Origin of the sequence: Planotetraspora sp. A-T 1434 (genome assembly GCF_025420585.1) — a bacterium.
GTDB lineage: Bacteria > Actinomycetota > Actinomycetes > Streptosporangiales > Streptosporangiaceae > JAOEGB01.
The window spans coordinates 57,319-114,989 of the sequence record NZ_JAOEGB010000004.1; the positions used below are offsets into that span (position 1 = coordinate 57,319).

General features: G+C 69.2%; 49 protein-coding genes and 1 tRNA gene (2 of these 50 only partly in view). 31 read left to right on the top strand and 19 right to left on the bottom strand.

Annotated elements, in window-relative coordinates:
• On the bottom strand, positions 1-743 hold the 5' portion of the coding sequence (locus N5079_RS06930; protein ID WP_261582724.1) for a transposase. The gene continues 139 nt to the left of window position 1, outside the view; the window shows 743 of its 882 coding nt (coding positions 1-743); the start codon lies at positions 741-743; its stop codon lies off the left edge, out of view.
• A gap of 162 nt (positions 744-905) precedes the next feature.
• Here N5079_RS06930 and N5079_RS06935 point away from each other — a divergent pair, with 162 nt between their 5' ends.
• From N5079_RS06935 to N5079_RS06950, 4 genes are all read left to right on the top strand, one after another.
• Positions 906-2,006 (top strand): integrase core domain-containing protein, encoded by a 1,101-nt coding sequence (locus N5079_RS06935; protein WP_261582726.1) that lies wholly within the window; start codon positions 906-908, stop codon positions 2,004-2,006.
• Positions 2,007-2,772: 766 nt separating this feature from the next.
• Positions 2,773-2,907 carry a winged helix-turn-helix transcriptional regulator gene (locus N5079_RS06940; RefSeq protein WP_261582728.1) on the top strand — a complete coding sequence of 45 codons (135 nt, stop codon included), beginning with the start codon at positions 2,773-2,775 and terminating at the stop codon, positions 2,905-2,907.
• Between the two features lie 391 nt (positions 2,908-3,298).
• Entirely contained in the window at positions 3,299-9,796 is a 6,498-nt protein-coding gene (locus tag N5079_RS06945) for an RHS repeat-associated core domain-containing protein (protein ID WP_261582729.1), read from the top strand.
• A gap of 578 nt (positions 9,797-10,374) precedes the next feature.
• Positions 10,375-11,058, top strand: coding sequence for a hypothetical protein (locus tag N5079_RS06950; protein ID WP_261582730.1), 684 nt, complete (start codon positions 10,375-10,377; stop codon positions 11,056-11,058).
• Between the two features lie 130 nt (positions 11,059-11,188).
• Here the strand turns inward: N5079_RS06950 and N5079_RS06955 are convergent, their stop codons facing one another.
• Complete coding sequence (locus tag N5079_RS06955; protein WP_261582732.1) at positions 11,189-11,512, bottom strand: hypothetical protein; 324 nt, start codon at positions 11,510-11,512, stop codon at positions 11,189-11,191.
• Positions 11,513-11,811: 299 nt separating this feature from the next.
• Positions 11,812-11,885 (bottom strand) — tRNA-Ile (locus tag N5079_RS06960).
• A 482-nt stretch (positions 11,886-12,367) separates the two neighbouring features.
• On the opposite strand from N5079_RS06960, the gene N5079_RS06965 reads away from it, so the two are divergent.
• Positions 12,368-13,399, top strand: coding sequence for a substrate-binding domain-containing protein (locus N5079_RS06965; protein WP_261582733.1), 1,032 nt, complete (start codon positions 12,368-12,370; stop codon positions 13,397-13,399).
• Positions 13,400-13,536: 137 nt separating this feature from the next.
• On the opposite strand, the gene N5079_RS06970 is transcribed toward N5079_RS06965, so the two are convergent.
• Both N5079_RS06970 and N5079_RS06975 read right to left on the bottom strand, forming a co-directional pair.
• Complete coding sequence (locus N5079_RS06970; RefSeq protein WP_261582734.1) at positions 13,537-13,782, bottom strand: hypothetical protein; 246 nt, start codon at positions 13,780-13,782, stop codon at positions 13,537-13,539.
• 9 nt (positions 13,783-13,791) lie between these two features.
• A complete protein-coding gene (locus N5079_RS06975) occupies positions 13,792-15,465 on the bottom strand; it encodes a sodium:solute symporter family protein (protein ID WP_261582735.1) in 1,674 nt (557 codons plus the stop codon).
• Between the two features lie 158 nt (positions 15,466-15,623).
• Here N5079_RS06975 and N5079_RS06980 point away from each other — a divergent pair, with 158 nt between their 5' ends.
• The 7 genes from N5079_RS06980 to N5079_RS07010 are packed head-to-tail and all read left to right on the top strand — an operon-like array spanning position 15,624 to position 22,779.
• Positions 15,624-16,361 carry a GntR family transcriptional regulator gene (locus tag N5079_RS06980; RefSeq protein ID WP_261582737.1) on the top strand — a complete coding sequence of 246 codons (738 nt, stop codon included), beginning with the start codon at positions 15,624-15,626 and terminating at the stop codon, positions 16,359-16,361.
• A gap of 37 nt (positions 16,362-16,398) precedes the next feature.
• Entirely contained in the window at positions 16,399-16,626 is a 228-nt protein-coding gene (locus N5079_RS06985; protein WP_261582738.1) for a ferredoxin family protein, read from the top strand.
• 13 nt (positions 16,627-16,639) lie between these two features.
• Positions 16,640-18,064, top strand: coding sequence for an ABC transporter substrate-binding protein (locus N5079_RS06990; RefSeq protein ID WP_261582740.1), 1,425 nt, complete (start codon positions 16,640-16,642; stop codon positions 18,062-18,064).
• A complete protein-coding gene (locus N5079_RS06995) occupies positions 18,061-19,053 on the top strand; it encodes an ABC transporter permease (protein WP_261582742.1) in 993 nt (330 codons plus the stop codon). The genes N5079_RS06990 and N5079_RS06995 overlap by 4 nt, the downstream gene beginning before the upstream one ends.
• Positions 19,050-19,823, top strand: coding sequence for an ABC transporter ATP-binding protein (locus N5079_RS07000; RefSeq protein ID WP_261582744.1), 774 nt, complete (start codon positions 19,050-19,052; stop codon positions 19,821-19,823). The genes N5079_RS06995 and N5079_RS07000 overlap by 4 nt, the downstream gene beginning before the upstream one ends.
• A gap of 5 nt (positions 19,824-19,828) precedes the next feature.
• On the top strand, positions 19,829-22,537 hold the full coding sequence (locus N5079_RS07005; protein WP_261582745.1) for a fumarate reductase/succinate dehydrogenase flavoprotein subunit: 2,709 nt from the start codon (positions 19,829-19,831) through the stop codon (positions 22,535-22,537).
• A gap of 44 nt (positions 22,538-22,581) precedes the next feature.
• A complete protein-coding gene (locus tag N5079_RS07010; RefSeq protein WP_261582747.1) occupies positions 22,582-22,779 on the top strand; it encodes a DUF2795 domain-containing protein in 198 nt (65 codons plus the stop codon).
• A 175-nt stretch (positions 22,780-22,954) separates the two neighbouring features.
• Here N5079_RS07010 and N5079_RS07015 read toward each other — a convergent pair whose 3' ends face one another.
• Positions 22,955-23,782, bottom strand: coding sequence for a patatin-like phospholipase family protein (locus tag N5079_RS07015; RefSeq protein WP_261582749.1), 828 nt, complete (start codon positions 23,780-23,782; stop codon positions 22,955-22,957).
• Between the two features lie 122 nt (positions 23,783-23,904).
• On the opposite strand from N5079_RS07015, the gene pta reads away from it, so the two are divergent.
• The 3 genes from pta to N5079_RS07030 are packed head-to-tail and all read left to right on the top strand — an operon-like array spanning position 23,905 to position 27,663.
• A complete protein-coding gene (gene pta / locus N5079_RS07020) occupies positions 23,905-25,971 on the top strand; it encodes a phosphate acetyltransferase (protein WP_261582750.1) in 2,067 nt (688 codons plus the stop codon).
• Positions 25,968-27,200 carry an acetate/propionate family kinase gene (locus N5079_RS07025; protein WP_261582752.1) on the top strand — a complete coding sequence of 411 codons (1,233 nt, stop codon included), beginning with the start codon at positions 25,968-25,970 and terminating at the stop codon, positions 27,198-27,200. The genes pta and N5079_RS07025 overlap by 4 nt, the downstream gene beginning before the upstream one ends.
• A gap of 37 nt (positions 27,201-27,237) precedes the next feature.
• Positions 27,238-27,663, top strand: coding sequence for a TIGR02611 family protein (locus N5079_RS07030; protein ID WP_261582753.1), 426 nt, complete (start codon positions 27,238-27,240; stop codon positions 27,661-27,663).
• A gap of 17 nt (positions 27,664-27,680) precedes the next feature.
• On the opposite strand, the gene N5079_RS07035 is transcribed toward N5079_RS07030, so the two are convergent.
• Positions 27,681-28,871 carry a M20 family metallopeptidase gene (locus N5079_RS07035; RefSeq protein ID WP_261582754.1) on the bottom strand — a complete coding sequence of 397 codons (1,191 nt, stop codon included), beginning with the start codon at positions 28,869-28,871 and terminating at the stop codon, positions 27,681-27,683.
• 60 nt (positions 28,872-28,931) lie between these two features.
• On the opposite strand from N5079_RS07035, the gene N5079_RS07040 reads away from it, so the two are divergent.
• Positions 28,932-29,921, top strand: coding sequence for a hypothetical protein (locus N5079_RS07040; RefSeq protein ID WP_261582755.1), 990 nt, complete (start codon positions 28,932-28,934; stop codon positions 29,919-29,921).
• Between the two features lie 94 nt (positions 29,922-30,015).
• Complete coding sequence (locus N5079_RS07045) at positions 30,016-30,960, top strand: acyl-ACP desaturase (protein ID WP_261582756.1); 945 nt, start codon at positions 30,016-30,018, stop codon at positions 30,958-30,960.
• 3 nt (positions 30,961-30,963) lie between these two features.
• Here N5079_RS07045 and N5079_RS07050 read toward each other — a convergent pair whose 3' ends face one another.
• The 3 genes from N5079_RS07050 to N5079_RS07060 form a co-directional block, all read right to left on the bottom strand.
• Positions 30,964-31,284 carry a GroES family chaperonin gene (locus N5079_RS07050; RefSeq protein ID WP_261582757.1) on the bottom strand — a complete coding sequence of 107 codons (321 nt, stop codon included), beginning with the start codon at positions 31,282-31,284 and terminating at the stop codon, positions 30,964-30,966.
• 47 nt (positions 31,285-31,331) lie between these two features.
• Complete coding sequence (locus N5079_RS07055; protein WP_261582758.1) at positions 31,332-31,964, bottom strand: septal ring lytic transglycosylase RlpA family protein; 633 nt, start codon at positions 31,962-31,964, stop codon at positions 31,332-31,334.
• 501 nt (positions 31,965-32,465) lie between these two features.
• Positions 32,466-33,638, bottom strand: a complete 1,173-nt coding sequence (locus N5079_RS07060) for an endonuclease/exonuclease/phosphatase family protein (RefSeq protein ID WP_261582759.1) — start codon at positions 33,636-33,638, stop codon at positions 32,466-32,468.
• Positions 33,639-33,696: 58 nt separating this feature from the next.
• Between N5079_RS07060 and N5079_RS07065 the strand changes: the two genes are divergently transcribed.
• The gene (locus N5079_RS07065) at positions 33,697-34,983 is read left to right on the top strand and encodes an ArgE/DapE family deacylase (RefSeq protein WP_261582760.1); all 1,287 of its coding nucleotides are present in this window, start codon (positions 33,697-33,699) and stop codon (positions 34,981-34,983) included.
• A 6-nt stretch (positions 34,984-34,989) separates the two neighbouring features.
• Here N5079_RS07065 and N5079_RS07070 read toward each other — a convergent pair whose 3' ends face one another.
• Positions 34,990-35,328, bottom strand: coding sequence for a rhodanese-like domain-containing protein (locus N5079_RS07070; protein ID WP_261582761.1), 339 nt, complete (start codon positions 35,326-35,328; stop codon positions 34,990-34,992).
• A gap of 94 nt (positions 35,329-35,422) precedes the next feature.
• Here N5079_RS07070 and N5079_RS07075 point away from each other — a divergent pair, with 94 nt between their 5' ends.
• The gene (locus N5079_RS07075; RefSeq protein ID WP_261582762.1) at positions 35,423-36,016 is read left to right on the top strand and encodes a TetR/AcrR family transcriptional regulator; all 594 of its coding nucleotides are present in this window, start codon (positions 35,423-35,425) and stop codon (positions 36,014-36,016) included.
• Between the two features lie 111 nt (positions 36,017-36,127).
• On the opposite strand, the gene N5079_RS07080 is transcribed toward N5079_RS07075, so the two are convergent.
• Together N5079_RS07080 and N5079_RS07085 are read right to left on the bottom strand one after the other, a co-directional pair.
• Positions 36,128-38,530, bottom strand: coding sequence for a helicase-associated domain-containing protein (locus N5079_RS07080; RefSeq protein WP_261582763.1), 2,403 nt, complete (start codon positions 38,528-38,530; stop codon positions 36,128-36,130).
• Between the two features lie 368 nt (positions 38,531-38,898).
• A complete protein-coding gene (locus N5079_RS07085) occupies positions 38,899-39,408 on the bottom strand; it encodes an ATP-binding protein (protein ID WP_261582764.1) in 510 nt (169 codons plus the stop codon).
• Positions 39,409-39,609: 201 nt separating this feature from the next.
• On the opposite strand from N5079_RS07085, the gene N5079_RS07090 reads away from it, so the two are divergent.
• From N5079_RS07090 to N5079_RS07100, 3 genes are all read left to right on the top strand, one after another.
• Complete coding sequence (locus tag N5079_RS07090; RefSeq protein ID WP_261582765.1) at positions 39,610-40,431, top strand: helix-turn-helix domain-containing protein; 822 nt, start codon at positions 39,610-39,612, stop codon at positions 40,429-40,431.
• Complete coding sequence (locus N5079_RS07095; protein WP_261582766.1) at positions 40,432-40,665, top strand: DUF397 domain-containing protein; 234 nt, start codon at positions 40,432-40,434, stop codon at positions 40,663-40,665.
• 103 nt (positions 40,666-40,768) lie between these two features.
• Entirely contained in the window at positions 40,769-41,047 is a 279-nt protein-coding gene (locus tag N5079_RS07100; RefSeq protein WP_261582767.1) for a hypothetical protein, read from the top strand.
• A 48-nt stretch (positions 41,048-41,095) separates the two neighbouring features.
• On the opposite strand, the gene N5079_RS07105 is transcribed toward N5079_RS07100, so the two are convergent.
• A complete protein-coding gene (locus tag N5079_RS07105; RefSeq protein WP_261582768.1) occupies positions 41,096-41,674 on the bottom strand; it encodes a histidine phosphatase family protein in 579 nt (192 codons plus the stop codon).
• Between the two features lie 94 nt (positions 41,675-41,768).
• On the opposite strand from N5079_RS07105, the gene N5079_RS07110 reads away from it, so the two are divergent.
• Entirely contained in the window at positions 41,769-42,638 is an 870-nt protein-coding gene (locus N5079_RS07110; RefSeq protein ID WP_261582769.1) for a Gfo/Idh/MocA family protein, read from the top strand.
• Here the strand turns inward: N5079_RS07110 and N5079_RS07115 are convergent.
• Entirely contained in the window at positions 42,599-43,882 is a 1,284-nt protein-coding gene (locus N5079_RS07115) for an acyltransferase family protein (RefSeq protein WP_261582770.1), read from the bottom strand. The two genes, N5079_RS07110 and N5079_RS07115, sit on opposite strands and share 40 nt — an antisense overlap.
• 432 nt (positions 43,883-44,314) lie before the next feature.
• Here N5079_RS07115 and N5079_RS07120 point away from each other — a divergent pair, with 432 nt between their 5' ends.
• The 4 genes from N5079_RS07120 to N5079_RS07135 all read left to right on the top strand — a co-directional run bounded on the left by N5079_RS07120 (position 44,315) and on the right by N5079_RS07135 (position 47,920).
• The gene (locus tag N5079_RS07120) at positions 44,315-45,319 is read left to right on the top strand and encodes an ABC transporter substrate-binding protein (RefSeq protein ID WP_261582771.1); all 1,005 of its coding nucleotides are present in this window, start codon (positions 44,315-44,317) and stop codon (positions 45,317-45,319) included.
• Positions 45,320-45,417: 98 nt separating this feature from the next.
• Positions 45,418-46,440: a FecCD family ABC transporter permease gene (locus tag N5079_RS07125; protein WP_261582772.1), complete on the top strand. Its 1,023-nt coding sequence runs from the start codon at positions 45,418-45,420 to the stop codon at positions 46,438-46,440.
• Positions 46,437-47,228, top strand: coding sequence for an ABC transporter ATP-binding protein (locus N5079_RS07130; protein ID WP_261582773.1), 792 nt, complete (start codon positions 46,437-46,439; stop codon positions 47,226-47,228). Before N5079_RS07125 ends, N5079_RS07130 begins: the two co-directional genes overlap by 4 nt.
• Entirely contained in the window at positions 47,225-47,920 is a 696-nt protein-coding gene (locus tag N5079_RS07135) for an adenosylcobinamide amidohydrolase (protein WP_261582774.1), read from the top strand. Before N5079_RS07130 ends, N5079_RS07135 begins: the two co-directional genes overlap by 4 nt.
• A 246-nt stretch (positions 47,921-48,166) precedes the next feature.
• Here N5079_RS07135 and N5079_RS07140 read toward each other — a convergent pair whose 3' ends face one another.
• Together N5079_RS07140 and N5079_RS07145 are read right to left on the bottom strand one after the other, a co-directional pair.
• On the bottom strand, positions 48,167-50,044 hold the full coding sequence (locus tag N5079_RS07140; protein ID WP_261582775.1) for a serine/threonine-protein kinase: 1,878 nt from the start codon (positions 50,042-50,044) through the stop codon (positions 48,167-48,169).
• A 25-nt stretch (positions 50,045-50,069) separates the two neighbouring features.
• Positions 50,070-51,674: a zinc ribbon domain-containing protein gene (locus tag N5079_RS07145; RefSeq protein ID WP_261582776.1), complete on the bottom strand. Its 1,605-nt coding sequence runs from the start codon at positions 51,672-51,674 to the stop codon at positions 50,070-50,072.
• A gap of 195 nt (positions 51,675-51,869) precedes the next feature.
• Here N5079_RS07145 and N5079_RS07150 point away from each other — a divergent pair, with 195 nt between their 5' ends.
• Together N5079_RS07150 and N5079_RS07155 are read left to right on the top strand one after the other, a co-directional pair.
• Positions 51,870-53,036: a sensor histidine kinase gene (locus N5079_RS07150; protein ID WP_261582777.1), complete on the top strand. Its 1,167-nt coding sequence runs from the start codon at positions 51,870-51,872 to the stop codon at positions 53,034-53,036.
• 28 nt (positions 53,037-53,064) lie between these two features.
• A complete protein-coding gene (locus N5079_RS07155; RefSeq protein ID WP_261582778.1) occupies positions 53,065-53,724 on the top strand; it encodes a response regulator in 660 nt (219 codons plus the stop codon).
• On the opposite strand, the gene N5079_RS07160 is transcribed toward N5079_RS07155, so the two are convergent.
• Both N5079_RS07160 and N5079_RS07165 read right to left on the bottom strand, forming a co-directional pair.
• Positions 53,670-54,377, bottom strand: coding sequence for a hypothetical protein (locus tag N5079_RS07160; RefSeq protein WP_261582779.1), 708 nt, complete (start codon positions 54,375-54,377; stop codon positions 53,670-53,672). The two genes, N5079_RS07155 and N5079_RS07160, sit on opposite strands and share 55 nt — an antisense overlap.
• A gap of 118 nt (positions 54,378-54,495) precedes the next feature.
• The gene (locus N5079_RS07165; protein ID WP_261582780.1) at positions 54,496-55,254 is read right to left on the bottom strand and encodes a hypothetical protein; all 759 of its coding nucleotides are present in this window, start codon (positions 55,252-55,254) and stop codon (positions 54,496-54,498) included.
• 177 nt (positions 55,255-55,431) lie between these two features.
• Here N5079_RS07165 and N5079_RS07170 point away from each other — a divergent pair, with 177 nt between their 5' ends.
• On the top strand, positions 55,432-57,642 hold the full coding sequence (locus N5079_RS07170; protein WP_261582781.1) for a DUF6421 family protein: 2,211 nt from the start codon (positions 55,432-55,434) through the stop codon (positions 57,640-57,642).
• Between the two features lie 13 nt (positions 57,643-57,655).
• Positions 57,656-57,671, top strand: partial view of an SDR family NAD(P)-dependent oxidoreductase gene (locus N5079_RS07175; RefSeq protein WP_261582782.1) — the 5' end (the start) only. Its footprint extends 638 nt past the window's final position; 16 of the gene's 654 nt are visible here — the first part of the coding sequence; the start codon lies at positions 57,656-57,658; the stop codon falls past the right edge of the window.

Genomic DNA, 57,671 nt, shown 5'->3' on the forward strand with positions numbered 1-57,671 from the left:
ACCCCTCGATAGGTCACGTGTCGTCTTCGTCGTCGACGGCCGCGTCGGGGTCGCGCAGCTCGCGGATCGCATCGGAGGGGCAGGTCGGGCAGGGCGAAGCTGTAGGCGCCATGGACGCACAGGTGTTTGCTGACGAACGGTGACAGCCGGGCCATGTCCTCCCCGCGGAGCGGGTAGCCCTGCGCCCGAAGCTGCTGGACGGCGGCGTCCAGGTAGACGGTGTTCCACAGCACGACGCAGTTGAGAACCAGGCCGAGCACGCCGAGCTGGTTCTCCAGGCCGCGCTGGTAGCGGTGGTAGAGCTCGCCCTTCTTGCCGTGGCAGATCTTGCGGGCCAGCGAGTGGCGGCCTTCTTGGAGGTTGCGGATGTGCTTGATGTCGCGGCGGTAGGTCTCGTCGACGTCGATGTAGGCCAGGATGTGCAGCGATTTAAAGATCCGGCCGTAGGCGGCGATGGCCTCGCCGATCGCGGTGGGGTGCCCGTCGCGCTGCAGTATGGTGACCATGTCGTAGGCGCGGACGGTGCCGGTGTAGATGGAGGCGACGACCCGCAGGATGTCCTCCCAGTTCCGGCGGACCTCGCGCAGGTCGATCTTGCCGCGGGTGAAGGTGTTCAAGGTGCCATAGTCGGCGTCGGCGTTGATCCGCCAGCCCACCACCGCTCGCTCATCGGCAGAAGAGGAAGTGTCGCCAGCCTCGCCGTGATCATGTAAAGCATCAGGCGAGGCCGAAGCGTCAAGCATCAACCGAGGCCAGACAGGCCGCTTCGAGGTTCGTGTCCTGTCCCGCGACATTGCGCCTGCCGATAATTCCATCCGCCCAGGTCTTGGCCCTGTTGTAGGGTTCTGCGCAAGGTCCGTGATCTTCAGCTGCCGCAGTGAAGCTATGCGGCATGATGACCGGCTGTGCTTCTCCGCCTGGCCTACCTGACCGTCACTAACGCCTTCGCCGCGCTGCGGTTGCTGCCGATCGGCGATCGGGACAAGGACATCGAGATTCTCGCCCTGCGTCACCAGATCACCATCCTCGAACGGCAACTCGGCACCGGCACCCGGGTGAGGTTTGCTCCCGAAGACCGAGCCTTCCTCGCCGCCCTCCTGGCACCGCTGCCCCACGACGTCCTGCGGCGGCTGCGGCTCCTCGTCCGGCCAGATACCGTCGTGCGGTGGCACCGTGATCTGATGAAACGGCGCCATGCCCGCGCCTGCGTGCCGAAACGGCGTGGACGCCCGCCCACGGTGCGCTCCATCCGCGCTCTCGTCCTGCGCTTAGTCCGGGAGAACCCATCCTGGGGCTACCGGCGGGTCCACGGAGAACTCACCACGCTCGGCATCACGATCGCGCCGTCCACGGTCTGGGAGATCCTCAAACAGGAAGGCATCGAACCGGCACCCGAGCGGGCGTCCACCACCTGGGCCGACTTCCTCCGCTCCCAAGCCGAAGCTCTACTGGCGTGCGACTTCATCGAGACCTTCACCCTTGATGGGCGGCGTCAGTACATCCTGGCCGTCATCGAACACGCAAGCAGACGCGTCCGCGTACTCGGCACCACCGCACACCCGACCGCGAGCTGGGTCGTGCAGGCCGTCAGGAATCTGGTGATGGATGTGGAGGACGCTGGCTGTCGGGCCCGCTACCTGATCCGCGACCGGGATGGGAAGTTCCCGGCGCTCATGGACGAGATCCTCGCCGAGTCCGGCATCCGGACCGTGCTCACCGGTATCCGGATGCCGCAGATGAACGCGATCATGGAGCGGTGGGTGCAGTCGTGCCGCCGTGAGCTTCTCGACCGCTGCCTATTGTGGAACGAACGCCACCTGCGGCACGGCCTGCGCGAGTACGAGTACTTCTACAACCGGCACCGAGCCCACCAAGCCCTCGCCCAAGCCGCCCCGCTGCGTTCCGTCCCGGATCCGATCATCGACCTAGAGCGGATCGCCGACCTGACCATACGCCGACGGGACCGACTTGGTGGAGTTCTTCACGAGTACTCACATGCCGCTTGAACTGCATGGATGGAATTTTCGGCAGGCGCAGTGTTCTTCACCGCCAGCGTGCCGTAGGAAGGGGGGCGAAGCCTGTGAGGTGTTCGGGTTTGATCGTCTTCGGAGTCTGGTTAGATGCAAGGGATCTAAACGATCTACCGGGTGCCCGACCCGTGCCCGATCAGGAAGAATCCGATGCCGAAGTCCGATGGTTGGGGCGCTCGACCGGCGACACGCGAGCAAACAACGAGCGACCATCGGCCGTCTTCTGCTCGCCCGGAGATCGCGAATCGTCGAGAAATCGCAGGTTAGAGCCATGATCGCGAGTAGGGCGGGTGGGACTTGAACCCACGACCCACGGATTATGAGTCGCCTTGATCAATGCCGCCCCCTGCCGGAGTGTACTGATTTATATCTCTTCGTCCTCCCTTAGTGTCGTTTACGTGTCAGGGCATGCCGCGCCATGTCGCGCGGTGCTGCGTACACGCGAGCAACCACCGAGCAATATCGGGGATAATCCCGCGAGCAACCATCGGTCTGCCCGCACGAGCAACCGCCGAGCAACCATGCGCCTTTGCTATTTCTCCTGGCAGCGCCGGTAGGTAGCCGCGCGCTCGCGAAGCTTTTGGGTACTTCCTCGGGGCCGCCATCGTGTCGTGATTCTCCCTTCCGCCAGCAGATGATGTTGGCTTCAGACCTCCTACGAAACTCGGTGCGGTTCACCTGGCCGCGCTCGGCAGCGACGGTCCGCACCCCGGGCAAAGACTGCGCCGCCCAGCCACGGTCAATGCGCTACTCCGTACTGTCCCGCCGGCTGGCCGGAGTCAGCCAAAAGATGCTCACCCAAACGCTGCGCACCCTCGAACGCGACGGCCTGCTCACCCCCACGGTGACACCGACCGGGCCCGTCACACAGGCATGAAAATTCGTGAGGCGGGCATGGTTCCTGGCAATAAAATCGGATCGGCGATTGATCGGATTCATGGATCGCGCTGCCGGTTCGACCGCACCTATGGGATGCGAAGTCCCGGCGGGTGACTCTCTTATGTGATGTGGATCACATAGTGTGGGCCCGGTGTACCTCGGCTGCAGCTGGTGTGCGGGCTCGGCTGGGCGGTGATCAGCGCCGATGTTTACTCGACTGACGGGCTGACTGGTAGTTGGTAACCCATCGTGGTCACTGCCTAACCGCTTTGGCTCTGGTCAGCTCCACCCTCCGCGATCACATTAGCGGTGATCCCTTTATGTGGATCTTATGACGGGGGCGGCTCGCTGGCGTGCCGCGCGTCTCGGCAGGTTGTGGAGGGTGCGGCGTGCTTGTCTCGTGCAGGCGTCTGTGGCTGGTTGCTGGTGGAGCGTTCCTGGTCCTCGCCGTCCTTATCTCAGGGGTGGGGGTTCCTGACGGTCTTGTGCAGGAGGCGGTTGCGGCGGCTCCGGCCTCGGATGAGCCGTCGGTCGAGGGGCATGCCGTACCTCGGGCGAAGGTTGTTAAGGGTGCTGAGGACGCTGCCAAACCGGCCAAGCGCGCTGAGCCAGCATGGCCGCGCGCTGGAACTGCCGAGATCGCCGTTCCAAGCACTCAAGGTTTAGCACCTGTCGCAAGCCTTCCTGTTCAGGTGGGCCGCGCAAAGCCACCCGCGCCGACTGCTGGATCCTCCAAGGCGGCCATTGAAGCTACCGAGACAAAGACGGCTTCCCTGACCAAGGTTCGCGTGCAGGTTCTTGATGACAAGGCGGTACGCCGCATCGGTGGTATCGGATTCGGCGTTCGTCTAACTCGCGCGGACGGTGGGACCACGTCGGGGATAGTGACCGTGAGTCTGGATTATTCCGGCTTCCGGGATGCCTACTCGGGCGGGTTCGCCTCGCGGCTGACCCTGATCGAGCTTCCGTCCTGCGTCCTCACCACCACCTTCAACACAGGCGAATGTGCAAAGCAGATCGCTGGGGTTCGTCAGATCCCCGTCTCCAACGATGTTCGCAAAGGCACGCTAACAGCGGAGCTGAACGCCGCTCCCGCATCCACTGTAGACGGCATGGCCAGCCCGGCATCGCCAACAGCGAAGGCGTCCGCTGTTGCGGGCACAGGCCCGGTTTATGTAATCGCTTCCTCGACGTCCTCAACCTCCGGCGACAGCACTGGATCGTTCGCGGCTACCGATCTCAAGCCCAGCGGCACCTGGCAGGTCGGGTTATCGGGCGGCGGATTCACATACAGCTATCCCATCCCCACCGCCCCGTCACCAGGTGGCAGTGCGCCGAAGCTCTCGCTGGATTACTCCTCCTCCGCGGTGGACTCCCTCACTGCGCTGACCAACAACCAGGCCTCTGTGATAGGGATGGGCTGGGAGATCGGCGGTGGGTATATCGAGCAGGAATTCGACAGGACTATTTCATGCCAGACCACAGGATCTCAGCATCTGTGCTGGCAGAGCACTGATAGTGCGGCGACACCAGGCCTGGTCCTCTCGGTGGGTGGACGCTCGTCGCGCATCGTCAGGGATGCGACCAGCGGCGCATATAAGACGGTTGAAGACTTTGGCTGGAAGATCGAGAGCATCGCCACAGGGGCAGAGTCCGGAAAGGCGTACTGGCGAGTTACCACCCAGGATGGGACGGTCTACCGCTTCGGGTATCACCGCGATGCGGCTTGGCAGGTGCCCTATCTGGGAGACGGCGCGGGTGAGCCCTGCCACGACAAGTACCCTGCCTCTCCGGACCCGTACATGCAGCCGGAGGCGTTTTGCTACGCGCCCTGGCGGTGGATGCTCGACCAGGAAATCGACCCCAAGGGTAATGTCGTCGACTACACCTGGGCACGGGAGGAGAACGCGTACTGCCGCGCCCCGGGCAATCTGTGCAACTCGGCCGCGTATCGGCTGATCTATGACCGGGGTGGGTACCTGTCCGAGATCAGCTACGGGCAGAACGTAAACGTGGCCGGATCACTACCGACGGGGCGAGTCACCTTTGCCACAGTGAACCGCGAACAAGCCTCCTCGGGAACCTCGCTCATCGAGAACGACACGCCGACTGATCTTATCCACGTCAATTACGGAACCGAAGACAAATGCGACTCCAGCAACTGTCCTGCGACCGGTCCGTCTTACTTCATCACCAAACGCCTGGACACGGTGACCAGCGCCGCATGGAATCCCGCCTCGACCGCGTGGGATGACGTGACACGCCTGGAACTGGGCTACTCGTGGATCTACACCGATACCATGACAGTCAACGGGAACACGATTCCAACCCGGCCGGTGCTGTGGCTGAACACGATCCGAACCGTTGGCCTAGCGGGCGATGGCCCGGACATCGCCATGCCGGTCGTGGACTTCGACGCCACCGTGCTGGACAACCGCAGGGGGGCCACCAGCTCGCAAAATCCAGCAGTTCGATTCCCAAGAATCGCCGCGGTCAACAACGGGCTGGGCGGCCGAACCGAGGTTAGCTACGGCCAACCGTCGGGCTGTGCTCTGAGCGACGAGACCAAGGCCACGGCCCGCGACGACGAGGGCAGCGACTGCTACTGGGTCTACAAGAACAGGTACTACGACGCCAACAACGTCTTCCACGTGGTCGGTACGGTGTGGAACAAGTGGCTTGTCACACAGGTGCTTGACAGAGACCTGGTCGCCGCCTCCCCTGACATGGTGACCCAATACGAATACGTGGGCCGTCCGGCCTGGGCGCGGGAAGCAAAATACGGTGTGCCGTCCGCGGTCTGCTGGGATCCACCCCAGCCCAACCCGCCACCGTGCGTCAACTGGTCCGGGGAGTGGACTCAATTCCGCGGCTATCAGACCGTACGCGTGGTCAAGGGCGCCGGCACCGATATGGAGCGCTACAGCACCACCAGCACTTCCTTCTTCCGCGGCCTCTATGAGGACACTCTGGCCAATGGTACGCCCAAGCATACCCAGGTCTCCGACTTCGACGGCAACGCGTATGACGACCTTCGCGTCCTGTCCGGCCGGGCTCTGCAAGACCAGACGCTTCGACGTCAATACCTTCCGCCTGAGGTTCAATGCACCTATCCGGCCTGGGTATCTGGCGGCCTGTACAACATTGGCAACCGGGTGACTTACAACAATCATCATTGGGAAGCCCTCAAACAGATGCTCTTCCTGACGACCCCACCAGCAGCTGGTGCCAATTGGAAAGACCTCGGTTCCTGCCCAACAGTGACCCCAATCGGCTACGACGAGCAGCAGTCAACCCGGTATGAGTACGCCAACGTCGTGACCGGGAACGGCCCAGGCATCGGTGACCCGCACATGGTCAATCAGACCCGGCAAGTGGCCCGGCAGAAGGTCACTTCAGGCTGGCGCTACACCGAGGCCGCGACTACCTACAACTCCGACGGGCTACCGGTCAAGGTCAACGACTACGGGGAACGCGGCAACGGCGGTGATAACACGTGTGCCACGATGTCGTACGCGCGGAATACCGATAATGGCCAGTGGATCACTGCGTTGCCCTCTGTGATGGAAACCCATAAGGGTGACGACTGTGCGGCTGGCGAGGTGATCGGCCGGACCGCGACCTTGTATGACGGAGGCACTGACCCGGCAACCAACAAACCGACCCGCGGGGACCAGACCGAGAGTCGCACCTGGACCGACGCCACGCATGTGTCGACGGAAAAGACTCTCTTTGATGGCTATGGACGGCCGACATCGGTTACGGATGCCCGAGGTAAAGTCACGTCGATCACTTATGCTCCTGCGGTGGGTTACCCAGTTGACGGGATAACAAGGACAAATCCTCTTGGATACGTGCAGACGGCTTGGCTATCGCCTATGCATGGAGGGGTCGTTGGCGTCCGTGATCCAAATAACCGTGATGCGAACATCGACTACGATGCGTTAGGCCGCACGACGGCGCTTTGGACTCATGGTCAGCCTAAAAGCGGCGGTACTCCCGCCGCGAAGATCACGTACGCTATTCCATTCGATGGAAATCTTGGGCAGCCGACAAGCGCCGCGAGCGTACGCGTAGACAAGCTACTTTCGGGTGCCGGCGCCTCAGCCAAGTGGATAAGTTCCATTTCCTTCGAAGATGGACTGGGCAGGCTTCGGGAAGAGCAGATGCCCTCGCCTGTGGGCGGGCGGATGATCAAGATCACTGCCTATGACGAGCGGGGGTTGGAAGTAGTCAAGTCCGCTCCCCTATATAACAGTGCGACAGCTGGTGCAGGGCTGCTGAATCCTGCGATAAGCGACGTGCCGTCGTGGGTTAAGACTGTACTTGATGGCCTGGAACGCCAAACTGCGAAGATTCAATACGGTGGAGCGGCTGAGGTGCGTCGTACTACCACCGCATATACAGGCATGGACCAGTACACGGTGACGCCGCCGCTCGGCGGCAAGACTACCTACGCGACTGATCCGGCGGGAAAGATTACCAAGATTTCCGAGCAGAGCGGCTCTCAATGGCTGGACAGCGTGCGAGAGTACGACGTGTTCGGCAATCTCACCAAGACCGTAGATGCCAACGGCAATATTCGCATGTTTACCTACGACTGGGCGAGGCATCCTATTGCGTCAAGCGACCCCGATTTCGGTTCCACCACCGCCGCGTACGATGCTGCGGGGAATCAGGTTTCGACGACCGACGCCGAGGGTGTCACCATCTCTACGGTTTATGATGATCTAGGCCGGAAGATCGAACAATGGCAAGGGAATCCAGGCTCAGGAACTAAACTGGCGGAATGGGTCTTCGATACCCTTGTCAAGGGCAAGCTGACATCGGCGACACGATGGACGGGCGGGCAGCCGTACACGGATGCGGTGACTGCCTACGACGCGGGCGATCGCCCGACCGGTTCGACGCTGACTATTCCTCCTGCCGAAGGCTTACTCGCGGGCACGTACACCTTCTCTGCCAGCTACGACAAGGTGGGGCGTGAGGTCACTAAGGGGCTCCCCGCAGCTGGCGGACTCCCGGCGGAGACCATCACGACTACCTCAAGCGATGTGGGGCTTACTACCGGCTTGTCGTCAGATTTCAGCGGCGGGTTCACATACCTGAAGGACACCCTTTACTCGCCAACGGGCAAGCTATTGTCGCGAACCTTTGGCGCATCGGGTCGGGTCATAAGGACCTTGACATGGGACTCCGCAACGAACCAGCTCACCTCGCTAAAAACGGTGTCCAGTGCAGGAAGCGGCACCTCCATCACCGCACAGGACGACGTCTACTCTTACGACACCGCTGGTGCATTAACCTCGATTGTAGACAAGACCACGATCGTGGGCGGGACCGTGACCCCCCAAACGGAATGTTTCTCCTACGACGAGCGGCGCCGGCTCGCTTCGGCCTTCACGACCACACAAACATGCACGGCGGGCGCTAACGGGTTTGGACCTGATCCGTACAAACTCGCCTACACCTACGATGCCGCTGGCAACATCAAGACGATCACTGACTCAGGAACCACACGCACCTACAACTACCCGCAATCCGGTGCCGCCGCCGTCCGGCCCAACGCAGTGACCTCTATCGCTGGGCCATCAGGTACGGAGACCTACACTTATGACTCTCGGGGACAGCTCGCTTCACAAGACGTCGGCAGTACGACAACCACGTATGAGTGGAATCAGATTGGACAGCTGGCGAAGGCGACCACCGCGGGCAACTCCGTAGAGATGGTCTACGGCGCTGATGGCAAGCGCCTAATCCGGCGCGAAGCTGACAAGACTGTGCTGTACCTGGGCGTGATGGAGCTCGAGTTAGCCAATGGACAGGTGACCGGCAGACGGTACTACCAGACCCCTGACGGGGCTACCGTCGCCATGCGCGTCGGAGGCCAGGCGGGAGTGACATGGCTGCTTGCCGGACGGACAGGCAGCGAAGAACTCTCGATTGACGACGCATCGGGTAGCGTCAGCCGACAGAAGTACCTTCCATTCGGAGGTCGACGTGGTGGACGTGACGACCTCTCCGGCACAGACCGCGGCTTCCTGGGCAAAGTCGAGGACAATGGCTCTGGCCTGGTGAATCTCGACGCTCGTTACTACTCCCCAAGCATGTCTAAGTTCATCAGTACGGACCCTCTGCTCGGCAATGGCGCCCCTGATTTAGCCAATCCATACTCCTATTCGGGAAATAATCCGCTGAACCTTTCTGACCCCACAGGCCTCTACCCCCAACCAGCCGATGGATCCGGTCCATGCCTTAGGAATGATCCAAACTGCCCCCTGCAAGAGGACGGCGACGATGCGCTGGATGTAGAGGAAAGAGACCAGGTTCAGCAACAGAAGCAGGGGGCAAGCCCGCTTCTATCCGAACTAAACAGCCAGGGTATTGGTGCTGCACTAAAGGGCGAAGATGCTGTCGCCTACGTAGCCCGAAAAGGTCAGAGAAGAGATCCGCGACCCCGGGAGTGTTGGGGCGTGTCGAATGCCATTTGCCTGCTCGCATTCTATGTCAGGGATTGGGCTTTCAAGCTCTCTGGCACCAAAGAAAGCACACCTGATGGCTGTAAGAAGAAGAAGCATAGCTGTAAGAAGAATGCGATGAGGCACTGTATTATGCAGGTCGCGCTGACAGACATGTGCGGGGCGGAAACCGCCAAAAAGATCGGCGACAATCATGAGAGTGATCAGGACCCGAATAGTTGGGACTCCAAGATAGATCGGCACAACAACGCGGTCTCGCGGCGGGCCGTCAGATGGTATAACGCGGATAAACTCAGGGAGCTACGGTCATACGGAGACATACGCAATGACCCGAAACTGGAGCAGAAATACTGGAACTTCGTCAAAGAAATCTGCGAAACTCTATGGGATGATGGACAGCTATGGTAGAGGGAGTATGATGGGCTGATTAGTTTCCCCGATCCTGATTAACTTAGCCACTGCTGCGAGCCATTCCGCCAGCGGGCATCACGACGATGGTTGCCAAAGACTTACGTAGGTTGCTTGTGGCACTCCCCTTATACCGTGGGTCATCTCTATGCAGCGATGACCCACGAATGGCGAAGCTCCTGGCGAAAACTGGCTATCGACCATGATCACCCAGGAACCACCAGGAGCTTCAGTGCTGTTCTGCCCTGCTGCCTTGCCGTTGTCACGTCGCACCTGGCCACGTGCCGGAGTAATCCGGAGCAAGCGCTGCGCGATCTCCCCACTGGGTCAAGATGAATCCGGCCGGCAGTCTCCGCTGATCCTGGTCCATCTGCGTAAGGGCTCAGACCAACGCAGAATTGGCCGACGGGTTTCGACGCCCGTCACTATCGCCGTCTGGCGGTAGTGACCGAGACCGGTGCGCTACTCGCCTGCCGCATACCCAAGCTAGACCGGTTCTGGTCCTTGGCAGGGGCTGATCTAGTCGGGCCACATCGCGGCCCGACGGCCATACCTTTGGCAAGGCGGAGATCCAGGGGTTGAACATCCCGGTCCTGGCCTCTCCGGATCGCTTCCAGGCTCGGTCCACGACCTTCCCGTCGCGAGCCGCACCAGGTAGGGTTACCGACCAAGGTGCAAAATCAACCAGCAATGCACAATTTGACCGACATATCAAGATGGAGAAAGAGGGAATAGGTTTATCCATGCGTCGTGTACGAGTTGGCATCGTGGTAACTGTTCCTTTGATTGCGCTTGGCGGTCTAGTCGTTGCTAGCCTTTGGTTGATTAATGGTACAATTCATGGCTGTACGAGTGCCGATATGGAATTCTCCCAAAACTTGAAATCTCTCGGCATCTTGGATGCTCATCCGGCTTATGTCACAGCTAAGGGTGATCGCTACTCGGGTTGTGATGATGATGACGGCTTTGCCTTTGCGGGACAATATTACGGTCCTATGGCATCTCGAGATGCTGTCAAATCTTTCTATGTGGGCGCTGCAGAAGATCAGGGCTGGCTTAGGGCTGGAGATAGCGATTCAACCTTTCCGAGAAAAATTTGTTTCAAGAAGAAACTCAATGAGGCTGAGGTTTATCTCGGCATTTGGTTTCCGGGCGACTTCGAGGAAGGCTCCGATGATGGCGAATATGACGCGGAAGGCAACAATGGCGACAAATACGGTGTAGAAGTGACTGGCGGTCGCCACGGCTCCGCGTGGTGCTAAACCGTAAGTATTCACGAGCTGCAGTTGATCGGGGCGGCGTAAGTGCGGCGGGACTGCGCCTGCCGGTAATGTCTCGGCCCAGGTCACGGCTTTGGCTATGGCTTCGTCTGGCGTGCGTGATCTCCGGCCGTCAGGGCGTGCGGAATGATGTTCGGCCGTGCTCTTTCGCCTGGCATATCTCGCCGTCACGAACGCCTTCGCGGCGCTGCGGTTGCTGCCGTTGGGAGATCGCGACAAGGATGTCGAGATTTTCGCCCTGCGTCACCAGATCAGCGTCCTTGAGCGGCAACTCTGCGCCGACACGAGGGTGAGATTCGCCCCGGAAGACCGGGCCTTTCTCGCCGCCCTTCTGGCGTCGCTGCCCCGCGGGGTCCTGCGCCGGCTGCGGCTCCTCGTCCGTCCGGACACCGTCCTGCGCTGGCACCGCGATCTGATGAAACAGTGTCATGCCCATACCTGCCAGCCGAAGCGGCCCGGGCGCCCGCCCACGGTCCGCTCCATCCGCGCTCTCATCCTGCGTCTGGTCTCTCCCACGCCCAGCCCTTTTTAGGTCAGGTCTCCACGGTAGGAGGGGAGAGCCAGTGGTCTTCTCTTGATCGTCTCTGAAGACTGGCCCAACGAAGGCCATCTAAACGATCTAACGCGTGCCCGATCCGTGCTCAAGAGCGACCAACGAGCGACCATCGGCCGTCTTCTGCTCGCCCCGAGATCGCGAATCGTCGAGAAATCGCAGGTCAGGGCCATGATCGCGAGTAGGGCGGGTGGGACTTGAACCCACGACCCACGGATTATGAGTCCGATGCTCTAACCGGCTGAGCTACCGCCCCGCAATGGTGGAGTCTCTCACAACTTAGTGTGTGCGTGGATCGGCCGGTCGGGAGGCGGAGTGATCGTTTCCCAATCGCCATACAACTGGCCGGTCCAGGTCACGTCCAGCGTGAGGGAGATCCGTTCCGCTGTGGCCTCCGGACCGGCTGCCGCTGGCGTCTCGACGACGAGGACCCCACTCAAGAAGGCGATCACCTCGATCTCCCCGATCTCCGGCCAGCCGGGAGTCGCGGCGGGGGATCGGCCTGGGTGATCGGGACCAAGAACGCCCCACCCCACGGCACGCACGAGGTATGCCGGGGCGTCGTGCCGCAAACGGTCGGGTACGGCAGCGCCTGGTGGTTTCTTGCGGTTGACCGGGAGGTTCGCTGTGGGGAGACGTCGGTTTCGCGTAGCGGCGAGGGGTGTCTCCCTCGCTTTCCTGCTGGGCCTTGCCGGGTGTGGCACGGGCGGAAAGGACTCCGGAGCGGCGATCGGTGCCGTGGGCACTCTCGCCGAAGGCTTCCGGATCGGCCTGCTGCTCCCCGAGAAGACGGCGGCCCGCTATGAGAAGTACGACCGGCCCTCCATCACGCGGGCCGTCGCATCGCTCTGCCCCCGCTGCGAGATCGTCTACAACAACGCGAACCACGACCATGCCACCCAGCGCCGGCAGATCGACGCGTTACTCGGGGACGGCGTGAAGGTCCTCATCCTCGACGCGGTGGACGCCAAGGCGATCGCGCCCTCCGTGGTTAAGGCCAAGGTCTTCGGGGCCAAGGTCGTGGCGTACGACCGGCTGGCGAACGGTCCCGTGGACGCCTACACGTCGTTCGACAACGTTGAGATCGGCAGGATGCAGGGCCGGGCGCTGCTCGACGCTATCAAGGCCGGGGGCGACCCCGGGCGCGGGCCGATCGTGATGCTGAACGGCTCGCCGGAGGACCCTGCCGCGGCCGAGCTCAAGAAGGGGGCCCATTCGGTGCTGGACGGGCAGGTGACGATCGCCCGTGAGTACGACGTCCCGGGCTGGAACGCCGCCAAGGCCGCGGACGAGGCCGGTGGAGCCTTCGCCGCTCTCGGACCCGGCAAGGTCATCGGTGTCTACTCCGCCGACGACGGCATGGCGGGCGGCGTCGCCGCGGCCATGGAACGCACGGGCGTCCGCCCCGGAACGCCGCTGACCGGGCAGGACGCCGAGCTCGCCGCCATCCGGCGGATTCTGATCGGCACGCAGACTATGACCGTCTACAAGCCGATCGGCTCCGAGGCGCGCAGCGCCGCCCGGTTCGCCGTTGACATCGCCTGCGGCAAGACGGTGTACGGCACGACCACCGTGGCCAACGGGACGACGGTCTCGATCCCGGCGCGGCTCATCCCGCCGGTCCTGGTCACGAGCGCCACCATCGCCGGCACGGTGGCCAAAGACGGCCTCATCAGGGCGGCCGACCTCGCCGATCTGTCACCTCGGAGCCCCGGCCGGCCCGCCGGCGCGTACGGCAGGCGAAGCCCGGTCAGCCGCCGGGCCTCTTGAGACCGGGCCGCTTAAGACGGGGCCTCTTGAGACCGGGCCGCTTAAGACGGGGCCTCTTGAGACCGGGCCGCTTAAGACCGGGCCGCTTAAGACGGGGCCGCTTAAGACCGGGCCTCTTGAACCGGACGCGCCGGGAATCACTCGGAGGGCTCCTCCGTGGAGGGCGCGGGGGCGTCGGAGGGGCGCAGGCGTTCCCAGAGCACGAACGCGCCGCCCACAACCAGCATGGCGATCCCGGTCCAGAGGTTGATACGGACTCCCTCCGCCTTGCCGATGGCATGGGAGTCGTCCAGGAGCCCGGTCACTGTGAGGATCACTCCGTACACCAGGAACAGGCCACCGATGACGCGGCGGATGTCGAAGAGCCGTTGGGGCGCGGCCATGGAAACCTCCTACAGGAAGGGCAGGTAGAACGCCGCGGCGAGGACCACCGCTCCGGCGCCGAGGATGACCGGGGAGCGATACCAAGCGGTGTCGCCCGAAAGTGCGTCGTCGCTGATGGAGGCGTCGCTGAGGCCGTAGACCAGGCCCCGCAGCTCGCTCTCCGGCTTCGGGGTCGTGGCCAGCGTGACGGCGGCCGACACGAGGATGTCGACGACGAAGGCGATGCCCGCGCCCCAGAAGCTGGCGTTCAGGTCCGTGCCGAAGTCGAGCACGGCGGACTTGTAGAGGATGTACGTGGCGAAGGCGGCGGCCGTACCGGAGACCAGGCCCCAGAAGCCGGCCCACGCCGTCATCCGGCGCCAGAACAGGCCGAGGATGAACGTCGCGAACAGCGGCGCGTTGAAGAACGAGAACAGCGCCTGCAGGTAGTTCATGATGTTGCTGAACCCCGCCGCGATGAACGCCGTGCCGATGCCGCCGATCACGCCGCCGACGGTCGCGATGCGGCCGAGCTTCACATACCACTCATCGGGACGGTCGCCCTGGATGTGGGACTTCCAGATGTCGTAGGTGAAGACCGTGTTGAAGCCACTGATGTTGGCCGCCATGCCCGCCATGAAGGACGCGAGCAGGCCGGTCACCGCGACGCCGAGCACGCCGTTCGGCAGGAACTTGTCCATGAGCAGGGGGATCGCGTCGTTGTACGCCGGGCCGCCGTCCTTGCCGAGGTTGCGGAAAAGTACGAGCGCGACCAGGCCGGGGATCACCGTGACGGCGGGGATCACCAGCTTGGGGTACGCCGCGACGATCGGGGTGAGCCGGGCGGCGTTGGTGTTGCGCGCCGACAGCGCCCGCTGCACCTCGGCGAAGTTCGTCGTCCAGTAACCGAATGAGAGCACGAAACCCAGGCCGAACACGATGCCGATCCAGTTCGACCCGAGGGGGTTGCCGGCGCCGCCCGTCTGGGCCCAGGTGTGCAGCCCGCCGTCGCCGAGCACGCTCTGCCGGACCTTCTCGCCGAGGCCGGAGAATCCGCCCACCCTGATCAGGCCGAGGACCACGATGGGGACGAGCCCGGCGACGATGACGAAGAACTGCATGACCTCGTTGTAGATCGCCGAGGACAGCCCGCCGAGCGTGATGTATCCCAGCACGATGGCGGCCGAGACGGCGATCGACAGCCAGAGCGGCCAGCCGAGCAGCGCCTCCATGACGAGCGCCAGGGCGTACAGGTTGATGCCGGCGATGAGGATCTGCGCGATCGCGAAGGTGGCGGCGTTGAAGAGCTGGGTCGCCCCGTTGAACCGCCTGCGGAGGAACTCGGGGACGCTGTGCACCTTCGAGCGGTAGTAGAACGGCATCATCACGATGCCGAGGAACACCATCGCGGGGACGGCGCCGATCCAGTAGTAGTGCACGGTCATCAGGCCGTACTGCGCGCCGTTGGCGGCCATGCCCAGGATCTCGATGGCGCCGAGGTTGGCCGACATGAACGCCAGCCCGGTGATCCACGCCGGCAGGGACCGGCCGGAGAGGAAGAAGTCCAGGCTCGTCCGTACGGCACGGCGCGCGGCGAAGCCGATGCCGAGCACCACCAGGAAGTACATCGCGAGGATCAGGTAGTCGAGCGCGTTGACGTCGAGCCGCAGATCCTGTGCGGCGAGCAAGAGGGGATCAGCCACGTGACGCCCGCTACCCGGGATCGTCGCCTTCTCACCAAGGTGGCGGTTCTCCCGTAATTTTGGATGAAACCGCAGCTAGTGCCCCTATAGCCGGTGCTCGGAGTAGCGTAATCCGCCCGTTATCCAGCTTTCCCTACCTGATAGCTAGGGTTGCGGCCATGGAGCTGGCGGAAACACGGCGACGGCGGGCGGACCGGGCGAGGCAGGTGGCCGACCTGTTACGGCGCGAAGTCCTGCACGGGAGCTTCGGTGACGGCCATCTGCCACTGGAGGCCGCGCTCGCCCGCGAGTTCGGCACGTCGCGCAACACCATCCGGGAGGCCCTCGACCTGCTGCGCGACGAGGGCCTCATCGAGCGCTGCCCGGGAGTCGGGACCACGGTCGTCGCCGAGAAGTACCCCCACGGCCTGCACCGGCTGCTCGGGCTCGCGGAGACGCTGAGCGAGCATGGCGAGGTCACCAACGAGGTCCGGGCGATGGGCCTCATCCAGCCTCCGGCGGCGGTCCGCGCGAGGCTCGACCTCCCCCCGGGGGAGTCGGTGGTCTACGTCGAGCGGCTGCGCAGGCTCAACGGCCTGCCGCTGTCGCTGGACCTGACCTACCTGGTCAGGGACATGGGAGAGCCACTCTTCGACGCCGACCTGGAGCACAACGACGTGTTCGTCCTGCTGGAGAGGATCGCGGGACAGCCGCTGGGCATGGCCGAGCTCACGATCGAGGCCGTCAACGCCGACGCCCACACCGCCGCCGTGCTGGACGCGCCGCGTGGCGCGGCACTGCTCATGGTCGAGCGGCTGGCTCACCTGTCCCACGGCCGCCCGGTGGACCTGGAGTTCATCCGGTTCCGGGGCGACCGGCTCACCATGCGCGGCCATCTCCGGAGGGCCACCGAATGAAATCTCCGGAGAACCACCGAATGAGAGCGAGCGATCGATGACTCTTGCCAACCAGCGTCTGGACGTGCCGGTGACCATCGACGAGTCGCTGTGCATCGAGGGGTGCACGCTCTGCGTGGACATCTGCCCGCTCGACTCCCTGGCGATCAGCGACGAGACCGGCAAGGCCTATATGCATGTGGACGAGTGCTGGTACTGCGGCCCGTGCGCGGACCGCTGTCCGGCGGACGCCGTGACCGTCAACATCCCCTACCTGCTGCGATAGCGAGGAGTTCGCCATGCGCAAGACGATCGTCGCTCTCGCGGCCCTCCTGGCGGCGGGATGTTCCCTCAGCGCCCAGCCGGGGTCCGCGGGATCCGGCGACGCCAAGGTCGTCATCGGCTACCAGTCGAAGACCATCAACACCGTGACAGCCGGAACCCTGCTGCGATCGCTGGGCTTCCTGGAGAAGCGGCTCGCCGGGAAGTACCGGGTCGAGTGGCAGGACTACGACACCGGCGCGCCGATCACCGCCAAGATGGTCGCCGGAAAGATCGACATCGGCTCGATGGGCGACTATCCCCTGCTGATCAACGCCTCCCGCACCCAGGCGATCGACGCCGCCCGCACAGAGCTGGTCTCGGTCACCGGCTACAACCTGCGCGGCGGGCTCAACATGGTGGTCGTGCCGCCGTCGTCGCCCGCGAAGACGCTCGCCGACCTCAAGGGACAGAAGGTCTCGGCCAGTGCCGGCTCGGCCGGGCACGGCACGCTCGTGCAGGCGCTGGAGAGGGCCGGGCTCGACCCGGCGACCGGAGTGGAGACTGTCAACCAGCTGCCGCCGGTCGGCGCGACCGCGCTCCAGTCGGGCTCGGTCCAGGGGTACGCCCAGTTCGTCGCCTGGCCGGGACTGCTGGTCTTCAAGAACCAGGCCCGCCTGCTCTTCGACGGCTCGGCCCTCGGCGTCCCGACCTTCCACGGCGTGGTCGTACGGCAGGCCTACGCCAAGAGCCACCCGGACGTCGTCCAGGCGTTCCTCCAGGCGCAGATCGACGCGACGCGATACCTCCACGAGCATCCGCTGGAGGCCGCCGAGTCGGTGGCGAAGGCGACCGGCCTGCCTCCCGAGGTGGTCTACCTCTACAACGGCCGCAACGGCATCTCGACCTTCGACGTGACGCTCAAGCCACAGCTCAAGGCGGCGCTGGAGCACGACGAGCCCTACCTCAAGTCGATCGGAACCGACTTCAGGGACGTCGACGTCTCCAGGTTTGTCAACGACTCCTACATCAGGAAGGCATACGGCGCCGCGTATGACTCCGACACGGCCTCGACCGCCAACGCGGCGGCCGTCACGGGCGCCGACGGGGCCTGCGGGATCCCCGTGTCAGACCCGGCCACGGCGGGAGAGCTCTGGCTCGCCGGGGAGACGATCACCCACCCGGCGGCCACCCCGACATGCCTGCTGCGCCAGGTGGCCGCCGTGTCCAAGGCCGGGAAGACCGTCAGGGCGGCGTACGTCGCCGACACCGTCACCGGCACCCACTGGTTCGCCGACAAGGCCGTCTGGGTGAAGGACCCGTCGGCGGACGAGAAGGACAGGCTCCGGCCGTTCACGACCCGTGACGGTGCCGACGCCTTCCTGAAGGACCACCCCAAGGCCGAGCGGGTGGACTACGCGGCCGCCCTGAAGGCCGCAGCGGCCGGGGGAGCCGACCGATGACGAGCACGGCATCGCGGGCCACCCCGTCGGCCACCCCACCGGCCGTCCCGCCGGCCGACCCGCCGGCCGACCCGCCGGCCACCCCACCGGCCACCCCACCGGCCGACCCGCCGGCCACCCCACCGGCCGACCCGCCGGCCGTCCCGTTCGCGTACCGGCGGGGCTCCGCCGCGGCCGCCGGCCTGGCGACTGGGCGGGGAGCTCGGCGTAGAGACCGGCTGAGCTGGGCGATCAGGACGGCGTCGGTGCTGTTCGCCGTGGGACTGTGGCAGCTGCTGACGACCGCCGACGCCAGGATCGGGCTGCGATTCGACCGGCTGCCGTCGCCGGCCGAGGTCGCGGGAGAGCTCGTCCGGCAGCTTCAGACGGCTGTCTACTACCTGGATCTCGCGCAGAGCGTGATCCGCATCCTGACGGGCTTCGCCCTGGCGGCCGTCCTGGGCATCACCGCCGGGATCCTCGTGGGCCGGTCGCGGCGAGCCGGGGACGCCCTGCTGCCCCTGATCGAGGTGGTCCGCCCCATTCCGGCGATCGCCATGGTCCCGATCGCGATCCTGCTGTTCCCCACCGACGAGCAGGGCATCGTGTTCATCACGTTCGCGGCGGCGTTCTTCCCGGTCATGGTGAGCACCCGGCATGCCGTACGGGCCCTGCCGGTGCTGTGGGAGGACGCGGTGCGCACTCTCGGCGGCGGCCGGCGGCACGTGCTGTGGAACGTGATCCTGCCGGGCTCGCTCCCGGGGATCTTCGGCGGACTGTCCGTCGGCATGGGGGTGGCCTGGATCTGCGTGATCTCGGCGGAGATGATCTCCGGCGAGCTGGGCGTGGGCTACCGCACGTGGCGGGCGTACACCGTTGTCGACTATCCCGGCGTGATCGTCGGCATGGCCACGATCGGCGTGCTCGGCTGGCTCACAGCGGCCGCGATAGAGCTGCTCGGCCGCCGCCTGACCCGATGGCTTCCGCGGGCGGAAGGGAGCGGATCATGACGCTGAACGCGTTGGAGACCCGGCGCGCGGGCATGGCGCTCACATTGGACGGGCTCGCCCTCGGCTACGGGAGCGATCCGGCGCTGCGGGACATCCACCTGGAGGTGGCGTCCGGGGAAGTCCTCGTTGTCGTCGGACCGTCTGGGTCGGGCAAGTCCACGCTGCTCCGCGGCCTGGCCGGGCTGCTCCCGCCGTACTCCGGGCGGATCCTCGCCGACGGCGCCGAGGTGACGGGCACCGCCCCGGACCGGGCGATGATCTTCCAGGACGACGGCCTGCTGCCGTGGCGCACCGTGCGCGGCAACGTCGAGCTGCCACTGGGCATCCGCGGAGTGCCCAAGCGGCAGCGGATGGCGATCGCCGAGCAGTGGATCGGGCGGGTCGGGCTCGCCGGTTTCGACAACCGGCTGCCCCGGGAGCTGTCGGGAGGGATGCGCCAGCGCGTGCAACTCGCCCGAGCCCTCGTGGGGGCGCCGCGGGCCGTGCTGATGGACGAACCGTTCGGCTCGCTGGACGCGCAGACTCGCGCGGAGATGCAGCGCCTGCTGCTCGACGTGCTGCGCGACACGTCCGCGACGGTCGTCTTCGTCACCCATGACGTCGACGAGGCCCTGCTGCTCGGCGACCGCATCGTGGTCCTGGGCCCTTCCGCGCTGGGCTCTGCCCCGCTGGGCCGTACCGGCATCAGGGCGGTTCTCGATGTGCCGGGGCCGCGCGACCCCGCCACGGACCGGACGGGACTTCGCGCCCGCATCCTGGAGGAGCTGTGACGAATGTGACCGCCGTGAAGGCCGCGATGGAGATCCCGCCCCTCGGCGACCGCCTGCACCTCGACTGCGAGGTGCTGGTCGTGGGCGGAGGGACGGCGGGCACGATGGCGGCGATCACCGCCGCGGAGCACGGCGCCGACGTCGTCCTGCTGGAGAAGGCCCACGTACGGCACAGCGGCGCTCTCGCCATGGGCATGGACGGCGTGAACAACGCGGTCATCCCCGGGAAGGCGACCCCGGAGGACTACGTCGCCGAGATCACCCGGGCCAACGACGGCGTCGTCAACCAGCGCACGATCCACCAGACCGCGACTCGCGGCTACGACATGGTGCGACGGCTGGAGCGGTACGGCGTGAAGTTCGAGAAGGACGAGTACGGCGACTACAACGTCCGCCGCGTCCACCGCTCCGGCAATTACGTGCTGCCGATGCCGGAGGGCAAGGACGTCAAGAAGGTGCTCTACCGGGTCCTGCGCCGCCGTGAGATCCGCGAGAAGGTGCGGATCGAGAACCGGGTCATGCCGGTCCGCGTGCTCACCCAGGAGGGGCGAGCGGTCGGGGTGGCCGGGTTCGACACCAGATCCGGCCGGTTCGTCACGGTCTCGGCGGGGGCGGTGATCCTCGCCACGGGCGCGTGCGGGCGGCTCGGGCTGCCCGCCAGCGGCTACCTCTACGGCACGTACGAGAACCCGGCCAACGCGGGGGACGGGTACGCGATGGCCTACCACGCGGGGGCCGAGCTGAGCGGGATCGAGTGCTTCCAGATCAACCCGCTGATCAAGGACTACAACGGCCCGGCCTGCGCATACGTGGCCAACCCGTTCGGCGGGTACCAGGTCAACAGCCGCGGGGAGCGGTTCGTCGACTGCGATTACTGGTCCGGTCAGATGATGGCCGAGGTCGCCAGGGAGATCGGCTCCGCCCGGGGGCCGATCTATCTCAAGCTCAGCCATCTGCCGGACGAGACCGTGACCGCGCTGGAGAACATCCTGCACACCACCGAGCGGCCCACCCGGGGCACCTTCCACGCCGGTCGCGGGCATGACTACCGGACTCACGACGTCGAGATGCACATCTCCGAGATCGGCCTGTGCGGCGGTCACTCCGCCTCAGGCGTCTGGGTGGACGAGAACGGCGCGACCACGGTTCCGGGGCTGTACGCCGCGGGTGACCTGGCCTGCGTGCCGCACAACTACATGATCGGGGCGTTCGTCTTCGGTGACCTGGCCGGAACCCATGCGGTCGGACATGCCAGGGAGGTGCCGCCTGGCCGCCTCCCGGAGGACCAGATCGCCGAGGCCCACGAGCTGATCTACCGCCCGCTGCGCAACCCGGACGGGCCGCCGCAGCCCCAGGTCGAATACAAGCTCCGGCGGTTCGTCAACGACTACGTGGCCCCGCCGAAGATCGGTACGAAGCTGGAGATCGCTCTCGAGACGTTCGAGCGGATGCGTGACGAGATCGCCGCAATGGGCGCCCGGACTCCCCACGAGCTCATGCGGTGCGCGGAGGTCACCTTCATCCGCGACTGCGCCGAGATGGCCGCCCGGTCGTCTCTGGTGCGCGCCGAGAGCCGGTGGGGCCTCTACCACGACCGCGCCGACCTGCCCGAGCGTGACGACGCGGAGTGGCTCTTCCACCTGAACCTGCGGAAGAACGCCGCCGGCGCGATGGAGTTCCTGAAGCGCCCGATCGAGCCCTACCACGTGCCCGTCGAGGGTTTCCACCCCCGGCCGTCCGAGGTCGTGGTCCTCGGTGCGTACGGCGCAGCGGGCGGTATGAAGCACACGGCCGGCGGACGGCTGGAAGTAGAGGCGATCGGCCGCTCTCCCCGCATCCTGGAACTCGTCCGGCTCGCCGACGAGCAGCCCACGCTCGGCCAGATCGCCCCTTACCTGGGTGACGACGATCCCAAGGTCCGCCGCGCGGCGATCGCCACGCTGACCGAGACGGCCCCCGCGGGGGTCGGCGCCGCCCTGGTCGAGGCACTTGGCGATCCCAACGGCACCGTACGGCGTGCCGCGGTCACCGGCCTGCGGGAACTGGTCGAGGTGCTGCCCGCCACGCCCGAATTCGGCGCCACCCTGCGAACCGCCGCGGGCCATGGGGACCCGGTGGTCCGGGCCGCTGTGTGCGAGACCCTGAAGGTGCTCCACCTGGGGGACACCGCCGTGTTCGAGGCCGCGCTCGCCGACGCCGATCCTCGGGTGCGGATCGAGGCCGTCCGCGGACTGGTCTCGCTCGACGACGTCGAACGGATCGGGCTGGCCGCGGGCGACGCCAACCGGGAGGTCCGCGTCTGGGTGGCCAAGGGGCTCGGCACGATCGGCAAGCCGTCGGCGGCCGCCGTCCTGACCCGGCTGGCCGCCGATCCCGACCCGCTCGTCCGCGCGGCGGCGCTGGAGGCCGCGGGGACGGCGGGCCGGGGACTGGACGCGGTGGCCGTGCGGGCGCTGGACGATCCGGCGTGGCAGGTGCGGGTCGGGGCCGCCAGGGGACTCGCCGCGGCCGAGCCGGAGGTCGCCGTGGGGCCGCTGGTCTCGGCGCTCACGGACCCGCACCTCGACGTGCGGAAGGCCGCCGTCATGTCGCTGTCGGGATGGGCGGGCAGGCCCGAGGTGGTGGACGCGCTCTCCCGGGCGCTCGGCGACTCCGATGCCGACGTCCGGGCCTATGCGCGGAGAGCCCTGAGTGGCGCCGGCGTGAGCGGGTAGGCGAAAGGAGGAGGACGAAGACAGCGAAGCAGGGAGGAGACGTCATGGCTGGCGCACCCAACCCGATCGAGCTGCAGAAGCACCTCAAGGGCGTGGACTACCCCGCCGGGAAGTCCGACCTCGTCCAGGCGGCCCGCGACCAGGGCGCCGACGACGACCTGGTCAAGGCCCTGGAGAAGATTCCGGACAGGCAGTACGACGGTCCGAACGCCGTGAGCAAGGCCGTGACCGAGGCGAGCTGACCAAAGCGCGCCATGCCTGGGGAGCATGATCACCGATCGAGTCACCGCAGGCCAATGGCCCCGGCCGGAACATATGCATGATCACGGCCAGGGTTGGCGCAGGTCGAAGCTGCCTTCGGGAACCCGTGCATGATCACGGCCGGGGTTGCGGCGTCGCGGGCCGTCGCCTGGCGGCCTATGGGGTCCAGACGGCGCGGGCGGGCTCGGCGAGGCCCGCGGCCTGGGCGAGCCCGGCCTTGTACGCGGGGCCCCACAGAGCCGGGTCGAGGACGTTCTCGCCGAACACGGCGGCCGCCGCCTCGTCGGGCTGGATCACGAGACTCCGCGGCGTCCCGGCGGCGCGCAGCTCCGCCTCGAGCGTGGCCCGCGGGGACAGGTGACCCAGAGGCTCCAGCACGACGAGAGTCCCGGCCCCGGCGGCCAGGTCGGCGTTGGTGGGGGAGCGGACCCCGCCGTCCACGTAGCGCCTGCCGCCGATCTCCACCGGAGGGAAGACCATCGGCACCGCGCAGCTCGACGCTACGGCGAGCACCATGGGCGCGCCCGAGGCCCTGTCCCAGACGATGAACTCGCCGGTCTCCGCGTCCACGGCGGTGATCTGGAGGTCGCGGTCGGGCCACTCCTTGATGGGGAGCCGCTCGCCGATGGCGGCGATGCGCGCCGCCTGGTGGTCGACGGGCGCGGCGAGGGCCATCTGGCCGACCCTGCGCCGCGCCTCCTGCGGCTCCAGGCTGGGGTCGAACAGGATGGCGAACGCCCGCATCACCCCGTCAAGGTCGACCACCGGCGCGGGGCCGGTGTCGACGGCCACCTGGTGGGCGATGGCCGCCTCCAGGTCGGCTCCCGTCGCGATAAGGGTGCCGATCACGGATCCGGCCGAGGTCCCGACGATGCTGTCCGCCGTGCCGAGGTCGACGCCCTCCTGGCGGAGGCCCGTGACGATGCCGGCCTCCCAGGCGATCCCGGCCACTCCGCCGCCGCCGAGCACGAGTGCGCTAGTCATATCCCGATTATGTGTGACGGGATCTTCGGGGGACAGCGCTCCTGACCGGTCGTACCAGCCGGTAGCGTAAACCTGCACGAGAGCCGAGCGGAGCGAGGCCAGTAAAAGTAAGGTGGCGCACGATGGCGATCGGGGTGTACGTCGCGGCCGGCGACGCCAGGAGCAACAAGGGCGCCATCGCGCTCGGCATGATCGAGCTGCTGTCCCGTCAGGTCGGGAGCGTGGGCGTGTTCCGGCCCGTCGTCCGCGCCGGCCGCGAGGACAACCTGGTCAACACGGCGCGAGCCCGGTTCGGGATGAGCCTGCCGTACGACATGTGCGTGGGGGTCGCCTACGAGGACGTCCACGCCGACGAGGAGCGTGCGACGGGCGACATCATGGCGGGCTACCGGGCCCTCGCCGCGCGGTGCGAGGCCGTGGTGGTGATCGGCACCGACTACACCGACGTGGGGGCGCCCACGGAGTTCGCCTTCAACGCCGGGCTGGCGGCGAACCTCGGAACTCCGGTCGTCAACGTCGTCACCGGGCTCGGGCGTACGCCCGACGACATCGCCGCGGCCGTCGAGATGTCCGGCAAGGAGCTGGCGGACAAGCACGCGACCGAGCTGGCCGTCGTGGTCACGCGGGTCGCGCCGGAGCTGATGGACGCCGTCGCGGAGCGGGTCCCGGACGCGTCCGTCCTGCCCGAGGTGCCGCGCCTGTCCGCGCCGGCGGTGAGCGACCTGATGGCCGCCTGCGAGGGGACGCTCTTCCGCGGCGACGAGGGCCAGCTCGGCCGGGAGGTCGGCGCGCTCATGGTGGGGGCGATGTCGCTGCCTAACATTCTCGACCGGCTCACCGAGGGGGCGGCCGTGATCGTCGCCGCCGACCGGGCCGCCGCTCTGGTGCCCGGCCTGCTCGCCGCGCACCGGGCGCAGACGTTCCCGGTCCTGTCGGCGATTATCATGAACGGCGGAATGCCGCTCCCGGAGACGGTGTCCCGGCTGATCGACGGCATGGACGTCGGCCTCCCGATCATCGCGACCGACGGCGACACGTTCGACACGGCGACCCGGCTGTCCGCCGCCGAGGGCCGCTTCAGCCCCGACGCCACCGGCAAGATCGACACCGCGCTCGGGCTGTTCGCGGAGCACATCGACACGGCCGCGCTGCTGCGGCGCCTGCGGGTCACCAAGTCCGCCGCGACGACGCCACTGATGTTCGAGTACGACCTGCTGGAGCGGGCCCGCGCCGACCGCCGTCACATCGTCCTGCCGGAGGGCGCTGAGCCGCGGATCCTGCGCGCGGCCGACAGCCTGCTCCGCCGGGGCGTCGCCGATCTCACGCTGCTCGGCGACGAGGCGGAGATCCGGTTCGCCGCGGCCGAGATGGGCCTCGCGATCGACGCCGCGAAAGTGGTCAGCCCGTTCGACGAGGAGCTGCGCGAGCTGTTCGCTCAGGAGTACGCGCGGCTCCGCGACCACAAGGGCGTGACCGTCGAGCAGGCCCGTGACACCGTGACCGACGTGTCCTACTTCGGCACGCTGATGGTCCACCTCGGGCTCGCCGACGGCATGGTGTCGGGCGCGGCGCACACGACGTCCCACACCATCCGCCCGTCCTTCGAGATCATCAAGACCTCGCCGGGCGTGGGCATCGTGTCGAGCGTGTTCTTCATGTGCCTCGCCGACCGGGTGCTGGTCTACGGCGACTGCGCCATCGTCCCGGACCCCACGGCCGAGCAGCTCGCCGACATCGCGATCTCGTCGGCCGCCACCGCCGCCCGGTTCGGCGTGGAGCCGCGCGTCGCGATGCTGTCCTACTCCACCGGCGACTCGGGAGCCGGCCCGGAGGTCGACAAGGTCCGTACGGCCACCGCCCTCGTCCGCGAGCTGCGGCCCGGCCTGCCGGTCGAGGGGCCGATCCAGTACGACGCGGCGGCCGAGCCGAGCGTGGCGAGGACCAAGATGCCGGACAGCCCGGTCGCCGGGCGGGCCACGGTCTTCGTGGTCCCCGACCTCAACACCGGCAACAACCTCTACAAGGCCGTGCAGCGGAGCGCGGGCGCGGTGGCGGTCGGGCCGGTCCTCCAGGGCCTCCGCAAGCCCGTCAACGACCTCTCCCGGGGGGCCACCGTCAATGACATCGTGAACACCGTGGCGATCACCGCCATCCAGGCCCAGGCGCGCGAGCAGCGGGAGACCCCATGACCGGACAGGACGGCGACGCGGGGGACACCGGGCGCGTCGGGCAGGTTCTCGTCCTCAACAGCGGGTCGTCGTCGATCAAGTATCGGCTGATCGACATGGGCGCCGCGAGCCCGGCCGACACGGGGAAGAACGGCGGGCTCGTCGAGCGGATCGGCGAGGAGACGAGCGTTCTCGTCCACGGCGGCGTGCGGGTCGAGCGGCGGTTCGCCGACCATGAGGAGGGCCTACAGGCCGTCCTCGCGGCGTTCGCCGAGTACGGCCCGCCGCTCGACGGGGTCGGCGCGATCGGCCACCGGGTCGTCCACGGCGGCAGCCGGTTCGTCGAGCCCACGCTGATCGACGACGAGGTCGAGCGGGCGATCGAGGAGCTCGCACCCCTGGCGCCGCTGCACAACCCGGCCAACCTGAAGGGCATCCGGGTGGCCAGGCGGGCGTTCCCCGGGCTGCCGCACGTCGCGGTCTTCGACACCGCCTTCCACGGGACCATCCCGCCGCACGCCCGCACCTACGCCGTCCCCCGCGAGTGGACCGAGAAGCTCGGCGTCCGCCGGTACGGTTTCCACGGCACATCCGCCGCGTACGTCTCCCGCCGTGCCGCCGAACTGCTCGGCAGGCCGTACGACGAGGTCAACACGATCGTGCTGCACCTCGGCAACGGGGCGAGCGCCACGGCCGTCCGGGGCGGGCGGAGCGTGGACACCTCGATGGGCCTGACCCCGCTCGCGGGCCTCGTCATGGGCACCCGGTCGGGAGACGTCGATCCGGCGCTCCCGGCGTACCTGAACAGGGTCGCCGGGATGGACCTCCCCGAGATCGACGAGGCGCTGAACAAGCGGAGCGGCCTCCTCGGCATGTCCGGCGCGAACGACCTGCGCGAGGTCTGGAAGCTCGTCGACTCCGGCGACGAGAACGCCCGGCTCGCCATGGACGTGTACGGCTACCGCCTTCGCGGCTACATCGGCGCCTACTACGCGGCGCTCGGCCACGTGGACGCGATCGTCTTCACGGCCGGCGTGGGGGAGAACGACGCCCGCACTCGCGCCCTCGCCGTCTCCGGGCTGTCCCGCCTCGGCATCGAGGTCGACCCCGCCCGCAACGCCGCGCACTCGAAGGAGCCGCGGGTCGTCTCACCCGACGACGCCGAGGTGACGGTGCTGGTCGTGCCCACCGACGAGGAGCTGGAGATCGCCCGCCAGACCGCCGCCCGCGTCGCCGGTCCTCTCGCCTGAGAGACCCGCTGACTATCCTGTTGCTGGGGGTGAGCACGTGGCGACTGCCGACGACAGGCGTGCGGACAGGGAGCAGGGCATGTGGTCGGCGGTGCTCGGCTGGCGCGAACGCGTGCGCGCCAGACCCGGCGGACGGCTGACCCTGAAGATCCTTATCGGCGTGATCGGAGCCGCCCTGGTGATCGGCGGCCTGATCATGGTGCCGTTCCCCGGCCCCGGCTGGCTGGTCGTGTTCGCGGGCCTCGCCGTGCTCGCGACCGAGTTCGCCTGGGCCTCCCGGGTGCTCGACTTCGCCAAGGACAAGGTGACGTCCGCCACCGACTGGCTGGTCCGGCAGAACTGGGTCGTCCGCATCGTGGCGAGCGCGCTGACCCTGGCTCTGGCGGCCGTCATCGTATGGGGCACGCTCAAGCTGGTGACCGGCATCGACCTGCTCCAGGAGGCCCGCGACCTGCTCGGCTGAGCCGCGCTCCGCGAGTGTCAGCGCGCCGCGGCCGCCAGGCGCCGCACGGCCAGCTCGGTGAACAGCGTGGCGCCGTCCGAGAGGATCTCGTCGTCGAAGACCGCGCCCGCGGAGTGGTTGGACGGAGCCGCCGCCAGGTCATGGCCGGGCGGGCACGCGCCGACGACCAGGAACGCCCCCGGCACCTCCTCCAGGACGAACGAGAAGTCCTCCGAGCCGGTCGCCGGGTGCGGCATCGGGAAGAACCTGTCCTCGCCCAGCGCCTCCCGCACGGTCTCCGCCGCGAAGTCGGCCTCGGCCCGGTCGTTCACCGTCACCGGATAGCCGATGCCGAACTCGCACTCCACGGTGAGCCCGTGGGCCTCGCCGATGCCGCGCGCCAGCCGTACGGCGCCGTCTCTGACGCGGTCGCGCGACTGGGCGGAGAAGGTGCGGATGGTGGTCTCGAAGCGCGCCTCGTCCGGGATGACGTTGTCGGTCGTGCCCGCGTGGAAGCTGCCCACGGTCACGACGACCGGGTCGAAGACGTCGAACGTCCGCGTCACGTGCGTCTGGAGCGCCGTGACGATCTCACAGGCGGCCGGGATCGGGTCGAGGGCGCGGTGCGGGGAGGACCCGTGCCCGCCCCTGCCGCGCACGGTGACCGTGAGCGTGTCGGCCGCCGCCAGCACCGGGCCGCTCCTGGTCAGGAACAGGCCGCGCGGGATCGTCGTGGAGAAGACGTGCATGCCGTACGCCGCGACGGGCCTGGATCCGGAGGCGTCCAGCACCCCCTCCTCGATCATGATCTTGGCGCCCTCCTGGCCCTCCTCGCCGGGCTGGAACATGAACACCACGTCTCCGGCCAGCTCGGCGCGCCGGTCGGCCAGCAGGCGGGCGGCCCCCACCAGCATCGACATGTGCAGGTCGTGGCCACAGGCGTGCATCCGGCCGTCGAGGGCCGAGCGGTACGGCACGTCGGCCTTCTCGTGCACCGGCAGGGCGTCCATGTCGGCCCGCAGCAGGACCGTCGGGCCGAGGCGCGACACAGGGCGTGACCCGCGCAGCACGGCGGTCACGGACGACAGCCGCTCACCCGTGGTGATCTCCAGAGGAAGGCCGCCGAGCGCCCCGAGCACCTTCTCCTGCGTGCGGGGGAGATGCAGTCCCACCTCGGGCTCGCGGTGCAGGGCACGGCGCAGCTCGACCAGCTCATCCTGAAAAGTCATGACTAATTCCAATCCACAGGGGGTGCCTTACCCTAGGATGCCGCCGTGATCCTGGAAAACGTGACGCGCTCATCCCGCGGACCGGCCGCCGCCCTCACCGGCCTGTCGCTACTGGCCGCGACCATCACCACCAGCACAATCACCGCCTTCACCGCCAAAACCGCCGCCGCCACGCCGGCCGCCGCCGAGAGCGGGCGGGATGTGCGCCTCCCCGGCACCGGCGTGACGCTGCACGAGCGCTCCGGCGACCGGGCGTGGGTCAGCGCGTTCAGCGTGGACCGCAAGAACGGGAGCTACGCCCGCAGCGGCAACCGGTTCATCCGCAAACCGGGCTACTGGGAGTTCACGGTGGCGCCCAAGGGGCACCGGGCCCTGGGCGTTCCCACGAACTACGTCAAGGGCCACGATTCCGTCGACATCGTGAACCTCGCCTCCGGCAAGAAGGTCTCGATCACGACCGTCAAGGCGCCCTTCATCGCCGAATACGGCCTGTGGTCCAGGGACGGCCGCGCGGTGCTGCTCACCGTGAAGAAGAAGGTCAAGAAGAAGTGGGTCCCCACGGGCTTCGTCACGGTCGACGTCGAGGCCGGACGGGCGCACGGCGTGGACCTGGCGGATCTCGACAAGGACACCGTGTTCCAGTGGGCCCCGGACGGCTCCGTGGTCGCCGACAAGGGCGACGACGTGGTGTTCTACGACACCGACGGCAACCAGACGAGCACCTTCGGCGGAGTGGGCTGGACGGTCGGCGGCGAGGACGTGTTCTCACCGTCCGGCAAGCGCCTCGCGACCTGGTGCCCGGAGAAGGTCAGCGCCGACATCTGCCTGTGGGACGCCGGCTCCGGGGACAAGGTGCGCCAGATCTACTTCGCCGCCGAGCAGGTGTGGGGGTGGTGGGACGACACGCACCTCATCGCCGTGCGGAAGAAGGGCGGCGGTTTCCAGTCCGTCCTGATCGATCTCAAGGGGAAGGTCACCCGCGTCCTGGCCGACATCAGCGCGACGGCCTGGAAGAAGGACCGCGTCTACCTGAGCTATACGCACAGATAGGGCACCAGATAGGGCCACACGCCGCCGCGAGCCCCGGCTGCAACTTACGCTAACGTAGGTTACGAACTCGTAAGTTGCACCACAGGGGGTCGTCATGCCGGTCACGTCTCGCCCGCTCACCCAGACGGAGCTTCTCCTGGAGCTCGAACCCGTGGTGGCGGGGGAGCTGGACAGGCACCTGGCGGTGGCCAAGGAGTGGTTTCCCCACGAGTTCGTGCCCTGGAGCGATGGCCGCACGTTCGACGGGGTCCTGGACGGCGAGGCCTGGTCGCCGGAGGACTCCACGATTCCCGAGCCCGCCCGCGTCTCGCTCGTCGTCAACCTGCTGACCGAGGACAACCTGCCGAGCTACCACCACGAGATCGCCACGACGTTCGGCAGGGACGGGGCGTGGGGCACGTGGGTGCACCGATGGACGGCGGAGGAGGGGCGGCACGGGATCGCCATCCGTGACTACCTCACGGTGACGCGGGCCGTCGACCCCGTCGCGCTGGAGCGGGCCAGGATGACCCACATGCAGGCAGGATTCGCCACGGAGTACGAAGGCATGCTCCGGCAGCTCGCCTACGTCTCGTTCCAGGAGCTGGCCACCCGCATCGCCCACCGGAACACCGGCCGGATGTCCGGCGACCCCCTCTGCGAGAGGCTGCTCTCGCGGGTCGCGGCCGACGAGAACCTGCACATGCTGTTCTACCGGAACCTGCTCGCCGCGGCCTTCGAGCTGGCACCCTCCCAGACGATGCGCGCCGTCACTGACGTTGTCACGTCGTTCCAGATGCCCGGCCACGGCATCGAGGGCTTCACCCGCAAGTCCGTGATGATCGCCATGGCCGGCATCTACGACCTTCGGCAGCACTCCGACGACGTCCTGCAGCCGGTGCTGCGGCAGTGGAAGGTCTTCGACCTGGAGGGGCTCGACGCGGAGGGGGAGAAGGCCCGCGAGGAGCTGTCGGCCTTCCTCGGACAGCTCGACGCCGCCGCCACCCGCTTCGAGGAGCGGCGCGAGGCCCGGCGGGCGAGGGCCGAAGCGCTCGCGTAGCCCCTACAGGTAGAGGCCGGTGCCGTGGTCGGTCTGCTGGGTGGCGACGGCGTGCAGGTCGCGCTCGCGCATCACGAGGTAGATCTGGCCCTGGATCTCCACCTCGTACTGCTCCTCGGGGTTGAACAGGACCTTGTCGCCGGTCTTGACGGCGCGGACGCTCGCGCCGGCGCCGCAGACCTCGCCCCAGACGAGCCGGTTGGCCATCTTGACGGTGGCCGGGATGACGATGCCCGCGCTGCTGCGCCGTTCCTCGGTCTCCCGCTCGACCTTGACCATGACGCGGTCATGGAGCATCTGGATCTCGAATTTCGGGTCAGCCACGGTGGCAGTTTACGCGGCGGCCGGAGCACCGCCATCCCGTCGGAAGGTCAGCCCCGGCCCATGGCGAGGTCGTAGCCGGTGCCGGAGTGGCGGTAGACGCCGCCCGTGCCCCACTTGAGGACCTGGAAGGTGACGTGGACGGTGTTGGACCTGACGCCGGAGAGATCGGCCATCATCTCCTCGGAGAGGTCCGTGATCGCCGGGATGTCGTGCTGGGCGACGGCCCACTCGGCCGGGCCGAAGTCCTCGACCACGCCGATCGCGCTCCTGCCCTGATAGGTGATCTTGACGGTGGTGCCGAGCGGCCAGTAGGGGCTCGCGATGGTCTGGTACCGCATCGGGCTGCCGGAGGCGGTCTGGGCGTCCCAGAACGAGGTGGCGGTGCACTTTCCTGACGGAAGGGCCGAAGCCATGGAAGCCGCGGGGTCCGTGGCGGTCGGGGTGGCGGCGGGAGCCGGGGCCGGCGCACCGCTCGGTGTGGGGGTCGGGGTCGGGGTGGCGGCCGGCGTGAGGGGCGTCTCGACGGGCGGGGCGATCGTGGGCACATCGATGGGCCGGCCGGGCGCGACGGGTGACTGCGGAGCCTGCAGGGGCGTGGCCTCGGCCGCCGTTGACGCTCCTGTCACCAGGGTGACGCCGGTGAGGACCGTGACCATCGCCTGACGGGCTCGCTTGTGCATGTGGTTCCTCTCGCGTCGATCGCAAACGGGGAGCCGCCGCGTGCGGTCTCCCGGCCTGACGGGCGGGAACGCTGTGCACGTGCCTGGATCCGGGCATGACGGAGCGACCCGGCACGGGGGAGTGCTGGGGTGGGATCCGGCATGGACCAGGTCGCCTCCGCGGGGGTGCGGAAGATGACGGCTTTGCGATATGGGGCTTGTGTTACGCCGGGGGTGACGTTTCGGACGAGTATAGGGAAAGGAGTAGCAAATGGGACGAAGACTGACAAACAGAAGGTAGATCCTTGTAGGGAAGGCGGATGGCATTCGAGGCCGGAACTGGATCAACGAGCCCCGGGTGACTGGACCGTGGGGGACGGCCTCCGCGTGGTGGCGGATCCGCGGACGGATCCGTGGCAGAAGACCCACTACGGCTCTCCTTCGACACCGGCCACATGTCGGCCCGCGATGTGCGCGGCCGGACCGGTGAGGGCTTCGAGACCCGGTTCAGCCGCCTCTCCGTCACCTGGCGCGAGGCAGGGCCAGCTCCGCGTAGATCGCCTTGTGGTCGGTCGCGGGCACCTGGCGGACGCCGAAGGACCGGACGGCCACGCCCGGCCCCACGAGGACGTGGTCGAGCGTGACCGGCGGGATGCCGTGGCCGTCGATGCTCCACGGCAGGTACGGCCACGTGGTGGAGAGACCGGCGCCCGCCGCGTCGGCGGCGTCGCGGTAGCCCAGGCCGAGCAGGCGGCGGACCCGCGCGTGGTCCAGCGTGGCGTTGAAGTCCCCCGCCAGGACCCGTACGGCGCCGCCGGGCGGCGGGAGCGCGGCGAGGCCGTCGGCCCAGCATCGCTGCCGCTCCGGGATGCGGGGAGCGCACGGGTGCACGGACACCACGTCCACCGGTCCCGCGCCGGGCACGTCCACGATGGCCCGCGCCTGACCGAACCGGCCGAGGTCGATGGCCTGCTCCGGCGTCACGGGGAAGCGCGCGTAGATCCCCGATCCGCCCGCGCCGGCCCGCGAGCGGTCCACCTTGTACGGCAGGAGCCGAGTCAGGCCGGCCTCCTCCAGCTTCGTGACCGCCTGAGGGGTCAGCTCCTGCAGGGTGAGGACGTCGGCACGGAAGGTCCGGACGAGGTCGATCACGGCCGCCGGGGAGGCGCCGCCGTACCGCAGGTTGGAGGCGACCACCCGCAGCACCGTGCTTCCTGCGCTGCCCGTGCCGCCCGCCCCGCCCGTGCCGGAGTCGCCGTCCGGCAGCGCGCGCGGCAGGACGCAGGCGGCGAACACCGCCACCACCGCCAGGCTCGCGGCAAGTGCGGCCCATCTTCGCGACACCAGCGCGACGAGCACGGGGACCGGTGAGGCCAGAGCGACGTAGGGCGTGAACGCCACGAGCTGCACCCACCGGAAGTGCACATCCCCGGGGACGAGGCGCAGGGCAGCCCAGACCGCGAACGGCAGGACGACGAGCCAGGCCACCACGCTCACCCAGCGCCGCCGTCTCGGACGCTCCGCCCGCGAGACCGGCACGGCGCCTCCCAAGGCGCCCACCGTGGAGTGCGCCGGGGTGTCGGCCAGGGAGTCGGCTGTTGGGCCGGCCGTGGAGTGCGCCGGGGTGTCGGCCGTGGAGCCGGCGGTGGAGTCGGCCGTCACCCTGGTGTCCTCATCGTCGCCATGATCGCGCATCGTATTCGGGGGAGGGCCGTTTCTGCCGGGAATCGCCAGAAACCCATACAGTCGCCGCATGAACGACGTCACAGGCAGGACCAGCAACGCGGCCCGGACCATCGAGGCCCGGGTTCTGAACGCGATCGACGAGGCGGCGACCGTACGCCTGCTCGCCGACCTCGTCCGGGTGCCCAGCATCACGGGAACCGACGCCGAGTCGGACCTGCAGGACGCATGCGCCCGCCTGCTGTCCGACTCGGGCCTTGACGTGGACATGTGGAAGCTCGACCTCGACGCTCTGCGCTCATACGAGGGCTTCCCGGGCACGGAGGCAGACCGGTCTGAGGGCTACGGCGTCGTGGGCACCACCGAGGGCGACGGGGAGCCCGCGCTGATCCTCCAGGGACATGTCGACGTCGTGCCGACCGGAGACGTGGCCAAGTGGGAGGGACAGGACCCGTTCGGCGCCCGCCTCACCGGCACCACCCTGCACGGGCGCGGCGCGTGCGACATGAAGGCCGGTCTCGCGGCCAACCTCGCCGTCGTCCGCGCGCTGCGCCAAGCCGGTGTACGGCTCGCCCGCCCGCTGGCCGTGCACTGTGTGGTGAGCGAGGAGGACGGCGGGCTCGGTGCGTTCGCCACGCTGGCCCGGGGTCACACGGGCGAGGCGGCGGTGATCAGCGAGCCGACCAGCGGGAAGATCATCACGGCCAACGCCGGGGCGCTCACCTTCCGACTCGAAGTCGCCGGAAGGGCCGCCCACGGCGCCACCCGATACGAGGGCGTGAACGCGATCGAGGCGTTCTGGCCGGTCTTCCAGGCCCTCCGCCGGCTGGAGCACGAGCGCAACCGCGACGTGGACCCGCTCTTCGCCGGGAACGCCCTGCCGTACCCGATCGAGGTCGGCACGGTGCGGGCGGGCGACTGGGCGAGCAGCGTCCCGGACCTCCTCGTGGCGGAGGGGCGACTGGGCGTGCGGCTCGACGAGGACCCGGCCGACGCGCGGGCCGCCCTCGAAGGCACGCTCGCCGAGCTGGACGATCCGTGGCTGCGGCGCAATCCGGTGGCGGTCACCTGGCCGGGCGGCCAGTTCGCCAGCGGCCGCCTCCCCGAGGGCCAGCCGCTGCTCGGCGAGATGGCCCAGGCGGCGGCCGACGTCACGGACCAGAATCCGGGCACCACGGCCGCGCCGTACGGGAGCGACCTGCGGCTCTATGTGGCGGGCGGCGTGCCGTCGCTGCACTACGGCCCCGGCGACGTCCGCTTCGCCCACGCCCCGCGCGAGCAGGTTGATCTGCGTGAGCTGCGCGACGTGACGCGGGCCCTCGCCCTCCTGGTCCTGCGCCGCTGCGGAGTGCGGTAGCCCAGCTCAGGACGCCGCGGTCAGGGACTCGACGGGCAGGCCGGCCTCGACCCAGTCCTGGATGCCCTCGCGGTACTTGCGGACGTTGGTGTAGCCGAGCCGGGCGAGCCGGTTGGCCACCGCCTGGCTGTTGCCGCAGGAGGGGTTGGAGCAGTAGGTGACGATGGCGGCGTGCTTGTCGGGCAGCAGACTGGGGGCCCGGTCGGCGACCTCGGCCTCGGTCAGCGGGATGGCGCCGGGCAGGTGCTGCTGGGCGTAGTAGTCGCCGCCGAGCGTGTCGAGGACGGTGACGGTGCCTGCCGCGATCGCGGCCTCAAGGTCGGTCCGACTGATCAGAGTGGTCATTGCGTACTCCCGATGAACTGGACTACAGTCCGTTTATGTGAACGCCTGGGAAATTACCGGACCGCAGTCCAGTTCGTCAAGGGAGCTGCTGCGGATGCTGGGTGCCCCGCCGCCGCGCGAGCGGGCGGACGCGGCGCGCAACAGGACGAAGGTGCTCGCCGCGGCGGCCGCGCTGTTCCAGCGGCAGGGCGTCGACGCGGTGTCGATGGACGCGATCGCGGCCGAGGCCGGAGTGGGGAAGGGCACGCTCTTCCGGAGATTCGGCGACAAGTCGGCGCTGGTGGCGGCGCTGCTCGACGACAAGGAGCGGGATCTTCAGGCGGCAATCCTGTCCGGGCCGCCCCCGCTCGGTCCCGGAGCCCCGGCGGCCGACCGGGTGAGGGCGTTCGTGGCGGCCTACGCCGGTTACCTCTTCGACAACCTGGACCTGCTACGGGTGTCGGAGACCGCGCGTCCGGGCGCGAGATACCGCATCGGGGCCTACCGTTTCTGGCACCTCCACCTGGCGATCCTGCTCGCGGAGGCCCGCCCCGGCGCCGACGCCGGCTACCTGGCGCACGCCCTGCTCGCGCCGCTCGGGGCCGAGCACGTGACGGCCGTGCTCGGGGAGTGCGACGCGGAGCGGATCACGTCGGGGCTGGCCGCACTGGTGGACGCCCTCGTCGGCAGCCGGCAGGCGCCCCCATGAGCGGATCCGGTGGGCGGATCCGGTGGGCGGGTCCAGTGGGCGGGTCCGGTAAGCGGGCCGGGTCCAGCGGGCCGGGCAGCGGGTGAGGTGCGGCGGCTCCGGTGAGCCCGTCTAATACATGCTGGTGACGGAGGCGATCTCGTTGAGCGGGAACTCCAGGTAGTCGCCGGCCTCCTCGCACCAGGCGTCGAGGACGCCGCTGCGCAACTCCCCGTGGCTGACCGTCGCCGTGACACCGTCGGAGAGCGTGATCAGCGCTCGGACGTCGCGGTCCACGACGAAGCCGAGCAGCGACTGCTGCGCGGTCGGCAGCCGGGTGGCCATCCGGCCGATGACGGCCCAGGTCTGCACGGTCTGGGTCGTCTGCCCCCTCTCGCCGGAGCCCCCGGACCCCGCGCTCACGAGCAGCCGCTTGGCGTGCTCCCTCGGGTCGGGGGGCGGCTCCACCAGCGTGGCGGGCGGGTCGAGCTCGGCGACGCGTCCGCCGGGGAGCAGGATCAGCCGCCCCGTGCTCGGCTCGCGGCGGATCGTGATCTCGCCGGTGTCGTCGACCGGCACCGGGGCGTAGCCCGCCTCGCGCAGGGCCGCCAGGGTCGATGTGGCCTGCGCCGCGCTGGCGAGCACGGTCGGGGCCAGCAGCCGTAGTCCCAGCTTGGCGAGCCGCCGGTGCGCGGCGATCTCGGCCAGCAGCGTGGGATCGGAGCCCTGGATGATGCAGCCGACGGCGGACACGGTGACCTCGCCGTGCCGCCGTGCCGCGTCGCGGATGAGGTAGGTCAGGGGCTGCGGGAGCGTGCCGACCTCGGCCAGGGCGGCGATCAGGGCGTCGGCGGTCTCCCCGCCGTCCAGCGCCCGCCGTACGCTCGCCGCGCTGAACCGCCACACCGAGGCCGCGCCCTGCGACTCCCGCTCGGCGGCGCGGTCGAGCAGCGACGCCAGCTCGACCGACGGCGGCCCGGTGACCACGGCGGTCAGGTCGCCGCCGAACAGCGCCGTGCGCTGCGCGCTGGCGAGGGCCCGCGTCGAGCACTTGACGAGCACCGGGTCGTGCTCGACCTCGGGCACCGTGTCGTCGCTCTCGTCGCCCGCGACCGAGGCGAGCGCGGCCAGGGCCCGTCCCAGCTCCGTCAGCGTGTCATGCGCGCACAGGCCAAGCAGCCTGGCCTCTTCGAGGATGCCGGGCGCGCAGTCGGCGAGGAGTTGCCGGTCGAGCAGCGGCGCCCGCCAGTGGACCGACTGCACCAGCTCCTGCAGGGTGGCGAAGCCCTTGCCCTCCGGGATGCCGGCGAGCGCGCCGATCACCGCCCGGCGAATCCTGGCGATGGTCTCCCCGGCCGGGTCGTCGCCCAGGACGGCCGGGTAGCGGCCCTGGACGCGCCGCAGCGAGGCGCGCTCCATCCGCCACCAGGCCGACAGCAGCACGCGGAGCCGGGCGGGGGCGTCCTCCAGCCGCCAGGCGTCGAACCGTTCGGTCGGGACGAGCCCGCCCGCCGCGTCGTCGACGGCGATCAGCCGGGCGACGGCGGACACCTCCAGCAGCAGCCGGGTCTCCTCCTCCGAGCAACCGGTCTCCCTGGCGACCCGCTTCACCTCGCGGACCCCGACACCGCCGTTCTTGAGCAGCGGCAGCGGCGTCTTGTCGGCGTTCTCCAGCAGCGCGGCGGCCCGGTCGAGCACGTGCGGGGCGGCCAGTGACATCGCATGTTCCACGGCGCCGGGGTCCACCTCGGTCGTGGCCAGGTCGGGAGGACAGGGCGTGAACGCGCCGTGGTAGTCGGGGCCGCGCAGGGCCAGCGCCACCTCGCGGGGCATCTCCGCGACGTCCCACTGGGTACGGAAGATCAGCCCTCGGTCGAGGGCCCACTTCTCGGGGGTTCCCGGCGTGACGAAACGGTTGCCGTCCACGCTGCGGACCGGACCGTCCCAGGCGAAGCCGTCGAGCATCTCCATCGTGCCCTCGGGGGCCTCCCGGATGAGCGCGCCGAGCCGTTCGGTGTCGCCGAGGAGCGCCGTCAGCTTCGCGGTGATCTGCCGCTTGCCGCCCTGGACGGGCAGGTCGAGGGTGCGGCAGATCCGCCGCAGCCCCTCGGTGTTGAGCATCCAGGAGTCGAGGTAGGCGCCGAGCGGCTCGCCGAGCCCGCACGGGGCGGTCCACCAGCGGGCGACGGCTGCGGCGAGCGTGATCCTGCCGTCGGGGCCGGGCCAGGCGACCGCATGGTCGTAGAGGCGGTCCAGCCAGGGGATCACCTCGGAGGTGCTCACACCGAGGAAACGGGCGAGCTCGTCCTCGGTCGGGCGGCCACCGATGACGAGGCAGGCCTGCAGGAGCTCCAGGGGCGGGAGGGGGAGGCCGCGCATGACCTCCATGATCGCGAAGCTGTTGCCGAGCCGCTGCGCGAGCGCGTCGAGCCGCCGGGGCCATGGCGCCGCGATCGCGTCCGGGCGGTTGGCCAGGACGCGGGCGAGTCTGTCTTCGTCGAGAGTTGTCAGCCAGCCGATTAGGTGATCGTCCATCACAGATCTCTCGGAAGTCTCAGGAAGCCACCGTAATGTAGATCACACTCTTGACGGGGTCCGCGAGTCAGAATACTGCCCTCCGTTACGAACCCCGAGATCACGATATTCTCCGCCGATCGCTGCGAAACGGGCATGCCGTCCGTCATCACGGTTCGATCTCAGCACATCCCGGCCTGCCGTGCGGACGGTTCGCGTGATATAGCCCCATCGGCCAGAGGGCGCTCCCGTGCATTCCGGGCTGCACGGGAGCGCTCCCCAGCGGATGGAGCCCCTCTCGGCGACAGACAGATGTGGCCAGTCGGATAGGTTCCGTGGGCCGGGCTGAGGCGTCCGCAGGCGCGCGTCGTTCTGCGCGAGGGGGCCGCTCAGCCGGACAGGACCGCCCACACCGCCTTGCCCTGCGGGGCCAGCGGGCACCAGCCCCAGCGGACGCTCAGTGACTCGACGATGTGCAGTCCCAGACCGCCCGGCTCGAACGGCGAGGGGTCCCGGAGCACGGGCTCCGCCGATCCGGGGTCGGTGATCGCGCAGGTCACCAGCTCGCCCCGGCGGATCAGCGACAGCCGGATGACCTCCCGGGCACGGGGCGCGCTCAGGACCAGGCCGTGCCGCAGGGCGTTGGTGGCCAGCTCGGAGACCACCAGCTCCATGCCGTCCTGCAGGTCGGTCATGTCCCAGCCGGCGAGCGTTCCCGCCGCGAAGCTCCGCGCCGAGTGGACGGATTCCGCCTTGGGGAGGAGGACGAAGGTCGCGCTGGCGGTGGCCGATCCGGGATCGAGGAGATCACGTGCGGGCTCCGGCCACCAGCCGATTGGGGGCCACCAATCGAGCGCCGACCACTGATTCTGGCCACGAGTCAGGTTCGTGGACTGCACGGGATCATGATGGTGGACACTCCTGTGCATGTGCAAGAGCGAATGCACGTGCACGGGGTTGGTGCAACCGCTACGGTTACCCCGACACAATCCCGGGACGAAAGGGGGCGATCTTTGACAGACTGTGAACCAGTCCACAAAGCGGAGGAATAGCACGTGTCGATAGATCCGCCCGGATCAGGCTCAACCGTTCGGCGAATCATGCTCGGCGCCAGCCTTCGCCGGCTGCGCGAGGAACGCGGGCTCACCCGCGAGGTCGCCGGATTCCACATCCGTGCCTCCGAGTCGAAGATCAGCCGGATGGAGTTGGGCCGGGTCGGGTTCAAGACACGTGACGTCGAAGACCTGCTCACGCTGTACGGCGTCCACGACGACGCGGAGCGGCGTGGTCTGCTGGAGATGGTCCGAGAGGCGAACACGCCTGGGTGGTGGCACAAGTACGGCGAGGTCCTGCCGAACTGGTTTGTCACCTATGTCGGACTAGAGGAGGCCGCGAGCGTGATCCGCACCTACGAGGTGCAGTTCGTGCCCGGTCTGTTGCAGACGCAGGCGTACGCCCGGGCGGTGGTCCAGCTCGGGTATCCGGACGCTCCCAAGGCCGAGATCGAGCAGCGTGTGCATCTGCGCATGCAGCGGCAGGAGCGGCTCACGGACAAGGACGGTCCCAGGCTGTGGGCCGTCGTCGACGAGGCCGCGCTCAGGCGGCCCATCGGAGGGGGAGCGGTCATGCGTGAACAGCTCCAGCACCTGCTGGAGGTGGCCACGCTGCCCAACATCACCCTGCAGGTGATGCCCTTCCGCTTCGGGATGCACGCGGCCGAGGGTGGCGCGTTCACGATCCTCCGCTTCCCGGAGTCCGACCTTTCGGACGTGGTCTACGTCGAGCAGCTGTGGGGTGCCCTCTACCTTGACAAGCGTGAGGACATCGATCCCTACCTCACGGCCATGGAGCAGTTGTGCGTGGAGAGCACAACTCCCGGGGGCACCGCCGAGATTCTCGGCGAATTTCTCAGAGAGACATGAATGCAGACATATAACGGGATGCCCGCAACTGACCTCACCGGGGTCACCTGGCGGAAGAGCGTCCACAGCAACTCGACCGGCAACTGCGTGGAGCTCGCGGAGCTCCCCGACGGCAGCGTGGCCGTACGGAACTCGCGTTATCCCGAGGGGCCGGCCCTCATCTACACCCGCGACGAGATCCGGGCGCTGGTGCTCGGGGTCAAGGACGGCGAGTTCGACGGCCTCCTGGTGTAACGCCGTATTAACGCCGCGCGGACGCGCGTAACAGCGCCGCGCAGCCCGCGTAACAACGATCCGGCAGATTAGGTCCTTGAACGCCGATACAAGGGGGCCGGTCGTGTTGGACCAGATGACTCTTTATCCGGTGGCCGACGACGTGCTGTTCGCGCCCGGCGGCCGCGTGGTGATCCGCACGTACGGCGTGGCCTCGGCGGCCGATCCGGAAGACGGGGTGCCGCGGACGGTCGCCTACCGGACATGGGTCACCGGAGTGCGCGACCAGCCCCGCTACTGGCGATGGGGCCACTTCGAGGACGCCCGCCGCGGCCACCGCAAGGTCCTCGAATGGCTGACGGGCCGCGGGCCGCAACCCCAGCCGGTCGCCGCCACCTCCTGAGGAGCGGACGAAGACGGCGCACCCGGACCATCCAGCCAGGCCGCGCGCCTAGACAGGGGCGTTCCAGCGGAGCAGGACGGCCTCCTCGTGCTCGTACCCCAGAGCCGAATAGGTGCCGGTGTCCAGCCGCAGGTACCGCCCGTAGCCGGCAGGCAACCCCAGCCACCGGGCGGCCAGCACACGGAGGAAGTGGCCGTGGGCGACGATCAGCACGTCACCGCCGGCCGACCGGATGAGCGCGATGACCTTGTCGGCCCGCTCGCCGACGTGGTCGACCGTCTCGCCGGGATGCGCCTCGTCCCCGGGGACGATGCCGTCCCGCCAGACGTACCAGCCCGGGCGGCTCTCGCGGATCTGGGCGGTGGTCACGCCCTCGTAGCCGCCGTAGTCCCACTCCCACAGGTCGGGATCCACCTCGTAGGACTCGACCCCCGCGAGCTCCGCCGTACGGCGGGCCCGCTGGGCGGGGCTCACGAGGACCAGGGAGAAGGCGCGGTCCTTGACCACACCGGCCAGCGCGCGCGCCTGCTCCTCTCCTCGCCCGGTCAACGGCAGGTCGGTCCGGCCCGTGTGCCGTCCCGCCCTGCTCCACTCGGTCTCGCCGTGTCTCAGCAGGATGACTTCCATAGGCGAACCATCATGCCGGTACGGCTTCCGCCCGCCGAACCCGCCCGCCGTCCGCCCGGGGACGGTCCAGTAGGGTCGCGGCGGGAGGGCGCACATGGAACCGGTATCGGTGGGATTGGTCGGCGCGGGCCCGTGGGCGGAGATGGTGCACGCACCGGCTCTCGCCGCCGGGCCCCACACGAGGCTCGCCGGGGTGTGGGCCTGCAGGCCCGAGGCGGCCGACGAGCTCGCGGGCAGGCACCGCGCCCCCTCGTTCGAGCGTCTGGAGGACCTGTTCGAGGTCTCCGAGGCGATCGCGTTCTCCGTTCCGCCCGCCGTACAGGCCGAGATCGGCGTCCTCGCCGCCAAGGCGGGGAAGGCGCTGCTCCTGGAGAAGCCCCTCGCGGCCGACCTCGACGGCGCGAGGCGGCTGGCCGACGCGATCGGCGAGGCCGGGGTGGCCTCCCAGATGGTCTTCACGTTCCGCTACTCCCCGGCGACCACGGCGTTCCTCGACCGGGCCCGCGAGCTGGGACCGTTCGGCGGTTATGCGGCCAACATCTCGGACGCCCTGCTCGGCGGCGCGTTCTCGACTCCGTGGCGCCTGGAGCGCGGCGCCGTGCTCGACGTCGGGCCGCACATGATCGACCTGCTCGACGCGGCCCTCGGCCCGGTCGTGTCGGTCAGGGCTCACGGCGACCCGCTCGGCTGGGTCGGGCTGCTGCTGGAGCACGCGAACGGCGCGGTCAGCGAGGCGTCGCTCTGCATGGCGGCGCGGGGTGAGCTGCCGCCCGCCCGCGTGGAGGTCTACGGGCGGGAGGGCAGCGCCCTGCTCCTCGGCTCGGAGCTCGGCGACGACGTCTTCGCGACGGTGACCCGCGAGTTCGCCGACACCGTGCGCCGGGGCGGCGGGCACCCCCTGGACGCCCGCCACGGCCTGCGGCTTCAGGAGATCATCGCCGACGCGGAGCGCCAGCTCGGCTGATCGGCCGCCGCGAGGCGCAGGCCCGCGACCAGCGCCAGCGAGGCGACCACCGGTACCACGCCGGGCACGAAGCCGGTCACCATGAGGGCGGTCAGCGCGCCGCCGATCAGAACGGCCGCCGCGACGACCCGACCGGCCGCCGCGGCGCCGGTCGGCTCCTCGAACCGCCCGAACAGGCCGGCCAGCGCCAGCAGGACGGTCACGAGAGCCGCCAGCCGCAGCGGCACCTGGCCCCACCAGGTGAACGATCCGACTTCCGGCGTCTCCAGCCCGAACCCGAAGATCGCGATCCCGGCCACGATGACCAGGGCGGTCATGTGCCAGAGGTAGATCGTCATCATCCGCGGCGCGAGGACGGCCAGCAGGGCGTTCACCTTGGGGCGCCCGGCGAGCGTGTCGAGGGCGGGCCGCAGCAGCATCGCGAGGCCGAGCTGCCCGGCGAACAGCGCGAGCATGCAGGCGCTCGGCGGGGCCATGTTCGAGACCATGCCCGGCATGCCGATCATGCTGGCGGGGTACGGCCCGGCGGCCACCAGACCGGCGACCATGCCGAACCCGGCCACCGCCAGTCCCGCGGCGCGGCGTCCGGTCAGCCACGCCAGCCTTCCCTCGGCGTACAGGAAACCGACCTGGTGCACGGCCAGCCAGACGAAGACCACGTTGAGATAGCCGGCCGCCTCCAGCCCGGAGAACCGGATCACGTCCATGAGCACCGCCCCCGCGGCCAGCACGGGCAGGGCGCGCGACGCCCGCACACGGGCCATGTACGGCGTGGCCAGCACGGCGACCAGGTAGACGGCGAGGAACCAGAGCAACTGGCCGACCGTGCGCGCCGCCACCTCGACCGGCTGGGACGGCATGCCGAGCGCGTCGAGGACGTAGGGAAGCGGCAGCCAGACGAAGACCAGCGGAAGCACCGGCCAGGCCAGCCTGCGGAGCCGCCTGGCCGTCCACAGGCCAGGAGAGCGATGGGATGCGGCCGACCGCCAGCTGATCGCGTTGGCCGCGCCGCCCGCGAAGAACACGAGGGGCATGACCTGGGTCACCCAGGTGATCAGGGGGATGCCCACCAGCGCGTTGCCCGTGGTGAGCCTGCCGTTCGCGTAGACCAGGACCGGCATGGTCCAGTGCTGGAGGACCACGAGCACCATGCCGAAGACGCGCAGGAGGTCGATGAACCGGTCCCGCGGCGCCGGCGAGGCGGCCGGCCGTACGGGTGCCGGGGGAAGCGTGGTCAGGGACATGGGGAGCTGCCTTCGCTGCGGACGCGGACCCCTTAGCGGGGGATCGGACCCCTTAAAGGTTTCGCGAACGCCCCGCTCGGCGCAGCGACGGAGGCACTACTCGCGGTCGCGCCCGGAGGCGACCCCGCAGGTGGGGCAGGCCCTACCAGCGGCGAGAGAGGCCGGGGCCACGGGACCGTTCAGATGGACCGTCCAGACCCGCGAACTGGACGGCGGGGCGGGAGTTGGTACCGTTCTGTCCGACGCGCGTGCTGTAGCGAAGTCCGGTGTGAGCCCGGCGCTGTCCCGCAACTGTGTTTCCCCGCGGTTTCCCCGCCCGGGGATGAGCCAGGTCGCCTGCATCCCGCGCCGACGCCGTCAACCCTCGAGGAAAAGGGTGATCCGTCGCTATCAGCGGGTCTCTCGATTTCCCGGCTCCCCCTGGAGGATTCCGTGAGTCCCGTACGCACGGCCGTCGCCCGCGTGCTGCCCGGTGTGGCCGGCGTGCGCGTGCTCTGTGTGGTCGCCGTGGTCTGTGTGCTCGGACTGGCCGGATGCGGCCAGGCGGGTGACACGGGCGCCGCCGCCCCCACCGCAGGCACCGCCAACTCGCCAAGCACCATGACGACGGCTCAGGGGGCTTTCCCCGTCACCGTCGAGGCCGGGAACGGCTCCGTGACCATCGCCAAGAGGCCCGAGCACATCGTCTCCCTCTCCCCGACGGCCACCGAGACGCTGTTCGCCATCGGGGCGGGCGCCCAGGTGGCCGCGGTGGACGACCAGTCGAACTACCCGCCCGAGGCCCCCAAGACCTCGCTGTCGGGGTTCAAGCCGAACGTCGAGGCGATTGTCGCGGCCAAGCCCGACCTCGTCGTGCTGGCCAACGACCTCAAAGGCGTCGTCGCCGGGCTCGGCAAGATCGGCGTTCCGGTGATCCTGGAGCCCGCGGCGACCAAGCTGGACGAGGCCTACGACCAGATCGCCGACCTCGGCGCGGCCACCGGCAACGCCGCGAAGGCGGCGGAGGTCGTGGACGGGATGAAGACCCGGCTCGACGAGCTCGCCGCCGCCGCGCCGAAGGGCAAGCGGCTGACGTACTACCACGAGCTGGACACCACGCCCTACGCCGCGACGTCGAGCACGTTCATCGGCCAGATCTACGGGCTGTTCGGGCTCACGAACATCGCGGACAAGGCCCCCGACGCGGCGGGCGGCTATCCGAAGCTGTCGGCCGAGTTCGTGGCCAAGGCCGACCCCGACCTTATCTTTCTCGCGGACACCAAGTGCTGCGGTCAGAACGCCGCCGCCCTCGCCAAGCGTCCCGGCTGGTCCGGGCTGTCCGCGATCAAGGACGGCCACGTCGTCGTGCTCGACGACGACATCGCCTCCCGCTGGGGCCCCCGCGTCGCCGACCTGGCCGCGGCCGTGAGCACCGCCGTCCAGAAGGCCGCGAGCTGAGGCGCGCCCGTCTTCTGGGGGCACGACTTCCAGAACGGCATCCCGGAGGACATCCCGGAGAGACGGCTTCCGGGGGAGGACGCCCGCCGGGCGAGCCGGTGACGTCGGCGGGGTTGCGCCTCCGGCCGCTCATCGTCGCCCTGGTCGTGCTGGCGCTCAGCCTCGCCCTTGGCGTGCTCGTCGGCGCGGCCGGGATCTCGCCCAGGGGCATCGCGCTCGCGCTGCTCGACCGGTTGCCGTTCGTCTCCCTGGACTCGGGCCTGTCGCCGGTCGAGCAGAACCTGCTGTTCCAGCTCAGGGTGCCCCGGGTGCTGCTCGCCGCCGTGGTGGGCGGACTGCTCGCGATCGCCGGGGCGGGCTACCAGGGGGTCTTCCGCAACCCGATGGCCGACCCGTACCTGCTGGGAGCCGCCGCCGGGGCGGGCCTCACCGTGACGATGATCGTCGTGTTCCTCGGCGGGGACGCCCGGCTCGTGCCGGTGGCCGCCTTCGCGGGAGCGGTCGGCGGCGTCTTCCTGGCGTACGCGCTGGGCAACACCGCGGGCCGCGGCGGCGGCACGGCCACCCTCGTCCTCGCCGGGGTGGCGGTCACCTCGTTCCTCACCGCCCTGCAGACGTTCGTGCAGCAGCTCAAGGTGGACGAGCTCCAGCGGATCTACTCGTGGATCCTCGGAGACGTGGGCGGCGGCTGGGAGCAGATCTGGCTGATCGCCCCGTATGCCGTGGTCTCCTCGGCCGTGATGCTCCTGCACGGACGGCTGCTCGACGTGCTGTCGGTCGGCGACGAGGAGGCGACGAGCCTGGGCCTGCGCGCGGCCCGCGCCCGGTTCATCGTGCTTCTCGCCGCGTCGCTGGCCACAGCGTCGGCGGTCGCCGTCAGCGGGCTCATCGCGTTCGTCGGCATCGTGGTCCCCCATGTGGTCCGGCGGCTGGCGGGCTGGTCCTACCGCGTCGTGCTGCCGCTGTCCTTCGTCGGCGGCGCGGCGTTCCTGGAGCTGGCCGACCTCGTCGCCCGCACCGTGCTCGCCCCCGCCGAGCTGCCGATCGGCGTGGTCACCGCCTTCGTCGGCGCGCCCTTCTTCGTGGTGGTCCTCCGTCTCACAAAGCGGGTGGACACGTGAAGCCCGAGTGCCCGGTCGAGGTGCGGGCGCTCGGGGTGACGCTCGGCGGGCGGGAGGTGCTCGCGGACGTCGCGCTGTCGGCCGGCGCCGGAGAGTGGCTGGCGATCATCGGGCCGAACGGCGCGGGCAAGTCCACCCTGCTCAAGGCCATGCTGGGCCTGGTGCCCCACGAGGGGGAGGTGCTCATCGGCGGCGCTCCCGTGCGCGACCGCGCGCCCCGCCGCCGGGCCCGCCTCGTCGCCTACGCGCCGCAGAATCCCTCGCTGCCGGCCGACATGACCGTGTACGACTACGCACTCCTGGGGCGCACGCCGTACATCGCCTATTTCGGGCGGGAGGGCGCGCGGGACCGCGAGGTGACGGGGTCGGTGCTGGAACGGCTCGACCTGGCGGAGCTGGCCTCCAGGCCGCTCGGCCAGCTGTCGGGCGGCGAGCGCCAGCGGGTCGTGCTCGCCCGCGCCCTCGCTCAGGAGGCCCCCGTGCTGCTGCTCGACGAGCCGACCACCGCGCTCGACCTCGGCCACCAGCAGCAGGTGCTGGAGCTGGTCGACCGCCTCCGCCTGGCCGACGGGCTGACGGTGGTGACGACGCTGCACGACCTGATCCTCGCCGGGCAGTACGCCGACTCGCTGGTCCTGCTGTCCTCGGGAAGGGCGGTCGCGTCCGGCCCGCCGAAGCAGGTGCTGACCGAGGCGCTCCTCGTCCGCCATTTCGGGGCTCAGGTCCGGGTCGAGCCGGGCCCGGACGGCAGGCCGCTCGTGCACCTGATCCGGCCGGGTGACCGGTGAGCGCGCAGGCGGGCGGCCCGCTGTCGCTGAGTCACCGGTTCGAGGACGGTGCGCGGCTGGGGTCGCTGCTCTGGGAGTTCGGGCCGGGCTGGCGGATGATCTCCTCGGCGATGCTCGGCGGCGGCGTCGGCCGCCGGGAGTGGGTGCTGAACGCCCAGGTGACCAGTGACTACTCCCGCATGGACCCGGTGGACCACCTGCTCGCGATGGGTCCCGTGGGGCCGGGCGTCGGGATGCTGACGGCCGCGATGGTGGAGCGTTACACCCGTGCGGCCGACGGGGGAGTGGAGGCCGTGGCGACGGTGGGCCTGCGGGTCCCCACGTGGGCCGCCTCCCCGGAGGGCAGGCCCGATCCCGTGCTGCGCGGCGGGGCTCCCGGGCCGTTCGCGGCCCGCCCGGGGACGATCAACATCATCGTGGCCGTTCCCGTCGCGTTCTCCGACGCGGCGCTCGTCAACGCGGTCATGACGGTGACCGAGGCCAAGACCCAGGCGCTCGCCGAGGCGGGGTTCTTCTGCACCGGCACCGCGTCGGACGCCGTGTGCGTGGCCGTACGCGACGACGGCCCGGAGGAGCTGTTCGGCGGCCCGCGCTCCGAGTGGGGAGCGCGGATCGCGCGGGCCGTCCACCGGGCCGTCCTTGACGGGGCCGAAGGCTGGCGGCGGTACGCCTCCTCGGCGGACGGTCACTGATCCGAAATCGGACAGTAAGCGGACGGTCACTGATCCGAAATCGGACAGTAACCGGGCACGCGGCAGCGGACCCCGGCCGTTGATCGTCGGATAGGGACCGGAGCGCGCGCAATGGTGGAGGGCTCCCCCGTCTGCCGCGGCAGCCAGGTGACGACAAGCGGCTGCGCGCCGCGGCCGGACATCATGGCCTCGGGCCGGTCAAGCGGGGTCATCCGGATGCTCGCGCAATCGAGCGGCTTCCGGCTGTCAGGACGTGAACGCGACGGTGTTGACCATGTGCTCGATGAGCTGCTGGTCGCATCTGCCCGGGGCGCAGAAGAACGTGATCAGCACCGTCGTGTCACCCGTGTCCTGCCGTACGACATAGGCCTGGAAGTCCAGGCGGCCGCCCTGCTGGGGGTCGCTCACCAGACCGGCGATCTTGAACGCGGGTTTGGCGCCCACCGTGGTCGCCACCGGCACGCCGCTGAAGCCGACCGTTCCGGGGAGCGCCGACTGGAGGCTCTGCTGGAGTTCGATCGGCGAGTCCGACGTGCTCAGCGTGTTGCTCACCTGGGCGAAGACCCCCGCGGCGCGCTCCGGCTGCTTGGCGATGATGGGGTTCACCTTCGACCAGTCGGTGTTGCCGGGGACCGCGAACAGCGCGTTGAACTCGTCGGTCGCGGGAGAGGCGATCATCCACTGGTCGGCGCTGGTCTTCGCCTGCCCCCAGGTCGAGGGGTAGGCCATGGTGAACGGCGCGGCCACCGACCCCGGGTAGGTGTTCCAGGTGGCGGCGGTGTCGCCGCCCCGGGCGAAGATCAGCGTTGCGGCCACCGCGAGGCAGACCAGCAGCACCAGACCGCCGATCACCGGTCCCACCGGGAACTTCCGCGTCGGCGCCGCGCTCGGCGCCGTCTGCGCTCCCGAAGGGTACGTCGCCTGCGGGTAGGACCCCTGTGGGTGCGTCTGCGGGTAGGCCTCCTGCTGGTAGGCCTCCTGCTGGTAGGACGCCGAGGGGTGCGACACCGGCGGCTGCGACACGGAGGGATGCGACACGGGCGGCTGGGATACGGATGGGTGTGACACGGGCGGGTGCGACACCGGGGGATAGGACTGGGCGCCCGGCTGCTGACCGGGCCGTCCGGCCGCCTGGCCGTGGCGGTCATACGGGTCTGGGCGGTCATACGGGCCTTGGCGCTCGTGCGCCCGCTGGTCGTAACCCGGGTGGTCGTAACCCGGCTGGTCGTAACCCGGGTGGTCGTAACCCGGCTGGTCGTACGCCGGGTGGTCGATCTCGACGCCGCTGATCGCGTCACGGAGCGCGGCCACGAACGCCTGGCAGGTCGGGAACCGCTCGTCGGGGGTCTTGGCGAGACCCCGCGCCATGACCACGTTGACCGAATGCGGCAGGTCGTTGCGGTACGGCGTGAGCGGCGGCGGGTCGTGGGACACGTGGGCGTACAGCAGGGCCAGTTCCGTGTCGCGCTGGAACGGCGGCTGCCCCGCGAGCGCCTCGTAGACCACGCAGGCGAACGCGTAGAGGTCGCTGCGCCCGTCCACCGGCAGCCCGCGGATCTGCTCGGGCGCGACGTAGCGGGGCGTGCCCATGAAGTGCCCGTGGCTGGTCAGCCCCGCCTCGGCCGACGAGCTCTTGGTCAGCCCGAAGTCGGTGAGGTAGACGTGGTCCGACTCCGTCACCAGGATGTTGGCCGGCTTCACGTCGCGGTGGACGAGCCCGTTCGCGTGGGCCGCGTCCAGCGCCGAGGCGATCTGCGAGAACAGCCGGTTGGCCCGCGCCACCGGCAGCGGGCCCGCCGACTGGACAAGCTTGCGCATGTCGCTGCCCTCGACGTAGCGCATGGCGATGAACAGCAGATCGTCCCGCTCGCCCGCCTCGTAGATCGGGATGATGTTGGGGTGGTCGATGCTCGCGACCAGCCGCGACTCGCGGACGAACCGGTCGCGGAAGCGGTGGTCGTGGGAGAGCTGCGGCGCGAGGATCTTCAGCGCCACGGGACGCCCGAGCCGCTGGTCTCTCGCCCGGTAGACGGTGGCCATGCCGCCCCGCCCGACGACCGCCTCGACCATGTAGTCACCGAGCTGCCGCCCGATGAGCGGCGGCATGGAGGGCCCCTCGCTCATGTCGCCTCCTCCCCTGTGAGCCGGTTCACGAGTCCGCCGGGTGCCCGCAGAAGCCGCAGAAGCGGTGCCCCTGGCCGAGCCGCATGCCGCACTGCGTGCAGAACTTCATCTGCGCCTGCCCGCGCGGCGGCGAGCTGTCGGCCGGACGCTGGGGCTGCGGGACCGGCACCGCCCGGCCGGGCCCCGATATGTGCACGGGCGGCCGCGAGGTTCCCGGCGGGTCCGACACGTCGCCGGGATGAGGGGTGTCGAGCGTCCCCGGCGGCCGCGACGTCTCCGGCCGGGGCGCCTCGAACACCTGTGTCGCGGAGGGGGTCGCGGCGGGAGTAACGGCGGGAGTAACGGCGGGGGCAGTGGAGTGCGGTGGCCAGGACGCCATGGGCACCGGATCCTGGGCGGGCACGTCGCCCCCGCCCGCCGCGCGCCTGCGCCGCAGCAGCACCGGTACGGCCACGGCGACCAGCAGGCCCAGGACCACGAGGCCGCCGGTCACCCAGACGAGCGGCGACACCGTGGCCGCCTTCTTGGGCTGAGGCGCGGCCGCCTTGGCCACGCGGCCCGCGTCCTCGGCCGTCCCCGCCTTGGCCCGGGCCACCCTGAGGTGGTCCAGCGCGACGGCGTGGTCGCCGCGCAGGTTGAGCACCTGCTGCAGCACCGTGATCGCGTTGGAGTAGAGCTTGTTGTGGTAGGACGCGAGCGCGCTCTCGTAGACCACGTCGACCGGCCCGCGGCGCGGGGTGACGTTCGCGGCCACCAGCGCGGTGCGGATCTCGTCGGCGGGGGTGATCGTCTGCGGGAGGTCGCCGCCTCCGGCGAGCAGCCCGACGACCTCGCTCCTGCCGTCGTCGATGAGCGCCGCGCCGGCCGCCCCCTGCTTGAGCAGGGCGGTCAGCTTGTCGTGCTCGTCGTCCTTGAACGTCCGGCTGCCCGGCGGGTCGAGGTGCGCCGTGTCGAGCTTGGGCGGCAGCTTGGCCGAGGGCCTTCCGGTGAGCGTCATCACGTCGAGGGAGGCGACCGCGCTGCCGATCGTGGTGCCGAGCGGCACGGTCGGCAGGGTCTCCTTCTCGCCGCCCTTGGTCAGCTTCAGCACGGCGGGAGCCGCGGGAGACGCCCCGGTCGTGAGGATCTGCGCGGGCAGCCCCTCCGGCAGCGGCGGGTCGAGGTAGGGGAAGACGGTGACCTTCGTGGTCACCGTGGCGATGCACGTGGAGTTCGCCCCCTGCGGGGGGTAGCACGCCTGCAGCCGCCGGTCCAGGTCCGCGTCCTTGAGCGAGTGGCGCGAGAAATCGGCCGGGATCTTCACCTTGAAGTATTCGGCGAAGACCCGGTTGGCGGCGTAGACGCGGGGGTCCCGGCTGGCCTGGACGACTCCGGTGGCCGTGACGACCACTCCGTCCGGGGTGACGGTGAACCCGCTGCCCTCGGCCAGGTCGGTGTCGTACTCGCGCACCACCTGCTGGATGACGCTCCGGTCGTCCAGCAGCGTGATGGAGACATGGGAGGCCGACTCCACGCGGACGGCGCCGGGTGTGACGCGGTCGGTGGACCCGCTCGGGTGGGGGTGCAGCAGCGGCGTGATCAGCACGCCCAGTGCAGCCAGCCCCGCTGAAAGGGAGTGCAGGCGGGGCATCGCCGTCTCCTATGCCTGGTGGGAACAGTCCAAGGGTCGCAGTGCCGGCAGGGCCGTACAAGGCATTGTGCCGGGACCGACACCCACTTGATACCGCCGGTCGATCATGCGGGCACTTGCAGACGACTTGCAACCGAATTGGGACGGTCCATTAGGCGATGGGAATGACGCCGGGAACACATTAATCTGCCCGGCATGCGCCCTCTCATCCGGCATCTTCGCTCGCTTCCCAAGGTCGATTTCCTGATCGGGCTGGCGGTCATCGCCCTCGGCACGCTTGAGGCGCTGACGGTCGCCACGGCCTACGGCGCGAGCGAGAACCCGGAGTTCTGGTGGATCGGGCAGGCGCTGGTGACCGGCGTCCTGCTGTGGTACCGCCGGCGGGCTCCGGTGGCCGTCTTCATCCTGATGATCCTCGCCCAGTACGCCTGGCACCGGCAGGGCAACGAGAGCTGCCCGGTCTGGCAGCTCGCCGCCCTGCTCATCGTCTTCCACACGGTCGGCGCGCACCTGCCGCTCAAGCGCGGCGGGACCTGGGGGCTCGTCGGGATCCTCGTCTTCGACTCCGGGGCCGTCGACCACCGCTTCCTGCCGTTGGAGGAGGTCATCTTCCTCACCGTGCTCTTCGGTTCGGCCTATCTGACCGGGCTGGCCCTGCGCGGCTACCTCCTGCGGGTCCACCGGATGGCCGAGCGCGCCGCCCGCATGGAGATGGAGCGGGAGCGGCGGGCCGCCGAGGCCGTCGCCGCCGAGCGCAACCGGATCGCCCGGGAGCTGCACGACGTGGTGGCCCACAGCGTCAGCATGATGGTCATGCAGGCCGGGGCGCTCCGCCGTACGCTCGGGGGCGACAACCTGGTGCTCAAGGGCATCGAGCAGTCGGGCCGGGAGGCCGTCGAGGAGCTCCGGATCATGCTGGGCGCGCTGCGGATGCCGCAGGACGAGGCACTGCCCCAGCCGGGCCTCGACATGGTCGGCAACCTCATCTCCACCGTGGGCTCCTCCGGCCTGCGCGTCAGCCTGTCCGTCGAGGGCGACGCCGTACGGCTCCCGCCCGGCCTCGACCTGTCGGCCTATCGGATCGTCCAGGAGGCACTCACCAACGCGCTGAAGTACGCCGGGGAGGCCGACGTGCGGATCCGTGTCGACTACCACCGCGACTCGCTCGAGTTGGAGGTCGTCGACGACGGCGGGGGCGGCGGGCCGGCGCTGTCCACGGGCAACGGGCTGATCGGCATGCGGGAGCGGGCGGAGCTGTTCGGCGGCTCCCTCGAGGCCGGGCCACTGCCCGAGGGCGGCTTCCGCGTTCACGCTAGGCTGCCGATCTCGCAGGGAGTTCCGATGAGCGAGGCGACGAATTGATCACCGCTGTGATGCCGGGAGAGACCAGGTGACGTCCATCCGCATCGTTCTGGCCGACGACCAGGCGATGATCCGCGCGGGGCTGCGCATGGTCGTCGAGAGCGAGCCCGGCATGGAGATCGTGGGTGAGGCCGCCGACGGCGTCGAGGCGGTCGCCGTGGCCAGGCGCGTCCAGCCGGACATCGTCCTCATGGACATCTCGATGCCGAGGATGGACGGCCTCACCGCCGCCAGGCAGCTCCTCGACACCCCACGGCCTCCGAAGATCATCATGCTCACCACCTTCGACACCGACGAGAACCTGTACGCCGCGCTGCGGGCCGGGACGAGCGGGTTCCTGCTGAAGGTGTCCCCGCCGGAGCAGCTCGTGGAGGCCATCAGGGTGGTGGCGGCCGGGGACGGCCTGCTCGACCCCGCCGTCACGACCCGGGTGATCGCCTCCTTCGCCGGCCGGCACGAGCCGGTCCGGCCGCCGCAGCTGTCCGACCTCACGCCGCGCGAGCTCGAGGTGCTGCGGATGCTCGCCCGCGGCCTCACCAACGCCGAGATCGCCAAGGACCTGTTCGTCGGGGAGGCCACGGTCAAGACCCATGTCGCCCGCGTCCTCATGAAGCTGAACCTGCGCGACCGGGCTCAGGCGGTCGTGTTCGCGTACGAGTCGGGCGTGGTGACGCCGGGGCTGGGGTAGTACGACGCCCACTCCGTGTTGCTCATCCGCAGCAGCTTCAGGCCGACGTAGCCCAGGACGAGGACGTTGCCGCCGCTCCAGAAGAAGCTGAGCGGGCCGTAGTCCATGACGAAGGGCGAGAGCCAGGCCAGCGCACCGGCGGCCGGGACCCACCAGCGGACGAAACCTGCCCGGACCAGCGCGACCATCAGCACGATCAGGCCGACCGGGCCCAGGAAGACCCACGGCATCTGGAACGCGAAGACCACGCCGGGCAGGTCGTACACCTGGTTGAACAGCTTCTCGGCCTGGTCGGCCGGGTAGCGCTGGCCGAACCACCACTCGACCGCGTCGCCCATCAGCAGCGCCGACAGGTTGACGAAGCCGAGGGCGGTGAACACGCCGCCGATGTGGCCCAGCACCGTCCCGCGGGTGCGCGTCAGGTGCAGCAGGCCGAGGGCGGCGAGTGGCAGGAGCAGCCAGCTCCAGTGGTAGAGGGCGGACTGGAGCTGCGCCAGCGCCGGGTTGATGGCGAAGGTCGCCACCTCGCGGTCGTCGTCGCTCCACGTGCCGGGGTCGACCAGGGTGGCGGTGAGCTGGAGGAGTGGCGAGACGATCAGCGTGGCGCCGATCGCGGTCCGCCGGAAGTCGGCGGCATTGGTGATCTTCAACATGGGGTGTCCTTTCGGGGGGTGGCGGACGCCCGTCTCGGGGGAGTCCGTCGCGGGGGTGATGAGGCGTCACCCGCCCGGGCGACGCCGCGATATCAGGGGCGCGCGGCCGGGCCCGGGATCAGGCGGCCGTGCCGGCGTGAACGGCGGCCCCGGCGGTGGCTGTGGGGGTGGCTGTGGGGGTGGCGGTGGGGGTGGCGGTGGCGTCCGTCGTGGTGCTCGGGTAGTGCGGGTAGTAGGAGGCCCACTCCTCGTCGGTCATCCGGAGCACCTTCAGGGCGATCGTGCCGAGGCTGACCAGCGGCAGCGTCCAGAAGACGATGGTCACCGGGCCGTACGGCACCGGGAGCGAGCCGACGTAGCCCACGGCCGCGAGGGCCGGCACCCACCACTTCACGAACCCGGCCCGCCAGACGGCGGTCACGAGCAGCGGCACGCCGAAGAGCGCGAAGAAGATCCACGGCATCTGGTAGCCGAAGACGAGGCCCGGCAGGTCGAGGACCTCGTTGGTGAGCCGCTGCGCCTCCTCGGCGGGGTAGTGCGCACCGAACCACCACTCCACGGGGTCGGAGAACATCAGCGCCGACATGTTGGCGGCACCCAGGACGGTCACGATCCCGGCGATGTGGCCGAAGACGACGGCCCTGCGCCTCGTCAGGTGCAGCAGGCCGATGGCGGCGACCGCGGTGAGCAGCCAGCTCCAGTGGTAGAGCACCGACTCCACCTGGGCCAGCGCGGGGTTGGCCTGGTAGCTGACCGCCTCGCGGTCGTCGCCCCATGTCCCGGGGTCCACGATGACGGCGATCATCAGGAACAGGGGGGCCAGGATCAGCAGGGCGCCCGTGGCGACGCGCCGGAATCTGGCTGACTGCTTGAACATCATTCCTCCTCGGCTGTTGCTCTTACAGCCGGGAACGGTAGGTCCGTGCCGTCCGCTGTCACGTCCGCCGCCGGGGTGATTGCGCCTCACCCGTGCGGGCTAGGCGCTGACTTCTCGCTCTTTACGCTTCAATGTGTATATTTTGCGGGACTTGGTTCCTGAAACGGGAGATTTTCCATGAGAGCATTCCCGTCGGTCCTGTTCGACGAGGCGCACAGCGAGGCCTGGACGATCCGGCGGGACGTCGCCGAGGCCATCAATTCCGCGCATCCCGACGACAACAGCTACGCGGCGGCCGCCGACGTCCTGCGCAGGCTCGGCCACACGGTGGCCGCGCACACCGAGGGCCGCGTCACGCCCTCGCTGCTGGACGCCCACGACGTGTTCGTGGTCGCCCACCCGTCCGGGGCGCTCTGGGAGCGGACGACCGGCGTGGGCAGCCCGGTCTTCACCGACGGCGAGCTGGACGCCATCGAGGCATACGTCGCCGGCGGCGGCGGGCTCGTGGTGCTGGCCGAGTGCGAGCACGAGAAGTACGGCAGCAACCTCGCCGACCTGCTCGGCCGGTTCGGCGTGGGCATCCAGCACACGACCGTCCAGGATCGGGCCAACTGCCACAACAAGGTCGTGACCTGGGTCCTCGCCGCTCGTGGGCCCGCCGAGGAGGACGCCCCCGGCGTGCGGCAGGACGTGCTGGCCGGTGTGGGCCAGGCCTGCTTCTACCGCGCCGGCACCCTCGTGACCCCTCCGGGTGCGACCGTCCTGTTCCAGACCTCCGCGACCGCCGACCCCCCGGGCCGCCCGCTGGCGGCAGCCGTACGGCACGGGCGTGGCCGGGTGGTCGTCCTGGCCGACTCGGACCTCTTCGGGGACGACTCGCTCGCCGACTACGACCACGCCCAGCTCTGGACCAACCTCGTCACCTGGGCCGCCCGCATCCCCCTGGTGCGTGATCATGCACAGGTTCCCGGAGGGGTCTCGCGACCTGCCGATTCACTTGGCGTGATCATGCAGGACGGCCGGCCCATCCCTGCCGGTGCACGATCACGTACAGCGTCGCCGCAGGTAGGGGCAGGTGGCAGGGAATCCGTGCATGATCACGGCGGGGAGGAGTGGGCGGGGCTCAAGGCGGCTGTCGAGGAGCTGCGGACGCTCCAGGCCAAGGACGGGTCGATCACGGGAGACCACGACCGCGCCATCGCCCTGATCAACGAGATCACCGCCCATGTCGTACGGCTCGCGCCCCGATTCCCGCACGACCGGGAGTATCTCGACGCGGTCGTGGCCGACTTCCGCAAGTGGGCGGCGGACGGCCTCGGCGTGCCCGACTTCCTCGACTCGCTGAACGCCTTCCACCCCGACGCCCAGCGGGTCGACGGGCTGGAGCACCTCGTGATCTTCCCGATGTACACCCAGAACGGGAATCCGAACCGCAACGTCGAGGCCGTCTGGATCCGCGTCGTCTGGCCGGAGTGGCTGGCCGCGCTGGAGCGGGGTGGCTATGACAACCCGATGTTCGTGCCGATCGCGTTCGAGGACTTCACCTCGGGATACGACACGAACTCGGCCGTGCTGTTCCCCGAGACCGTCGCCGTCCGGGAGACGCCGCCGAGGTTCAGCTGGGGCGGCATCTTCTGCGACCGTGAGGCGGCCAGGTTCCGCGCGGTCAGCGAGGCGGCCGCCGAGACCCTCAAGCTGGCGCTCCCGCCGGATGCCGCCCGGCTGCTCGCCTCGCAGGAGCTCGCCCAGGACACGTTCGTCCTGTGGGACCTGGTCCACGACCGGACGCACAGCCACGGCGACCTGCCGTTCGACCCGTTCATGATCAAGCAGCGCATGCCGTACTGGCTCTACACGCTCGAAGAGCTGCGCTGCGACCTGACCGCCTTCGGAGAGGCCGTGAAGCTGGAGGCGAACGGCGTGCCGCACGCGCGGTACGTGCAGTACGCCATCCTGTTCGACCGGCTGTTCCGCTTCCCGATCACCGGGGCCCGGGTGCGCAACTACGACGGGCTCGGCGGCCAGCTCCTGTTCGCCTACCTGCACCGCCAGGGCATCGTCCGCTGGACCGACAACCGGCTTTCGATCGACTGGGCCCGGGTGGCGGACGGCGTCGCCGACCTGCGGGGCCAGGTCGAGAAGCTCTACCGCGACGGCATCGACCGGTCGAAGCTCGCCCACTGGCTCGCCGCCCACCAGCTCGTGGCGGCCTACGTCGAGCCGCACCCCGAATCGGTGTGGAGCCGGGGCGTCCAGGCGCTGCCGCAGGAGCAGAAGGCCAAGGTGGACGCGGTGCTGCCGGACGAGTTCCCCCTGAGCATGTTCTACGAGGCGCTGCGCCGTAAGCTCACCGACGTGGTGGAGTCCACCAAGGGCATCCGGGCGTGAGAGTGGGGGAGCGATGAGCAGGGTCATTC

Excerpts from the sequence above, each read along its gene's own strand:
- N5079_RS07045 (WP_261582756.1), top strand. The coding sequence starts at position 30,016 with ATGCCGGTCACGTCTCGCCCGCTCACCCAGACGGAGCTTCTCCTGGAG.
- N5079_RS07015 (WP_261582749.1), bottom strand. The coding sequence starts at position 23,782 with ATGACTAGCGCACTCGTGCTCGGCGGCGGCGGAGTGGCCGGGATCGCC.
- N5079_RS07090 (WP_261582765.1), top strand. The coding sequence starts at position 39,610 with ATGCTCGGCGCCAGCCTTCGCCGGCTGCGCGAGGAACGCGGGCTCACC.
- N5079_RS07110 (WP_261582769.1), top strand. The coding sequence starts at position 41,769 with ATGGAACCGGTATCGGTGGGATTGGTCGGCGCGGGCCCGTGGGCGGAG.
- N5079_RS07025 (WP_261582752.1), top strand. The coding sequence starts at position 25,968 with ATGACCGGACAGGACGGCGACGCGGGGGACACCGGGCGCGTCGGGCAG.
- N5079_RS07165 (WP_261582780.1), bottom strand. The coding sequence starts at position 55,254 with ATGTTCAAGCAGTCAGCCAGATTCCGGCGCGTCGCCACGGGCGCCCTG.
- N5079_RS06995 (WP_261582742.1), top strand. The coding sequence starts at position 18,061 with ATGACGAGCACGGCATCGCGGGCCACCCCGTCGGCCACCCCACCGGCC.
- N5079_RS06940 (WP_261582728.1), top strand. The coding sequence starts at position 2,773 with ATGCGCTACTCCGTACTGTCCCGCCGGCTGGCCGGAGTCAGCCAAAAG.
- N5079_RS07070 (WP_261582761.1), bottom strand. The coding sequence starts at position 35,328 with ATGACCACTCTGATCAGTCGGACCGACCTTGAGGCCGCGATCGCGGCA.
- N5079_RS07105 (WP_261582768.1), bottom strand. The coding sequence starts at position 41,674 with ATGGAAGTCATCCTGCTGAGACACGGCGAGACCGAGTGGAGCAGGGCG.
- N5079_RS07035 (WP_261582754.1), bottom strand. The coding sequence starts at position 28,871 with ATGACTTTTCAGGATGAGCTGGTCGAGCTGCGCCGTGCCCTGCACCGC.
- N5079_RS07145 (WP_261582776.1), bottom strand. The coding sequence starts at position 51,674 with ATGCCCCGCCTGCACTCCCTTTCAGCGGGGCTGGCTGCACTGGGCGTG.
- N5079_RS07010 (WP_261582747.1), top strand. The coding sequence starts at position 22,582 with ATGGCTGGCGCACCCAACCCGATCGAGCTGCAGAAGCACCTCAAGGGC.
- N5079_RS07095 (WP_261582766.1), top strand. The coding sequence starts at position 40,432 with ATGCAGACATATAACGGGATGCCCGCAACTGACCTCACCGGGGTCACC.
- N5079_RS07060 (WP_261582759.1), bottom strand. The coding sequence starts at position 33,638 with ATGCGCGATCATGGCGACGATGAGGACACCAGGGTGACGGCCGACTCC.
- pta (WP_261582750.1), top strand. The coding sequence starts at position 23,905 with ATGGCGATCGGGGTGTACGTCGCGGCCGGCGACGCCAGGAGCAACAAG.
- N5079_RS07075 (WP_261582762.1), top strand. The coding sequence starts at position 35,423 with ATGCTGGGTGCCCCGCCGCCGCGCGAGCGGGCGGACGCGGCGCGCAAC.
- N5079_RS07055 (WP_261582758.1), bottom strand. The coding sequence starts at position 31,964 with ATGCACAAGCGAGCCCGTCAGGCGATGGTCACGGTCCTCACCGGCGTC.
- N5079_RS07065 (WP_261582760.1), top strand. The coding sequence starts at position 33,697 with ATGAACGACGTCACAGGCAGGACCAGCAACGCGGCCCGGACCATCGAG.
- N5079_RS06955 (WP_261582732.1), bottom strand. The coding sequence starts at position 11,512 with ATGGGCATGACACTGTTTCATCAGATCGCGGTGCCAGCGCAGGACGGT.
- N5079_RS06990 (WP_261582740.1), top strand. The coding sequence starts at position 16,640 with ATGCGCAAGACGATCGTCGCTCTCGCGGCCCTCCTGGCGGCGGGATGT.
- N5079_RS06980 (WP_261582737.1), top strand. The coding sequence starts at position 15,624 with ATGGAGCTGGCGGAAACACGGCGACGGCGGGCGGACCGGGCGAGGCAG.
- N5079_RS07170 (WP_261582781.1), top strand. The coding sequence starts at position 55,432 with ATGAGAGCATTCCCGTCGGTCCTGTTCGACGAGGCGCACAGCGAGGCC.
- N5079_RS07000 (WP_261582744.1), top strand. The coding sequence starts at position 19,050 with ATGACGCTGAACGCGTTGGAGACCCGGCGCGCGGGCATGGCGCTCACA.
- N5079_RS07115 (WP_261582770.1), bottom strand. The coding sequence starts at position 43,882 with ATGTCCCTGACCACGCTTCCCCCGGCACCCGTACGGCCGGCCGCCTCG.
- N5079_RS07150 (WP_261582777.1), top strand. The coding sequence starts at position 51,870 with ATGCGCCCTCTCATCCGGCATCTTCGCTCGCTTCCCAAGGTCGATTTC.
- N5079_RS07140 (WP_261582775.1), bottom strand. The coding sequence starts at position 50,044 with ATGAGCGAGGGGCCCTCCATGCCGCCGCTCATCGGGCGGCAGCTCGGT.
- N5079_RS06985 (WP_261582738.1), top strand. The coding sequence starts at position 16,399 with ATGACTCTTGCCAACCAGCGTCTGGACGTGCCGGTGACCATCGACGAG.
- N5079_RS06970 (WP_261582734.1), bottom strand. The coding sequence starts at position 13,782 with ATGGCCGCGCCCCAACGGCTCTTCGACATCCGCCGCGTCATCGGTGGC.
- N5079_RS07080 (WP_261582763.1), bottom strand. The coding sequence starts at position 38,530 with ATGGACGATCACCTAATCGGCTGGCTGACAACTCTCGACGAAGACAGA.
- N5079_RS07160 (WP_261582779.1), bottom strand. The coding sequence starts at position 54,377 with ATGTTGAAGATCACCAATGCCGCCGACTTCCGGCGGACCGCGATCGGC.